Origin of the sequence: Nonomuraea sp. 3N208 (assembly GCF_052245935.1) — a bacterium.
Taxonomy (GTDB): Bacteria; Actinomycetota; Actinomycetes; order Streptosporangiales; family Streptosporangiaceae; genus Nonomuraea.
Genome location: NZ_JBQQBR010000008.1, coordinates 1 through 56079, shown reverse-complemented (window position 1 = coordinate 56079; position 56079 = coordinate 1). Strand labels below are relative to the sequence as shown.

The following is a 56079-nucleotide window of genomic DNA, read 5'->3' as shown; positions in this document are numbered from 1 at the left end:
GGCCGTCGCTCACGTTCCTGATGCCGTCGGAGACGGCCTTCGGCCACTCGGGGCTCGGCGGGTCCGTCGGGCTGGGCGACCCCGAGCGGGGCTTGGCCGTCGCGTACGTCATGAACAGGATGGCCAGCGCGGTCTCCGGCAACCTGCGCGGCATCCGCCTGGTGGAGGCGGTCTACAAGTCGCTCTGAGCCGTTCATCCGTTCATGGTGACGCCGCCGCTCACCGACAACGTCTGGCCGGTGATGTAGGCGGCGCGATCCGTGCAGAGGTAGGCGACCAGCCCCGCCACGTCGGCCGGGGTGCCGAGGCGGCGCAGCGGGATGCCCCGTGCGATCTTGTCCACCAGCCCAGGCTCGGCCGCCGACACCCGCCGCAGCATGGGCGTGTCGGTCGGGCCAGGGCAGACCACGTTCGAGGTGACCTGGGCCTTGGCGGCCTCACGGGCGAGCGTCTTGGCCAGCCCGAACAGTCCTGCCTTGGTGGCGGTGTAGGCGCCCTCGCCGCCCGACCCGGCCCTGGCGCCGTCGGAGGAGATGAACACCAGCCGCCCCCACCGCCTGGCCATCATGCCGGGAAGCAGCAGTTTGGTCAGCAACATCGGCCCGCGCAGGTTGACCTGCCACATGAGGTCCCAGCCCGCCGGATCGCTCGCGGTGAACGGCTCCACGATCGCCACCCCGGCGTTGTGCACCAGCACGTCGACGTCCCCCACGGCGCCGGCGAACGCCTCCACGGACGCCGGCGAGGTCAGGTCCACAGCCGCCGCCCGCGCTCCCGGGAGGCCGGCGGCCGCCTTCTCCGCGTTCGGCAGATCCACGTCGGCGAGCACCAACCGCGCACCGAGCGCGGCCAGGTCCGTCGCGATGGCCGCGCCGATCGCGCCCGCTCCCCCGGTCACCACGGCCACGCGCCCGTCCAGGCGCAGCCCGTCCATCATTTCCACACCTCGATCAGGTCCGCGGCCGTGGCACGGGTGGCGAGCAGGCTGATCGTGTTCCTCAGTACGGCCTGCGCGTACTCGTCTGGGATGCCCGCCACCGCGTCCGTGACGACCGTGACCCGGTAACCGAGGTTCACAGCCTCCAGTGCCAGCCCGGGGATGCCGAGGTTGAGCGAGACCCCGGCCGCCACCACGGAGGAGACGCCGAGTGAGCGCAACGTCATGTCGAGTGGGGTGCCGGTGAACGGCGAGAAACCGTGATACCGGCGGCTCTCCAGGTCGCCGGGCTCCCGCAGCTCGGGGAGCACTTCGACCGCGGCCGTGCCCTCCAGCATGTGCTCCGGGTCCTTGAGCAGGGAGACGATGAACGGGCAGTTGGCGGTGTGCGAGCCGGCCCGGTCCTGGCGGAAGGCGGCCGTGCAGTGGATCACCGGGATCCCGGCCGCCCTGGCGGTGTGGAGGAGCCGGGCGGTGTTGGCCACGACGTCGTGCCGCTCGCAGGCGGTCACCAGGTCCGGAAATTTCGTGAGATCACCGACGACGCCCCGCTGCATCTCCATCACGAGCACGGCCACGCCCTCCACCGGCGACCTCCCGCCTAATTAGCCGAGCGCTTGCTTGGTATGGCGGAGCATATCATTCACCACACAGGGTCATTCAGGGTTAACACAAGGCGAAATATGTCCACTCGTGACAACCCGAACCCCGGGTGAGACCGTCGAATCGAAGACGGCTGCCTGATGGGGGTTGGACTTGGTCCCTGGTTACCGTGAAGTACGCCAGCTCGGCGCCGGCCACACCGGCCGCGTGTTCCTCGCCACCTACCAATCGACCGGCGCCTACGTGGCGATCAAGTACCTGAACGCCACCCTGCGCAGGGACACCGAGTTCATGGACCGCTTCCGGTCGGACACCCACCAACTGGTCGAGATCGACGACCCGAACGTCGTCAGGTTCTACGAGTACGTCGAGACCCCGACCCGTGCCGCCGTGGTCATGGAGCTGATCGACGGCGTGTCACTGCGTACCCTGCTGGCCGAACACGGCAGGACCAGCCCCGAAGCCGCCCTCGCCGTGCTCAAGAGCACGCTGCTGGCGCTGGCCGCGGCCCACGAGAAGGGCGTGCCGCACCGCGACGTCAAGCCGGAGAACGTCCTTGTCCAGGCGGACGGCACCACCAAGCTGGCCGACTTCGGCGTCGTCGTGTACGCCGAGGAGCCCGGCGTGCCCGCGGGCACCCCCGCGTACATGTCGCCCGAGTTGTGGACGCAGCACACGGCCGGTCCGCCCGCCGACCTGTACGCCGCCGCCTGCGTGCTCTTCGAGGCCGTCAAGGGACGGCCGCCCTTCCGCGCGTACAAGGAAGGCGAGGAGGGGGAGCTCGACGTCCCCGCGATCCGGGACAAGCACCTGGTGGAGCCGGTGCCGCTGGAGGTCGTGCCGGACACGCTGCGCGACCTGCTGAGGCGAGGGATGGCCAAGGACCCGGCCGTCAGATACGCCTCCGCCCGGGAGTTCGCAGCGGAACTGGAAGAGGACGCGGTCGCCGGGTACGGCCCCGAATGGGAGAAACGCGGGCGGCGACATCTGGCGGAACTGGCCACGCTGCTCGCCCTCCGCTTCCCCCTCGCCAGGACCGACCGCGACTCCGGCGCGGGCTCCGGCGCGGCGAGCACCCTGCGCGATCGGATCATGAGCATGCCCAGGCTGCCGCCGCACCTGTGGGTGGCAGGCGCGACGGTCGTGGCCGTGGCGATCGCGCTGGTGTTGTCGGGCGGGCGGCTGCCGCCGGGGCCGGGAGCGATCCTGATGCCGCCACCCGAGGAGCAGAGCGAGCCCGCGCCTTCTCCTGCCGACGCCACCACTCCAGGGCCCTCGAGGACGTCGGCCGCTCCACAACGGACGACGGCCGCTCCCCCGACGACTCAAGCGCCGCCGTCTCCCGCCAGCACGCCTTCTCCGCCGCCCGAGCTCCGGCCCACTGCCGGGCAGGGCGGGACCGGCGTGCCGGAGCTCGCGCGGCCGGCCGTACAGGCAGCCAGCATCGTGCAGTGGAGCGGCACCAGCGGCTCGATCAGGGTGGCGGCGAACGGGACGGGGCCGGTGCGGCTGCGGATCACGTATACGCGGCGGGACGGGGACGACGCCCCGGCCAGGACGGTCCGGCAGGAGAGCCGGACCCTGCGCGGCAACACGGCCTACACCAGCAGCGTCACGCACGATCCAGGGGACGTGGCGTGCGGCCGCCGGGCATATTTCGGGATTCTGGTGATGACGGAGCCGGCGTCGGAAAACGGGCCGCAGGTGAGCGAGGCGGCCGTGGACGGTCCCGCCTGCCTCACTCCGCCCCCGACCGATCGTTCCGCGCCGCCGACGCCTCCGCCCACGCCGACAGAGGAGCGGAGCACGTCCGCCATCGGCACCCCGACCCCATCGGGCCCGGAGCCGACGAACGGGCCAGTGGCCCGGCTCTCCACCGGGCCCTCCGGCGACCCCTCGGCGACCCTCATGGAAGAGCCCTCCCCCGACCCGGCCGACCCCTGAGGGTGGGCAGGCGGGGGCCCTTGCCCGGCCACCAAGCGTGCGCTAGCTTGGCAGGCGATGAGCGCCGACATCTCCGCCTACCTGGCCGCCTGCGGGCGCGGCGAGCTGGTCATCCAGCGCTGTACGGCCTGTGACCGGCGCGTCCACCTCCCCGAGCCGGCCTGCCCCTGGTGTGGCGGCGGCGAGCTCGTGTTCGAGCCGGTCTCCGGCGAGGGCGTGGTGCACACGTTCACGGTGGTGCATCGCTCGTTCGCGCCCGGCTACCGGGGACGGGAGCCGTACGTGATGGTCTGGGTGGACCTGCCGGAGGGTGCCCGCGCGTTCGGGCACGTGGTGGAGTGCGCGCCAGAGGACGTCCGCATCGGGATGCCGGTGCGGGTCACGTTCGTGGACGAGTTACCGCATTGGAGGCCCGTGTGAAGCTCGGCAACGTGCTGATCCCCGTCGCCGACCTGGACGAGGCGATCGCCTTCTACGGGCTGCCGGTGAAGTTCAGAGACGGCGACAGGTTCGCGGCGCTGGACGGCGGCGGGGTCACCGTGGCGCTGGCCGGTCCAGCCGAGCACGTCACCGGGTCGGCGGCGCCGTCGTACAAGGTGGACGACGTGGCGCTGACCGTGCGGGAGATGTCGGCGCGCGGGGCCGAGGTGGTGCGCGGGCCCGAGGCGGGGCCCCATGAGACGCGGGCCGTGCTGCGCGATCCCTCAGGAAACGTCTTCGTGCTCTATTCGCCCCTCTGAAAACTGGAGGCACCCCCATGGCGCGATCACCCTACGGCAACTACGGCCACGCGATCTTGACCGCCGGCGCGATGCGCACGCCCGACCATGTGGCGCTGACGTACTGCGGCGAACAGAGCTTCACCTATGACGAGCTGAACAGGAACGTCAACCGTCGCGCCAACGCCCTTCTGGCGCAGGGGATCACGCCGGGACAGCGGGTGGCGGCGCTGCTCAACGAGACGCTGCTGGTGGCCGAGGTCTACCTGGCGCAAGCCAAGATCGGTGCGGTCACGGCGGCGCTGAACCCGTACTGGCCGGTGGAGACGCTGCGTGACGTCGTGGCGGCCCCGGGGTGCACGGCTTTCATCTACGACGCGACGGTCACGCAGGTGGTGGAGCAGATCAAGGGGTCGCTTCCCGGCGTGACCAAGTGGATCAACGCGGCGGACCTGACGGCGGCATCCGACGAGGAGCCGCCACTGGCCGGCTACTACGACGACCCGCTGGCGCTCTACTACACCTCGGGCACGACCGGGCTGCCGAAGGCGGTGGTGCACACGCACGCGTCGTCGCTGGCGACCGCGCAGATCTGGCTCGACGTGCCACGCGGCCCCGACTCGGTGTTCGGCACGGGCGCGATCATCTGGGGCATCGGCTTCCCCGCGATCGTCGGGCCCGCGCTCTACGCCGGGATGCGGCTGGTGCTGGAGCAGGACTGGGGTCCGGCGAACTTCCTGCGGGTCGTCCCGCGCGAACGGGTCACGCATGTGTCGCAGATTCCATCGTTCTACGCCGCCCTGCTGGGCTCGGCGGAGCACGAAGGTGTGGACTTGTCGTCGGTTCAGGTGATCATGCTGGGCGGGGAGCCGCTGACCCCGACCATGCTGGACCGGATCAAGGCCCGGCTGCCGCAGGCGGGCGTGTTCTCGTATTACGGGCAGACCGAGGCCCCGTACACGTGCATGGGGCGGGTGGACGACGGCTCGACGCCGCTGGGGTCGTCCGGGCGGGCCCGTACCGGGAACGCCGTGCGGATCACGGACCCGCAGGGCAACCGGGTGGTGGACGAGGTCGGCGAGATCAACCTGGCCGGGCCGCACCGGATGACCGAATACGACGGCCTCCCGGACAAGACCGCGGAGGTGCTTCGCGGCGAGTGGTACGTGGGCGGGGACCTCGGCACGCTTTCCGCCGACGGCGTGCTGCACGTGCTGGGCCGGCGCGAGGACTCGATACTCAAGGGCGGCGTGTGGTCGCAGCCGGTCGCGATCGAGGAGGCCGCCTCCGCCCTGGACGGGGTGGCCGAGGCCGGTGCGGTCGGGGTCCCTGAAGGGGCGTCCGAGCAGCGGATCCTGCTGGCCGTCGTGCCGCGCGCCGGGCACTCGCTGGACGCCTCCAAGCTGGCGCTCGCCCTGGCCGACTCCCTCCCCGCCCACCAGAGGCCCGATCACATCGAGGTGGCCGAGCAGTTGCCGCACTCGCAGGACGCCTCGGGCGGGCCGGGCAAGCTTCTACGCAGGGAGATCCGCGAGCAGTACGGACACCTGCTGGCGTGAGCGTGTACGAACACGTGGCCTCCGAACATGAGGTCAAGGCGCTTCTGAGCGACGCCGGTGTGCCGGTGCCGCGTGGCGTCGTCGTCGCCGGCGACCTGGATTTCACGGCCGCCGGGGAGCTGGCCGAGCCGCTGGTGCTGAAGGCTTTCGGTCCTGGGCTGGTGCACAAGTCGGACGCCGGGGCCGTGGTGCTCGGCTTGCGGGCGGCGGACCTGGCGGCGGCCGCCGCGGAGATGCGGTCCAGGCTGCCCGGCCTCGCGGGCTTCCTCGTCGAGGAGCAGGCGGACGCCGGGGTGGAGCTCATCGTGGGCGTGGTCAGGGACGTCGCGTTCGGCCCGGTGCTGCTGGCCGGGCTCGGCGGGGTGTGGACCGAGGCGCTGCGGGACACGGCGCTGGGGCTCTGCCCCATCTCGGAGCGGGACGCGCGCCGCATGCTGGCCTCGCTGCGCGGGGCACCGCTCCTGTACGGCTTCCGCGGCACACCGCCCGTGGACGTGGACGCCCTGGTCAAGTTGCTCATGACGGTCGGCGGGCCTGGTGGGCTGTGGGAGCGGCTGGAGCTGGGCGAGTTCGAGCTGAACCCGGTCATCGCCGGCCCGTCGGGGGTTATGGCGGTCGACGCCCGCTACGTCCCCGCCGAGCCCGGGGAGACCGCGGCCGACCGGGAGACCGCCGACTTCTCACCGCTCTTCGAGCCCAAGGCGGTGGCGGTCGTCGGGGCCTCCACCACCCGACCGAACTTCGGGAACATGTTCCTCGACTTCTACAAGGCCGCCGGAATCCCGCTGGTCGCCGTCCATCCCGAGGCGGACGCGGTGGCCGGGGTGCGGGCGGTGCCGTCGCTGGCGCACGCGGACGTCGACTACGCGCTCGTGGCCGTACCCGCCGAGCGCTGCCCCGATGTGCTGCGGCAGGCCGCCGGGGTGCCGTTCGTGCAGGTGATGAGCGGCGGCTTCGGCGAGGCGGGCCGCGCAGACCTGGAGGACGAGCTGGTCGAGGCCGCCCGCGCGGCCGGGACACGCCTGCTCGGCCCCAACTGCATGGGCGTCTACTGCCCACGCGGCCGGCAGACCTTCGTCGGCGGCGGGCTCGGCCCCGCCGGATCAGTCGCGCTGATCTCGCAGAGCGGCGGGCTCGCGGGGGAGGTGATCAAGGTCGGCGAACAGCGCGGGCTGGCGTTCAGCCGGGTCGTCACCGTGGGGAACGCGGCCGACGTCGCCCCGGCCGAGCTGCTGCGCTGGCTCGCCACCGACCCGGAGACGGGCGCCGTCGGACTTTACCTGGAGGATCCGCGCGACGGCAGGGAGTTGTACGAGGCGCTGCGCGCCACCGACCTGCCCGTGGTTCTGCTGGTGGGCGGGCGCAGCGGGCAGGGGCAGGAGGCGGCCGCCTCGCACACCGGCGGCATGGTCAGCGACCGGCGGATCTGGGAGACGGTGGCCGCGCAGGCCGGGGCGGCGCTGGTGTCCAGCCAGGACGACCTGATCGGGGTGCTGGCGTTCTTCCAGGCGCACGGCTCCCGCGTCACCGAGGGTGACGGGGTGCTCGTGGTGGGGCCGAGCGGGGGGGCGAGCGTGCTGGCTGCGGACGCGTTCGACGCGGCCGGGGTACGGCTGGACCCGCTGCCCGGTGACGTACTGGAGGAGTTGCGCGGGCTCGGCGTGGCGGCGACCGGCAACCCTCTGGAGGTGCCCGTGGGACCACGCGGGCGGGCCGGGCTGGTCGCCGAGGTGATCGACGCGATCGTCCGGCGACGGCCGTGCCGCGACGTCGTGGCCCACGTGAACGTCCAGGCGTTCTTCACGTACGGGAACGCGGCCGAGCCCCTGTACGCCTACACGCGGGCGCTGGCCGGAGCACAGGACGGGTTGCCGCGTACCCGGATCACCCTGGTCACCAGGAACGGCGAGTGCGCGCCCGCGGGCGTCGAGGACGAGGTGCGGCGGATCGCGGCGGCGGCCGGGATCCCCGTCTACCGGACCATGGAGGCGGCCTCAGTAGCCGTCGCGGCAGGAGGACGTTATGGGGCTGCTTGACGGCAAGGTCGCGTTCATCTCGGGTGGGGCGCGGGGCATGGGCGCGGCGCACGTGCGGCTGTTCCTCCAGGAAGGCGCGCGGGTGGTGTTCGGGGACGTGCTGGATGAGGAGGGCAAGGCGCTGGCGGAGGAGACCGGCGCCACGTACGTGCACCATGACGTGCGGAGTCCGGCCGAGTGGGAGCGCGCCGTGTCGACGGCTGTCGAGCTGCACGACAAGCTGGACGTGCTGGTCAACAACGCCGGGATCCTGAAATTTCGCCGGATCGCCGACATGTCGCTCGAGGACTTCGACCAGATCGTCGACGTCAACCTCAAGGGCACCTGGCTGGGGATCAAGTCGGTGATCGAGCCCATGAAGGCGGCCGGGCGGGGCGCGATCGTGAACATCTCGTCGATCGAGGGCTTCGTCGGCGCCGAGGGGCTGTCGGCGTACGCGGCCTCGAAGTTCGGGATCCGGGGCGTCACCAAGTCGGCGGCCCGCGAGCTGGCCCGGTTCAAGATTCGGGTGAACTCGGTGCACCCGGGTGCGATCAACACCGCGATGGCCATGGACCCGGACATGGCAAAGGAAGTGGACGCGGAGGCGTTCGTCAAGTCCATGGTCATCAAGCGCTTCGCCAAGCCGGTGGAGGTGTCGCACGTGGTGGCGTTCCTGGCCTCTGACCGGGCCAGTTACTGCACGGGGAGCGAGTTCACCGTGGACGGCGGCCTGCTGACGGGCGCGGGATACTGAGTTAGCACCTGAAGGTAGATCTTTTTGGATTAAACCACCCGCGTTTGGACATTTCTGGCAGCATCCTGACCTGGGCTTACGTAGCTGACCAAGACGTGACCATCTCTTGGTGCGTGCTTGACCTGCACTTACGGCACGGTAGCCTCAGCTCGTCCCGACAGCGACAAGCCTCCGGTTCTGTCACACGTGTCCCTGGTTGCCCCCCTTACCCATGGCTGCGTGGATAAAACCGGTTTGCCCGGAAGGTTTCCCCACGCTTCCATGACGCCAGAGATGCAGAAGTTCATCGAGCTGCTCGAGAGCCAGCTCGGCTATGCCGAGAAGGCAAGCGGATACACCAAGTTCGGCGAGTGGTACGGCAAGAACGTCGAGTTCGACGCCGATTACAGCGGCGCCCCCTGGTGTGAGATGTACCTCTCGTGGGCCGCGCACAAGCTCGGCTACGAGGAGTGGGTCGGGCAGTTCGCATGGACGGTGGCACACGCGAAGTGGTTCAAGGAGCAGGGAGCCTGGGGCAAGAAGCCCAAGCCTGGCGCGTTCGTCTACTACGACTGGAGCGGGTCGAACGACGTCGACAACATCGACCACGTCGGCATCGTCACCAGGGTCGAGGGCGACACGATCTTCACCATCGAGGGGAACATCGACGGAGGCGTCGCCAAACGCAAGGAACGTGACACCGGCAAGGTCGTCGGGTACGGGTACCCGGAGCAGATCAAGGCCCGGCTGGACGGGGACGCGGCCCGGGAGGCCGCGGAGGCCAAGAAGAAGGCCGAGGAGCAGGCGTCGGTGCCCCCCGGGCCCGGCACCGACGTGGGCGTGCTGCAGATGCCGGGGGAATCGCTCACGTCCATGATCCCCCAGGACGAGCACGAAGAAGCCGCCAAGCCTCCGCTCGCCGCCCGGCCCGAGCCCACGCGGACCAGCGCCGATAAAACCCAGGAGGCCGCTTCCGCACCTGCCGCGACCTCCTCGCCGGCCGCCACGGGGGCCGCCGCGGGCAAGGGCGTCGCGAAGGGCAAGCACGCCAAGCCGTCCACCGCCGACACGACGGCGGCCACCGCCGAGCCGCTGCCAACGCACGCCGACGCTGCTGCCACCGGCCCGCTGCCCGCCGTCGACTCCCCCACTCTGATCGGCTCGGCCCTGATCGCCGCACTGGCCCTCCTGGCCGTCGCCAAGACCCGCCAAATCAGGCTCCGCCCGGCCACCGCCGCCGCCACGGCCGCCCGCCCGGCCCGTTCCGGCCCCGGCCACCGGCGCCGCCGCCGGCGGCGCGGCGCGGTCACGCCCGCCGACGCTCCCCTGTGGACCGCGCAACTCCGAGACGACCTCGAACCCGCCGCCACCTCCTCCTCCAGCGGCGACCAGGCGTCCGAGCAGGTGCGGCGGCTGCTCGGCACCCGGCCCTTCGACCCGGTCGCGGACGCCGCGCCGCGCCGGGCCCCCGCCGGCCACCACACAGCCGACACGGGTTCCTTCGCTCCGGCCTTCGACACGCCCCTTGACACAGGCCCCTTCGAGCCCTGCTGGGAAACCGGTCCCATGCGGCGCATCCGCGACACCGATCCTTTCGAGCCCGACTTCGACAGGAGCCGGTTCGAGTTCACCGACGAGACCGGGCCGTTGCAGCGGATCCGCGACACCGACCCGTTCGAGCCCGACTTCGACATCGACCCGTTCGAGTCCGCCTCCGGGACCCACCCGTTCGGACGCGACGCTGCCGTGCGACCCTCTCGGGCCGCTCGCGGGACCGGTCCACTCATCGTCGACACCGGACCTTTCCAACATGTCGTCATCCCAGGGGCGACCAGCGCGTTCGACGCCTTCACCCCAGCCACGAGCGCCGTCCAAGGCGGGGACATCCTCGACTCCCCCGACGTCGGCACGGCGGCCTACCGGGGACGTCGCCGGCGCCTGGAGACACCCGTCGAAGAGCGGTTCGGCCCCTTCAGCACCGACCGCGCCCCGCGTGGCCGCCGGCACCGCACCACCGGATTCCCGCCGCCCCTGCGTGGGCACGGCGGCCGCGAGCTGGTCGGCGCGATCAGCGCCACCTCCACGGGCCGCCCAGGTCAGGGCCGCCACCGCGCCTGAGCCGGCCAGCCCCGGCGTCAGGCCTCGCCACGCACCCCGTACCGCTCGGCGAAGGCGAGCAGGCCGGGCACGGCGTCGCGGCTGCGCGTCCAGGGACGGACGATGAGCCGCTCGACACCCAGCGCCGCCCAGGCAGGCACCTCGTCCGGCGAGGCCAGCGCATAGGCGTGCGCGGTCACCGGGACCCCGGCCCCGAGCCGGTCGAGCTGCGGCTTGATCGACTCCGGGGTGTGCGGCATGCTGATCCACCCGTCGCAGAGCCGCGCCGCCCGGCGCAGCGCGGCCGGCGACTCTCCGCCCGCGAGCACGGGCAGCCGCCGCTGCACCGGCTTGGGCTCGAAGGCGACCTCGGGAAAGGAGTAGAACCTCCCGGAGTGAGCGACCACCGGCTCGGTCCAGAGGCGCCTGACCACCTCGATCGCCTCGTCCAGGCGAGCCCCCCGCGTGCCGAAGGGGATCCCTGCCGCCTCCCACTCCCCCCGGTACCAGCCGGCCCCGACCCCGCAGATGGCACGCCCGCCCGAGACCACGTCCAGGGTGGCGAAGGCGCGCGCGGACACGAACGGATGTCGCAGGGCGAGCAGCTGCACCGCTGTGCCGAGTCTGACGCGCGAGGTCGACGCGGCCAGCCAGCACAGGTACGCAGGCGCGTCGAACAGCGGCGTCGCAGGCTTGATCGCCGGAGCGGACGTGCCGGGGTAGGCGGCCAGCGACAGGTCTGTGGCGAAGACGAGGTGCTCGGGCAGCCACACCGACTCGAATCCCAGCTCGTCGGCGGCCACCGCGATGTCCTTCCACGCGGCGGGATGCAGCAGCCCGAGCGGCACACCGAACTTCACCAGGGCCTCCCCAGGTCGCCGTACCTCACGGGTATCTCCGCAGGTCGCCGCCCAGGACAGCGGTACGCAGCCGCTCGCGGTGGGAGGCCGTCGTGCCGTACGCCGCCGAGAGCGACCAGGCCCGGGCGAGCCAGAACCGCAGATCGAGCTCCTCGGTGTACCCGATGGCCCCGTGCACCTGCAGCGCCACCCCGGCCGCCAGGGTCGCGGCCTCCCCCGCTGCGGCCTTGGCGGCGCTCACGTCCCGCTCGACGGTGGCGACGCCCCCGTCCACCGCCAGAGCGGCCCGGTACACCAGCGGCGCCGCGAACTCCACGGCCACGGCCACATCGGCGAGCTGGTGCTTGACCGCCTGAAACGACCCGATCGCGGCGCCGAACTGCCGCCGCACCCGGGCATAGGCCACCGAGACCGCGAGCAGCTCCCTGGCGACCCCGATGAGCTGCGCGGAGGTCGCGACCGTGGCCCGCCGCAGCGCCGGGACGGCCGACCCGCCCAGCCGTTCGGAGTCCTCGAAGGCCACCTCGAACAGCGGCCGGCACGGATCGACGCCGGGCCGGGGCGTGAGTCGGGCCGACTCCTTGGGGACCAGCCGCAAGCCGTCGGCCCCGGCCACGACGATCAGGTCGGCGAGGTCGGCGTCCGGCGCGTACACCTGCCCGGGCAGCAGCACGCTCACGCACACGGCCCCTGAGGCCAGCTTCGGGGCGCCCGCCACCAGGTACGGCGCCGCGACGGCGGTCTCCACGACGGGCCCGGGAAGGCACGCGCGCCCGGTCTCCTCCAGCGCGGGCACCACGTCGGCCAAGCCGAGCCCCAGCCCGTCGCTCTCCGGCGGCAGGAGCAGCCCGAAGAACCCCAGCGCGGCCAACTGCTCCCATCCCGGCCGCCGCTCGGAGCGCAACGCGGCCGGCGGGCAGTGCGCCCGGAGCACGTCACGCACGGTCGCGCCGAGCGCGAGCTGCTCGTCGGTGAAGCCGAAGTTCATGGTCATCGCGGCAACCCCAGGACCCGCTCGGCGATGATGTTGCGCTGGATCTCGTTCGTGCCCGCGTAAATGGGCCCCGCCAGCGAGAACAGGAACCCGTCCAGCCACGGCGTCTCCCCCGCCCGCTCCCCCAGCAGCTCCATGGCCAGCGCGTGCATCCGCAGGTCCAGCTCGGACCAGAAGACCTTGCCCATGCTGGCCGCCGCCCCGACCTCCTCCCCCGCCATGATCTTGCGTGCGGTCCCGAAGGTGTGCAGCCGGTACGCCTCCGCCTCCACCCAGCACCGGGCGGCCCGATCGGCGAGCGCCGGGTCGCCGGCGGCCCGAGCCAACGTGACGAGCCGGTCGGCGGTGGCCAGGAAGCGTCCGGGGCTGCGCAGCGTGAGTCCGCGTTCGGAGGAGGTCGTGGCCATCGCGATCCGCCACCCCTCACCAACCTCGCCCAGCACCATCGACTCGTCGGCGAACACCCCGTCGAAATGCAGCTCGGCGAAGCCGGGCAGCCCGTCGAGCTGCGCGACCGGCCGGACCGCGACGTCGTCCAGCGGGAACATGAAGTACGTCAGGCCCTTGTGCCGCGTCCCCGACGTGCGGAAGAGGCCGAACCCGTGGGTGGCGTACGCGGCCCGCGAGCTCCACGTCTTGTGCCCATACAGCCGCCAGCCGCCGGGCGCGGGCTCGGCCCGGGAGGTGAGCGCGGCGAGGTCGCTGCCCGCCTCGGGCTCGGACCAGGCCTGCGCCCACACGTCGTCGCCTCTGGCCATCCGCGGCAGCCAGCGCTCGCGCTGCTCCGGTGTGCCGAACCGCATCAAGCAGGGGGCCAGCAGGAAGATCCCGTTCTGGGTGACGCGGGCGGGGGCGCCGGCGGCCCAGTACTCCTCCTCGAAGATCAGCCATTCGATCAGTGAGGCGCCGCGCCCGCCGTACTCTTCGGGCCAGGAGACGACGGACAGACGCGCGGCGGCCAGCCGTGCCTCCCACGCGCGATGCGCCGCGAATCCCTCGGGGGTGTCCATGGACGGGAGCGGTCCCGGCGCATGCGTGCTCAGCCAGTCGCGAACCTCGGCGCGGAATTCCCGCTCGGCCGGGGAGAAGTCGAGATCCACGACTACCAACCTAGCGCACGCTTGGTTCGCTCGCCAGGCCGCTGTTCACCGAACTACTCTGATGGCTGTGCAGGGACTACTGTTCCGGCTGTCCACGCTGGACGCCGACGCGGAGAGCGCGGTGCGGGTCATCGCGTACTTCGACTCGCTGCTGCGCGACCATGTGAGTGTGCCCGTGCTGCTGGCCGCCACGGCGCGGCTGGCGCAGTGCCCGGTCGGGTTGTTCGACGCCGCCACCGGCCGGCGCACCCGCACGTCGCCGAGCGGCGCCGTGGACACGCCCGCGACGTCCCCCGCCGAGGTCAGGGAGCTGAGCTCCGAGCTCGGCTCGGTCTGGATGGAACGCGAGGGCCCGGCTCACGGGCTCGACGAGATCGTGCTCGAACGCTACGCGGCCGCCGCCGAGGTCACCCTGGAACGTGCCGCCGCCCTGGCGCAGGCGGGCCAGGACCCGGCGCTGGTCGAGCTGGTGCTGTCGGCCGAGACCGGCGAGGCGGAGCGGGCCCGGGCCCTGCGGCTGCTCGGCTTCGCCCCGTCCGCCCCGCTCCAGGCCTTGGCGATCGCGCTGCCCGACCAAGGGTTGGCGGCCGGGCTGCGCGCGATGGGCCACCAGGTGCGCGAGGCCAGGATCGGCGACACCGAGGCCGTCCTGGTGGCACGGCTCGGCGATGAGGCGACGTCCGCGGTGCGGGCGCTGTGCCTGGCCGGCTCGATCCGCGGTGCGGCCACCGCCATGCACCTGCACCACAGCTCGATGGCCGCCCGCATCGCCCGCGCCGAGTCGGCCCTGGGCTTCTCACTCGCCGACGCCCCCGGACGCCTGCGCGCCCACCTGGCCCTCGCTCTGGTCCGGCTCCGCGCGAACCCCGCTACAGGCCGTACGCCCGTTTGAGCGCGGCCAGCCTGGCCGCCCTGGCCCGCTTGCTGAGCTCGGCGTCCGGCACCATGCCGTCGAACCCGTGGAAGGCCCCCGGGTAGAGATGGAACTCGGTGGACACCCCGGCCTGCGACAACCGCAACGCGTAGTCGAGGTCCTCGTCCCTGAACACCTCCAGCTCACCGACGTCGATGAACGCCGGCGGCAGCCCGGACAGATCGGTGGCGCGAGCCGGGGCCGCGTACGGGGGCACGTCGTCGGCGCCGACCCGGTCGCCGAGCAGCGCGGTCCAGCCGAAGAGGTTCGCCGACCTGTCCCAGACGATGGCGTCGGCGAACTCGTGGCTGGACGGGGTGATGTTGCGGTCGTCCAGCATCGGGCACACCAGCAGCTGGAACGCCACGTCGGGGCCGCCCCGGTCGCGGGCCAGCAGCACGGTCGCCGCGGCGAGCCCGCCGCCGGCGCTGGCGCCGCCGACGGCGATCCTGGCCGGGTCGATGCCCAGCTCGCCCGCCGCCTTGGCGGTCCACACCAGGCCCGCGTAGCAGTCCTCGACCGGGGCGGGATGCGGGTTCTCCGGCGCCAGCCGGTAGTCCACGGAGACCACGACGACGCCGAGCTGCTCGACGTAGCCGATCACCATCGCATCGTCGATCTCCGGCACGCCGATGATCATTCCACCGCCGTGGATCCAGTACAGCGCCGGCCGGTTGACGCCCTCGCCCGCAGGGCGGTAGATCCGGACCCGGACGTCGGGCGCGCCGTCGGGTCCCGGCACGTGCCGGTCCTCGATCACCACGTCGGCGTCGGCCGGCGGCGCGGCGGCCAGGAACGCGTTGATCTGCGCTCGGAACCCGTCGAGCGCCTCGTACGTCATGCTCGGCATGTCGAGCGCCGGCAGCGGCGTCTGCTCGATCGCGGCGCGGATTTCCGGGTCCAAATTGGGGTGGTATGCCATGCACTTCACCTTTCCACGGGTCGCGGAGCGCTATTCCTCGATGGTCGGAGCCCTTACCCGTGGTTCACAACCGCCATCCGGCGGTGTTTGTACTGCTCACGCCCGCCGTTCGGCGAGGAGCTCGAGGACCCGCTCGGCGAGAGGGGCGGCGCTGGCGGGGTTCTGGCCGGTGACGAGCCGGTCATCCACGACGACCTGGGCCTGCCAGTTCGGGCCCGGCTCGTGCTTGGCACCCCGGTCCACCAGCTCGTCCGCCAGCAGGAACGGCACCACGTTCGCCACGCCGCGCAGCTCTTCCTCCTCGTTGGTGAAGGCCGCCACCCGCTTGCCCGCCACCAGGTACGACCCGTCGGACAGCGTGAGGTTCACCAGCGCGGCGGGACCGTGGCAGACGGCGGCCACCACGCCGCCCCGCTCGTACACCTGCCTGCCGACTCGGATGACGCCGGGATCGCCGGGGAAGTCCCACATGGTGCCGTGGCCGCCGGCGTAGAGCACGGCGTCGTAACGTGAGGGGTCCACGTCCGCCAGGCGCGCGGTGTCGCGTGCTTCCGGCGAGGCGAGGAAGGCGACCTGGGCGGGGTCGTCGGGGTCGAAACCGTCCTGGGGCGGCTCGCCGCCGCGCACGCTGGCGACGTCCACGTCGTACCCGGCCTGGCGGAAGATCTCCCAGGGATGGGCCGCCTCGGGCACGTAATATCCGGTCTTCTCCACGCCGCCGAGGTCGTCGTGGCTGGTCAGTGCGATGAGGATGCGCTTGCTCATGCCTGACAGCATCGCGCGCATCAGGCATCAGCGACAAATAACCAAACGCCTCCAGAGCCATCAGAATAGTGATATGTCGCCTATCTCGCTGGACCTACTCAGGACCTTCCTCGCGGTGCACAGGACCGGCTCCATCACGGCCGCGGCGCAAACGCTCGGCCTGTCGCAGCCGGCCGTGACCGCGCAGGTCAAGGCACTGGAGGCGGCGCTGGACCGGCCGCTGTTCGACCGGCTGCCGCGCGGCGTCGCGCCCACGCCGGCCGCCGACGAGCTGGCCCGCAGGGTGGCGGCCGCACTGGACGCGCTGGACGAGGTGGTGGAGTCGGAGCTGCCGTCGGACGAGGCCGTGCACCTGGGCGGGCCGGCGGAGTTCCTGTGCGACGTGGTGATGCCGATGCTCGCGCCGCTGGTACGGGACGGGCTGCGGCTGCGCACGACCCTCGGCCTGTCCGACGACCTGCTGGCGGACCTGGCGGCCGGGCGGCTGGACCTGGTGCTGTCCACGATCCGGCCCCGGGGGCGCGGCGTCCAGGCCGACCCCGTCTACGACGAGGAGTTCCTCCTGGTCGCCGCGCCGCCGCTCGCGGCCACATGGAGGGACGTCAAAGCCAGGGTGCCGTTGGTGGCCTATGCGGAGGACCTGCCCATCGTGCGCCGCTACTGGCGCACCGTGTACGGCAGGCGTCCGGCGATGACGGCCCAGGTCGTCATCCCCGACCTGCGCGGCGTGCTCAGCGCGGTCCGGGCCGGCATGGGGATCTCCGTCCTGCCCGCCTACCTGTGCCGCAGCGACCTGGCCGCGGGCATGCTCGTCACGCTGGCCGAGCCAGAGGAGGCCCCGATCAACACCGGTTACCTCGCCGTCCGCTCAGGTGCCCAGGCCAGGCCCGCCGTGGCCAGGGTGCGGGCTCACCTGCTCGAAGCCTTCCGGGCGGAGCCGCTGTACTAAGCGGGTGCCCCAGGTTCGAATCCTGCCGGGCCCGCAGGTCTTTCGCTTTCCACAGCCTGGATAGGGCTGAGCCCGGCCGCGGCGGCGACCACTCCGACCGTCGATCCGCGCACTCAGCAGCTCGACGATCCAGCATGCGCGCAGCCTGCGGGCCAACAGGGCCGGTGCCGGACGGTCCAGGCGTTGAGCAGATTCCTCGCGGTCACCAGCAGAGCGCCGTGGCCGGAACAGCAAGTCTTCGCCCGCACCCTGGGAGGCCTCGGCCAGGTGCTGCTCCCAGGCAGTGCGGACGACGATCAACCGGCGGGTGCGGCTCTCGAGCTACCGGGTGACGGTGCCGGGCTGGGCGGACAGGAGGGTCTGGGTCCAGCCGGAGGAGTCGACCGCGCCCTGCCCGGACACGTCCGCGCCCTCGCCGTCGAAGGGGTTGATGTCGAAGTAGCGATGCAGCGACCCGTCGGCTTTGCGACCGTAGTAGACGCCCGCACCCGGCGACAGCAGGCGGTCGAACACCTGCCAGGTGGTGTCGCGCAGCTGGTAACGCCGCCAGAGGTCCGCCCCGCCGATCTTGTAGGAGATCAGCGCGCCGGCGTCGGTCGTCCCCAGGATCCACCCCGGACCGGTCGTGGTGAGAGTCTTCAGGGTGAAGCCGGTCCCGATGAGCGTGTTGCCCGTGATGTCAGCCAGTGCCGGCTTCGCCACCCTGATGATGTACCGGCGCAGGGCGCCGCCGGTGATCCCAAACAGGAACCCGCCGTCGTAGGCCAGCAGGTCGTGGGTGTAGCCACTGCCGAGATAAACCGGCGCCGCGAACTCGACGGTGCCCGTCACATTCTGCACGTCGACCCGGTAGAGCTTGCCCGCCGTGCCGTTCTCCGTCACCAGCAGCGTGTCGGCGTTCAGCGTCGCCATCGCCTTCGGCGTGAAGCCCAGCGTCTTCGCCGAGAGCACCGGACCCGACGTCCGCTGCCCGGACGCCGCGTCGATCGCCGTGTACGTCAGCCGCCCGTCCGGCAGCACCCCGTACAGCGAGGCCACCCCCTTCGGCCCGCTGACGTGCGGCCAGACGGTGTTGACGATGATCTGCGCATCGGCGGCCTGTGCCTGGTAGCGGTAGGGGTAGGGGTAGGCCGAGGCTTGGACGGCCTGGCAGACCTCGCCGATCGGCGCGGTGACCCAGGTGCGGTCGGGGTAGAGGCTGATCATCTTGTCGAGGAACGCGTTGGCCGCCCACGTTGCGTCGAGGCGCTGCGTGCTGCTCCCCCACGCGGGCCGCATCCGGAAGAGCCCCAGGCTGCCGTTGTCGAGTTCCTCGCTGATGTTCTGGATCCCGCTGTCCACCATGGCCGCGGCGAGCGCGATCACGGCGGCCCGCTGCGGCTGCCCGCGCTGCGCCACGGCCTTGATCACCATGCGGGCGCAGGAGACGCGGTAGGCGTCCATAGAACCGCGCATCGCGCCGCTGAGCGTGGTGTTGAGCTGCGTGGCCACGGCGGCGTCGGCCGCGGTCTGACCGGCGGGGTCGCAGGCGGCCGTCGCGTAGGCGGCGGCCGTCGCAGGATGCGTGCCGGCGGACAGGCCGATCGCAAGGATCACGGCTGCGGTCGTGACGGCAGCACGAGACCGAAGGGGTCTGAACACTCGGGTTCCTTTCACGAACTCGTCACGCAATTCCAGAGACGGTAAATCCGTGGAATAGGGCGACTTCCATGCCGAAAGGACCCTAGGCGGCGGCGGTATGGCGCCGGTATGTCGGGGCTGAGCGGCTCTCCAGGCGCTGCCGTGGATCGGCGCGGATGCTCAATCAGCCTGCCGTCCACGGACGGAGCTTGTCGGGGTTGCGTACGGCCCAGATGCGCTTGATCCGGTCGTCTGCGATGTCGAACGCCAGGACCGCCGTGGTGGCCTCGCCTAGCTGGAGAACCAGGCCGGGCTGACCGTTGACCGTGCGCTCCGCCATCGTCATGCCGGGTGCTCTGACGGCAACGTCGAGGAAGTAGCGCGCGATCTGCTCGCTGCCCTCGATCGGGTGAAGCATGGCGCTGACCAGGCCTCCGCCGTCGGCGACTCCGGTGGCGTCGGGGTCGAGGAGGCCGATGAGGGTGTTGATGTCCTTGGCTTCCCACGCCTGCTTGAAGTCCCTGACGATGCCGGCCTGCTGGGCCGTCGGTGCTGCGGGCGCCCGCGAGGCATCGAGGCGGCGGCGGGCGGAGGAGGCCAGCTGGCGGCATGCCACCGGCGTACGACCGACAATCTCGGCCACCTCGGTGAACGGGTATCGGAAGACGTCGTGCAGCACGAACACGACGCGCTCGGCCGGAGTCATCGAGTCGAGTACGACGAGGAAGGCCATGCTGACCGATTCGTCGAGGGTGACGCGGTCGGCGGGGTCGGCCGGGACGCCGCCGCTGGTCCACTCTCTGTGGTCGGGAAGCGGCTCAGGAAGCCATTCGCCCACGTAGCGCTCCCGCCTGACCCGCGCCGAGTCGAGCTGGTCCAGGCAGATGCGGCTGGCGACCCTCGTCAGCCAGGCGCCCGGCGATTCGATGGCCTCCTGCTGTTGACGGGACATGGCGTACCAGCGGGTGTAGGTCTCCTGCACGACATCCTCGGCATCGGCCAGCGAACCGAGGAGCCGGTACGCGAGATTGATCAGCTGACGTCGCTCGCTCATGATCGCGCTCAGGCTCGGGTCGAGCCAACCGGTTCCTGCCGCGGATGTGATGCTCATGGTGTCGCCAGCCAGCCTTCCTTGTCGCATCTGCAACTCATCATGCCGACGAGACAGCCTCCTCGAATGTGAGGTTGGCGCGTCGCCTCACATTCCGCAGTGCCACCTCGTCGTATCGCTCGAGATCGACTTGGAAGGAAACCAATCGTGGAACCCGTGAACGTCGCGATCATTTACTACAGCGCCACCGGCAACGTGCATGCTCTGGCGCAGGCCGCCGCCGAGGGCGCCGCGAAAGCCGGCGCGCACGTGCGGCTGCGGAAGGTCGCCGAACTGGCGCCGCCGGAGGCGATCGGCGCCAGGCCGGAGTGGGCCCAGCATCTGAAGGACACCGCCGATGTGGCCGAGGCCGGCCATGAGGACCTGGAGTGGGCTGATGCGGTGCTGTTCGGCACCCCCACCCGCTTCGGCAATCCGGCCAGCCAGCTCAGGGCGTTCATCGAAACCACAGGTCCCCTGTGGATGCAGAGCAAGCTCGCGGACAAGGTGTATTCGGCTTTCACTGCCTCCAGCACCGCCCACGGCGGGCAGGAATCCACCATCCTGGCGCTGGGGAACACCTTTTACCACTGGGGCGGCGTCATCGTGCCCCCCGGCTACACCGACCCCATCCAGTTCCAGTCGGGCAATCCCTACGGCACCTCCCACGTGGCCGGTACCGGGACGCCCACCGAGGTGACCTTGGCGGCGGCACGTCACCAAGCCCACCGCGTCGTCGACATCGCGGCCGCGCTCAAGGCCGGCCGCACCGTCTGATCCAGCGTGGCACCTCACATTCTGCAGGGCTGCGTCGTCGGGACTATTGGAACCACAAAAGCCGCTCTGCGGTCAGAAATTGTTGAATGGAGGATGCAATGACTTCGAACGATTCCGAAGTTAGGGCGCTCTTGGAGAGTCGAGTCGACGCCAGCCAGGAAAAGGACATCGATGCACTCATGTCACTCTATTCTTCCGACATCGTTTACTACGATGTCGTACCCCCTCTCCAGTTCATCGGGACCGAAGAAGTCCGCCGCAACTTTGTGCGGTGGTTCGATGGATACGACGGACCCATCAGCCTGAAAACACACGACCTCACCATTGCGACAAGCGGAGATGTCGCCTTCGCGCACATGCTTCACCTGGACACCGGAAAGCGCACAAACGGGCTTACGAGCGCGATATGGGCACGATCGACCGTTTGCTGCCGACGGATCAGCGGCAAGTGGCTGATCACGCACGAACACATCTCTCTGCCGATTAATCCGGAGAACCTCCAAGCTTGGTTCCCGCCGGACATGTGAGCAAGTGTGCTCGTTTATCCGAGAGAGCTGGTGGGATGAGGACATCCGCCGTCCTCATCCCACCCCAAACACGGAAAGCACGTTTCCGATGTGCGATCCTGCGCCGCTGGCCTGGTTTTCAGCGGTGCGGCCGCCGACTGTCAGCCTCCCCCGCCCGGGACGGACCACGGATCTGGGCGGTGCGGATGCGCAGGGTCACGGCGCGCACTTCTAGCAAGAGGGGCGGCCGGCCGAGGATTGCGTGCGCCCATCCGTCACGTGACGGATGTGCCCCGGGCCCGATCAGTCACGTGACGGAGGCGACCGATAGCGCCATCTTCCTAGGGTTTCGGCCATGACCAAACGGCCTGAACCCTACTCGGCGACCGTGATGGCGATCCTGGCCGCCGCCTTCTGCACCTGGGCACTGCTGACCCTCCCCATACAAGGTGCCGTCATCCTCGTGGTCGCCAGCGTGCTGGGCTGGAGCGGGTGGATCGCCTTCAGCTACACCCGCCCGGTGAGGTCCAGGAAAGTGATCGCCGTCTACCTGTGCGCGGTGGGCTTCCAGCTCATCCACATGGCCGAGGAGTACACCGGCGGCTTCCCCCACGAGATCGTCGAGCTGTTCGACTCGCCACGGGACTGGCCGGAGAAGGAATTCCTGCTCGTCTTCGTGTTCGGCTTCGGCGCGCTCTACTTCTTCGCCGGCGCGGGCGCCCTCTACCAGATCCGCGTGTCCAACTTCTTCCTGTGGTGGTACGCCCTGGGCGCGGGCCTGCTCAACGGCATCGCCCACTTCGTCTTCCCGATCATCAAGGGCGGCTACTTCCCCGGCCTGTACACCGCCGGCGGCCACTTCATCATGAGCGGACTGCTGATCTACTTCCTCATCAAGGAGAACCGCCAGCTCAAGACCGCGGAGCAGCAGGCTCAGTCGCTGGTCAGATAGCGGGCCACTCGATCAGCTCCCTACCTAACCAGCCGGTGGGAGCCTCGCAAGGCTTCAGCCACCATGACTGATTCGGCCGGAACCGGCGGGCCGTACGGTCGTGATCAGCCATCTGACCATGGGAGGAACGCTGTGCGGACCATTGTGGTGGAGCCTGTCGGAACGGTCGTCGGTGGGCGCGTCGAGGCGTTCGACGACGACTGGAACACCGAACAGGCGCTGATCCGCCTCGACGGGACCCTCGGGGCAACCCCGACTGGCCCAAGGTCGGCATTTTCGCCCAGCGGGGCAAGAACCGCCCGAACCTGCTGGGCGTCTCCCGCTGCCGCCTGCTCGCCGTCGAAGGTCTCGACATCCACGTGCGCGGCCTGGACGCCATCGACGGCACCCCGGTGGTGGACGTCAAGCCGTACATGGCCGAATTCGGCCCGCAAGGCCCGACGTTGCAACCGGAATGGGCGACCGAGCTGATGCGCGCCTACTACTGACCCGGACCCGGAAGGACCACTCATGTCGAAAACCGTCCTCGTGACCGGCGCTTCTACCGGAATCGGCCGTGCCACCGCCCTCCTGCTGGCCCGCGAGGGCTTCACCGTCTACGCCGGAGTCCGCAAAGAGGCCGACGGCCAGGCGCTCGGCCCGACCGTCACCCCGATCAAGCTGGATGTCACCGACGCCAGGCAGATCGCCGATGCCGCCGAGCGCATCGGTCATCTCGACGCCCTGGTCAACAACGCCGGCATCGGCGTCACCGGACCCCTGGAGTTCGTCTCCCTTGACGCGCTGCGCTGGCAGTACGAGGTCAACGTCTTCGGCCAGGTGGCCGTCACCCAGGCCATGCTGCCGAAGCTGCGCGCATCGAAAGGCCGCGTTGTCACCGTCGGCTCGGTCGGCAGCTGGATCACCCTGCCCTTCGGCGGCCCACTGTGCTCCTCCAAGCACGCCATCCGCTCCCTCAACGACGCGCTGCGCATGGAGGTCAAGCCCTGGGGCATCCGCGCGGTCCTCATCGAGCCCGGCTCGATCAACACCGCCGCCGTCGACAAGCTCGAAGGCGAGGTCGAACCGCGGCTGGCCGCCATCGGCGAGGAGGGCAGGCTTCTGTACGGTGCCGCCTACCGGACCATGGTCACCAGCGGGCTGAAGGAGGAGCGCTCGGGCTCCAGCCCCAATGTGGTCGCCCGCGCCGTCCTGCACGCCCTGACCGCGCGCAAGCCCCGCTCCCGCTACCCGGTCGGCAAGAAGTCGCGGCTGATGAGCACGCTCGGCCGCGTCGTCCCCCAGTACACCCTCGATGCCCTGCGGCTGCGCGCGCTGGGCCTGTCCTGAACGGAGCACACCATGACGCAGCTCGCCGGAGCCGACGCCCTCGTCGCGCTCGACCCCGTCTTCGCCCAGCTCGCGGTCGGCGCGGGCCACAACCTGTGGGGCCTGACCCACCTGACCATGCGGGAGAAGGCCTTCGTCTGCCTGACAGCCGACCTGTGTCACCCGCACCTCGACCTGCCCCTGGCCATGCACGTGCAGATGGCCCTGGCCAACGGGGTCGAACCCGAGGCCATCAGGGAGCTCTACCGCCACCTGGCCCCGTACGTGGGCTATCCGATCCTCGTCCCCGCCTTCCAGCGCCTGGCCGAACTCGGCCTGCCCCCGGCGCAGGACACCGGCCCGATCAAGCCGGTGCCGCTGACCGGAGCGCTGGCCCGCGCCATCCACGGTCTCGAGGCCGTGGACCCAGGGCTGGCCGCCTTCACCGAGGACCAGCTCGCCCAGCGCTGGGCCCGCCCGCATCTCAGCATCCGCGAGCGAGCGATCGCCTGCCTGACCGTGGACGTCTTCTACCAGACGCTGGGTCAGTCGATGCGCCTGCACGCCGCCTTGGCGCAGGCGGACGGGGCCACCGAGGAGACCTTTCGTGATCTGATCCGCGGACTGGCGGAGTTCGGGCTCGCCCGAGCTTGGGCGGCCGCAGAGGCCCTGCTTCCTCAGCGGGGCCCTGGCACGGAGGACGCCACATGAGCGTCGTCATCACCGGCGGTGGCTGGCATCTCAACGGCTCGTCACGGACCTCGACCCCCGTTCCGTGCGCGTACTACGTCGCCGCGCTCATCATGTGCCCGCGCGGTTGAAGTCCCTCACCCCGATGGCCGTCCCCCCGCACACCACCTCGGCCGTCGCTGTGGTCTTACAGTCGGGCTGTTGGGGTCGCCCTGGCCGTGGCCACCCGCCCAGGCAGTTCGTGAGCCACGTCACTGGTCGCACTTGTCACGGCGGGTGATGCCCATCCGTCCCGGTGTGTGTGTGAAGACCCCGCAGATACTGAGGAAGATCATGCTCAGACTTGGAGAGACACTGCCGGCTTCGGCCGAGCAGCGCGCCCGTCGGCGGCGCTGGCCGCGATGGCTGGCGGGCCTGGTCGCGCTGCTGGTGGCCGCGGTCCTGTTCATCGCGTATGTGTGGCAGCCACCCGCCGTACAGGGATACCGCTCGCCGTACCTGAGCCGCATTCACTCCCTGTACGCCGACACTCCCGTGGCGCGCTTCCACTACACCAAAACCGGACAAGGAGCACCGGTTGTACTGATCGCGGGTGGCGCCCAGTGGCAGTACTCCTACCGGGACACCATCCCCGCCCTGGCCAAGAACCACACGGTCTACGCCGTCGACCTGCCGAGCCAGGGCTACACCCAGGCGGCGGACAACTTCACCTACACAATCCCCGCCATGGCGGACGCCATCAGAGCCTTCCTGGACGCGGTGGGCTTGACGAAGGCGTCGCTGGTCGGTCACTCGTGGGGTGGTGCGTGGACCCTCTCCTTCGCCGAGCGCCACCCCGACCGGGTCGATAAGCTCGTGCTCCTGGACTCGCCTGGCCTGAACAAAGAACTGGCTTCGCAGACGGCCCTGTTCGGCGTGCCAGTGGTGGGTGAGGCCGTGGTGAAGCTGATGCGCCGCGCGGACTTTGAGACAAGCTTGCGCTCCGCGTTCACTCACCAGGAACGGGTCACCGCGGAGGTGGTCGACGAGAACTGGGCATGGATGTCCAGGCCTGAACAACGAGAAGCCTTCGTCAAGCTCGTCCGCAGCCAGGATTACGCCCCCATCGACGCGGGCTTGGGCCGGATCACCGCCAGGACGCTGATCGTCTGGGGACGGGACGACCAGTGGCTGCCCGCCTCCTACGCCCGCGAGTACGCTGAACGCATCCCCGGCGCAGAGGTGAAGGTGATTCCGGGCGCCGGGCACAACGTGCACGAAGACGATCCGGCACAGGTGATCCCGCTCCTTGCCGCGTTCCTCAGTGGCTGAACGAGAGCACCGGCACACGGTGGCCCGCCGTGTCCGCCACGTGCTGGCGATCTGCCTGCCAAGCGCCCAGCAACGAATTCCTTCCAGGTCAGTAGTAGGCACGCATCACAACATGGTCGCGGAGCAGCCCGGCGATCTCGCCGAGCTGATCAACCGGTTCCTCGCGAGCTCAGGGAACGGATGAGCAGGAGCAGGGCCAGACCGCTCGCTCCTGTACGCGTCAGTGAAGCGTCTGGAACACGCGCCGGGCGTTCCCGTGGAGGAACATGGCACGGGTCTCCTCATCCAGCTCGAGTTGATCCAGCCCGTCCAGTGCCTTGAGCGGTGTGATCATCGGGTAGTTGGTGCCGAACAGCACTTTGCCGCCGCCATGGCTCTTCAGGTACGCGACCAGCTCGGCGGGATAGCGGCGAACGGTGTAGGCGGAGGTGTCGATGTAGACGTTGGGGTGCTTGGTGGCCACCGCGATCATCTCGGTGGTCCACGGGTAGCCGATGTGCCCGGCCACGATCGTCAGCTCGGGAAAGTCCAGCGCCACCTGGTCGAGATACGGGATGGGCCGGCCGGGCTCGGAGGGACGCAACGGGCCGGTGTGGCCCGCCTGCGTGCAGAACGGGATGCCGAGCTCGACGCATTCGGCGTAGAGCGGGTAGTAGCGGCGGTCGGTGGGCGGCAGTTCCCACAACCAAGGCACGATGCGCAACGCCTTGAAGCCGAGTTCGGTGACCACCCGCCGGAGCTCGCGGATGGCCGCCATCGGCTTGCGCAGGTCGACGGAGGCGACCCCGGCCAGGCGACCGTCCGACTCGGCGACGAAGGCGGCCACCTCGTCGTTGGTGATCAGCGCGCCTTCTGGCCCGTACCAAGCGCTGATCAGGGCCAGGTCGACAGCGGCCGCGTCCATGGCTGCCACGGTGACGGAGAGCGGCGGCTGGTCGGGTGGCAGGGAGGTGCCGGACCAATTGCGCAGCGAGTCGAACATGTCGTGTTGGATGAAGCGCCGCGTCGGGTGTTGTGCCCAGACATCAATGATCGGCAAGGCGATGTCTCCTCCTCATGGTGCCGCCGGTAGGGCGGACGAGGCCGGTCACGGCCGGCGACCTGCCGGCTGTCCGGCTATGGTGCGGGTTCGCACGCGCTTCCGCCCAAGTCGATCCCTTCAGGACTCACGAAGGGTCGCTCCGGAACCTACCGTCCGGTCCATGAAGGCCCGGATCCGGCCGTCGGTTGCCGCCGTCGTCCACAGTTCCAAGGTGGCCGGCTCGGTAACACGGTCGAGCCGCTCGTTCACCTCCTGCCGGAGTTGCGTCTTGGTGCAGCGGAAGGTGTCGGCCGGGATGTCGGTGGCCATCCGGCCGGCAACGGCCATCGCGTGGTCCAGCAGGGCGTCCGGATCGCTCAACTCGTCGACCAGGCCCAGGGCCAGGGCCGCCTGCGGCTCGTGGTTGGCACCGTCGAAGATCGCACGGCGGGCGCCGACCGGGCCCAGTGCGAATCGCATGATCTCCAGCGCCGAGTGCGGGAATGGCACCCCGACCCGCAGCTCCGGAACCCCGATCGTGCCGCTCCCGGACGCCATGATCCGGTGGTCACAGGCTGCGGCGAGCACGCCGCCACCGGCGATGGCGTGCCCGTTGACCGCGGCGACCACCGGCTTGCCCAGGTCGAAGACGGATCGGAAGGCACCGCTGAGCGCGGGCAGGAACTCCGCCACGTACGCGGCGCCGCCGTCCACGACGCGCTTGAGGTCGACGCCCGCCGAAAACACCCGTCCGGCTCCGGTCACCACCACGGCCCGCACGGGTCCCCTCTGGTCGTCCAGATCGCGCATTGTCTGCTCGATCGTCCGGCACAGCTCCAGATCCAGGGCGTTGACCTTGCCATGGGCCAGTCGTACGACCCCGATGCCGTCCATCACGTCGACCGTGATCATCGCGTTTCCTCCCACGCCTCGGCTCTATCCAACTACGGACGAGTGCGCCGGCCTCATCTGTGCCGGCCTTTGCGCTGCACCGGCCTCCCGCACCAGCACCGCCACCATCACCACGCAGAGCTACCTTCGCGCTGAAGTCACGTTCGGCAGAAGACGGACTCCCAGCACCAGAAGCGGCGGGCGTCTGAGATGTTCAGCCAGGTGAGGATGGCTCTGGAGATCGGCGGCGCCGGGAACGGGTTCGTCGATACCGGTCAGTTCCAGGCCGGCGTCGAGCAGGCAGCCGATCAGCGTGGCCATCTGCCTGTGGTATTTCTCCACGCCTTCGACGATCCAATTCTGGGTTCGAGGCCCTTCCGAGGCATAGTCGTCGACCGGCCAGACCGTGCCCTCGCCGGTTTGCCGCCAGCCGGTCATGGGATCGGCGGCCGTGCAGACGGGGTGTTCGATCGAGAAGACGAACCGTCCACGCGGCCGCAGCCAGTGCGCGACGCGCCGGACCAACCCCGGGTAGTCGGCGACGTAGTGCAGGACGAGGCTGCTGACGACCAGGTCGGCGGAACGGCCGGGCAGCGTGAGCTCGTCCAGGTCAGCATGCAGGTAGCGGACTCGCGGATGCGGGGTGGCCAGCGCCAGCATCCGCTGGGAGGAGTCCACCGCCAAGACCTGCGCCGCTCCCGCGTCGGCCAGCCGGCGGGCCAGCGCGCCGGTCCCGCAGCCCAGATCGACGACGGCGGCGCCCGCCACGGGAGGGAGCATCCGGCTCATGGCCGGGATCTCGATGGCGTCGTTGATCCCGGCGCCGGAATCCCGGAGCCGACGGTAGCCCTCGAAGAAGCGGGGATCGTCGTAGAGGTCGCGGCCCGCCGTGATCACAGGTGCTTCCTCAGGTCGTCCACGTCGAGCAGAGGCAGGCCCCAGCGCAGGGCGGCCACCTCCAGTTCTGCGGCCTTGGCCATGGTCCCGTCGGGGTTCATGACCTCGCAGCACACCCCGACCGGCGGAAGCCCGGCCGCCACGCACATGGCGACGGTGGCCTCGGTGTGACCGGCGCGCTCGGCGAGACCTCCAGGGCGTGCGGCCAGCGGAAAGACATGCCCCGGTCGGAGGAAGTCAGACGGCTTGGACTCCGGGTGGGCCAGGCGGCGTACGGTCGCGGCGCGTTCGGCCGCCGACACCCCGGTGCCGGTTCCGGTGGCCAGATCCACCGGGACGTGCGGCCGGGTGCCATGCCGGTCACCGGGTCCGGGGATGGGCCCGATCTCCAGACGGTCCAGGACCTCAGGCGCGCACGGCACGGTCGGATGACCGCAGACCTGGGTAAGCAGGAAGGTGAACCCCTCTGGGCGCAACCGCACCCCGGCGAACACCACATCGCCCTCGCCCTCCCGGTCGGGATCCCAGATCACCACGGCTCCCCCGGACGCGAGTTGCGCCAGCGCCTTCTGCACGCCGGCCCCGCCCGAGACCCGTCCCGCCCACGGCAGCGCCGCGACCACCTCGGTCACCGCCCGCCCCGGGTCGGACGGCCAGCGGCGTACCAGGCGGGTGAGCAGGTCGGGCTCCAGATTCACACGATCGCCGGCCGACAGCTCCGCCAGCGCGGTGGCCTGCAATGTCGCGGGGATCAGCGCCACCGAGAACCGGTCGCGAGACACCTCGGCGACGGTCAGGCTGACTCCGTCGACCGCGATCTGCCCCTTGGGGACGACCAGAGGGAGAAAACGCTCCGGCGGCTTGATCCACAACCGCCGTGAGGTTTCCTCGTCGTCGACTCTCACGACCTTGCCCACGGCATCCACCGCGCCCTGGACCAGGTGACCACCCAGCGGGTCGCCCAGGCCCAAGGGCGCCTCCACGTTGACCCGCGTACCGGGCTGGATCTGGTCGAGGGTCGATCTGCGGCGGGTCTCGGCCGTAAGCCTGGCTTCCAGGACGCCCGTCTCGCACTCGTTCTGAACGACGATCAGCCCGACGCCGTTCAGGCAGATCGAACCCAGCGCGCTCGCGGCGGCCTTGGGCGCTCTGACCGCGATACGAGCTTGGTCGACGGCCACCACCGTTCCGACTTCCTGAATGTGCCCGGTGAACATCCGGCACCACCTCTCGACAGCGGCAAGGACGGTCCTCGCCGCACGAAGGAGTCAGGGGCCGTGAGCAGGGCCCGAGAGGTGGCGGGGTGTCACCGCGTGGCCCGGAATCACACCGAGTCGTCCCGCCGCTACCGACGGAACCGGCGGGCTGTCACCGCCGCACCTTGGAATCGCACCAATCCACCTATATCACCCACCCGTCGGCAAGATCAACGGTTCGGTGAGCCCGATCGCCGCTCCCGCCGACGAAATCCCGCCGTCCCCGGTTCACGCAGGCTCCGAGGAACACATGATCACTGCGCGAATGTCGGGTCCAGAGCCCTCCCGATCGGCGCACCATTCCGACCGATGGAACCCGCTCACCGGGCCACACCGCACAATGGAGGGCCGTGATGCCCTTCGACGCGGTGCTCTGCGACCTTGACGGCGTGCTCCGCCACTTCGACCATGCCGTTCAGGCTGAGATCGAGGCCCGTAACGGGCTGCCGCTGATGCGGACCGCCTTCGACCCCGCCCTCATCGGGTCGGCCACACTCGGCCTGATCAGCGAGGAGAAGTGGGCGGAGTCGGTCGTCGTCGCCCTGGGCGGAGACGAACGGGCAAGGCTCGCGGTCGCCGAATTCATTGCCGTACCGTTCACGGTGGATGAGACGTCAAGGCGCTGCTGGCGAAGGCACAGGAGCGGGTGCCGGTGGTGCTGGTGACCAACGCCACGGACACCTTGGACGAACACCTGGACCGAATTGAACTGACCCACTTCGCCGACGCAGTGGTCAGCAGCGCCACGGTCGGGGTAGCCAAGCCCGACCAGCGCATCTACGAGATCGCCGCAGAACTCACCGGCGCCGCACCCGAGCGCTGCCTGTTCGTCGACGACCGGCTCGAGAACGTAGAGGCGGCCACATCGCTCGGCATGACCGGTGTCCACTACCGAACGGTGGCGGACCTCGCCGCGGTGTTGACCTAGCGGTGACCTGGTTGCATGCCGCTCCTCCGCCTGCGGCCGCGTGGGATCGTCCGGCCGCACCCCCGGTCCTGACGGGGAGTGCGACTGGCAGCCACCCTTGATTGGAGGAGCGTCCGAAACAGGCCCGAGACGGGATCCGTCGCCTTGGAACCAGACCGTGCCGAAGGCGCTGAAAGGTCGCCGCGGGGGCGCATCGCGCTTGGCGTACAGGTCTCAGGCGGCGTCGGCGATCATGGCCGGGGCGAAGACCTGCTTGCCGCGTCGCCGAATTGCTCTCGGGCTGGGAGGTCCCCACTGGGTAGATGTTCCCGTCCCACGAGTCCACTGACGATCAGGCCTCGGCATAGACAGCCTTCCGGCCACAGCTCGCTCCCTACACCGGTCAGCCCCCTAACTGATCGGCCGGTCCCTCCTGGACTTACCCATTCCCTCTAGATTCTTGAACGAGAGTTGAGTACTCTTCTAGGAGTTGAATAGATGAGCAGGAGGAAACATGCCGGAACATGATGACTTGTCAGCAGAGGCCGCCCTTCGCGAAGTGGACCGCGCGCAGGGCGCCGTACGGAAGTCCAGCCTCCGGGGCGCGCGGTTCTTCCTAGGGATGTGGCTCGGGAACACTGCCTACTGGCTGACCACGCTACTCGGCCCCGAAGCGATCAAGGACTACGCCATCTGGATACCTACTGCCCTCGTCGTGGCCGGTGCCCTCTATATGGCCCGCCAGCGGGCCTACGGTCGGTTGCTGTCCCGGCTCTCGCGCTCCGTCACCTATGCCTTTGTGGGGACGACGGTGATCGGGGCGATCTACAACATGTTCCTGCACCCGCAGGACCCGGGCCCGCTGTGGGTGGTGGCCGATGTACTGGTCGCACTGATCGCAGGCGCCCCTCTGCTGTATGGCGCGGTGCGTATATTCCGCTCCACGGAGGACCGGTGAGCCATCCACGGCACGCGCTCGACGAGATCATCCACGCCCCGGTGCGGCTGTCCATCATGGCCATGCTCGCGGCGGCGGAAACGGTCGAGTTCGGCCTTCTGAGGGACACGATCGAGGTCAGCGACTCGCTCCTGTCCAAGCACATCAACACGCTGGAGAAGGCAGGCTACGTGCGGGCGACGAAAGGCTTCGTCGGCAAACGCCCTCGGACCTGGCTGGCGCTGACCGACGAAGGGCGCAGCGCCTTCCAGGACTACACGTCCATACTTCGGCAGATCACGGAGGGAACCCATCGCACTTGAGACGCAGCGACTGCGGATCACCCCGCTACCGTGCACGTGATCGAGGCCTGATGGCCGCATTAGACGCACGCTCGGGGCTGGAGATCATCAAGGCGACAGGTCGCGCCCCGGGGACCGTCTACCTCAGACTCGACCGCCTGGAGCGCAGCGGATAAGTCATCTCCACCTGGGAGTCAGACTCTGCGCGGAAAGGGCTACGCCCGGCGCCGCTCCGCCCGTCACGGCACTCGAGGATGTGGATAACCCGGAGGCCTCCCGATCAGGGGTACGCCAGGCCCGACGGAGCGAGGCCTAGCCGCTCGGTGCCGTAGTACCATCGCCGTGGCGGCTCGTACGTGCCTGCCCCGGACGAGATGTGCGCCGTACCCGGCCCGCCAAGACGACGCACTCAAGGAGACATCTTGGGTGCCCCCACCTCCCTGATTGACTTCACCGGAGCGACTCCCTGGCCTCGTGCGTTGGATGTCCGGTGGATCCACGGCTCGCCGTCGGCCAAGCACAACACCGACCCGGACATCCAGGTCCACGCCTACGACGAGCACACGTTCATCCTCCGGCAGAACATGGCGATCGACTACGAGGCGCCGTTCCTGTTCCTGCTCTTCGGCAACGCCCGGGCGGTCCTGATCGACACCGGAGCCACCGAATCCGCCGAGTTCTTCCCCCTTCGCCGGGTGGTCGACGAGCTCATTGAGTCCTGGCTCGCCCGTCACCCCCGGCACGGGTACCACCTGCTAGTGCTCCACACCCATCCGCACGGTGACCACATCGCGGGCGACGGCCAGTTCACCGATCGTCCCGACACCACGGTGGTCGGCGCGGACCTGGCCACTGCCTGGCCGTACTTCGAATTCGCCGACCATCCCGCTGCCGTGGCGCAGGTCGACCTGGGAGGCCGGGTGCTGGAGTGTCTGGCCACCCCGGGCCACCACGAAGCGGCGGTCACGTTCTACGACCCGTGGACCGGGTTCCTCCTCACCGGCGACACGGTCTACCCTGGCCGGCTCTACATTCAGGACTGGCAGGCATTCACCCGGACGATCGATCGCTTGATCGACTTCTGCGACCACCGGACGGTCACCTACGTGCTCGGCTGCCACATCGAAATGACCCGGCAACCGGGCGTGGACTATCCGATCCGCACTGTCTACCAGCCCGACGAGCCCCCACTGCAGATGACCACCGGCCACCTGCGCGAGATCCGCGCAGCGCTGAAGGAGATCGGCGACCAACCCAGCCGTCGTGCCTTCCCGCTCTTCGTCCTGTGCCCCAGCACATGAGCGACACGCACCGTGAAGGACGGCGTCACCGTCGAGGGCCGCCCCTTCGACCTCGATAGCACGGCCGTCCTCGCCGCGACGACCCCGTGACGTCCACGGATTGGATGGAACCGGGACCGCGTCCGACCGACTGGTCGCGCCCGGCTGACCGGTCGTGATCGGGGCAGTAGCCATGCGGGGATGAGGGCGATGAGAGCGAAGCCGACCGTCCACCAGAAGGTTTCGCCGAACGCGCCTTCCAGTGCGGCGGGGCTACCGTGGCCCTCGGTGACCCGTTGGAGGACGACGGCCAGGACGGCGGTGCCGAACGAGCCGCCGACGCGCTGAACGACGCTGGTCAGGCCGGTCGCGCCGAGGATCTGGTCTGGACGCAGTCCCTGGTAGGCGCCGGCCATCATCGCCACACCCGCCGTGCCCAGTCCCATGCCCCGGACCAGCAGGGTGATGATCTGGAGCAGGTCGCCGGTGCCGGACAGGGTGAACGGGATCGTCGCCGCGACAGTGACGGCCAGCCCGACCAGAACCAGGGGGCGGGCGCCGATGCGGCCGTTGAGCCGCCCGGCGATCAGCAGCGACAGGGCGGTGCCCACCCCCTGGGGCGAGCATGAGCCCGGTCTCGACCGTCGTCAGGCCGTGGACCTGCTCATCCCGCCACCAGGCTGATGATCGCGGTCTTCCGTGTTTGCAGGCATTTACTTCCGCAACTGCAGGTGGTTTTCTTCCGCGTTTGCACCACACGTTCGATGTCCAGACGCGCGTGGCCATGACGATCGAGCCCTCGGCACATGGGGTCACCACTGGCCGGGCCGTTGTACAGGAATAGGCTCTCGCCTCATATCCGGCCTTCTCCCGAGCCAGCCTTCTCGCTCGGCCTCGGCGATGCGGGCGATCAGGTTGTCGCTCGAACGGACGCTGACCAAAGCACTCGTGGAGATCGTCGTTGGGCTTGATCTCAGGCTTGAGTTCGCAAGCTCAGCAGGAGTAGTCCATCATCCAATCACCGGGCAGCTCGGTGCGGATCTGAGCGAGTGCTTCAGCGGTTCGGGCCCGGACCCAGATCCAGGTGCGCTGGTCATCCCGGACTATGAGGTCCGGGTCGGCAAACCAGCGGACGGCCGGAACCGTCGTCTGGGACGTCGGGTAGTGGCTTGGCTACCATCTGCGACCCTCTGAGCACTGAAATATGGTCAGCAGCAGTCGAGATGGGGCGCGATCAGGTGCGGGCTCGTCGTGAGCTGGCGCGTATACGAACCGGCCCCGGTTTGGGGCTGGGGGCCGTGGAAAGGTGGTCGACTGGGCTAGGCCGACCAGGAGGCGAGCAGGCGTAGGGACTCCTCGCTGGCGCTGCCCGGCTGCGCGTGGAACGTGTTGAGCCGCTGCCCGGAGCCGCCGGGCAGCTCAAACGTCTCGTAGTGCAGATCCAGCTCCCCCACCACGGGATGAGTGAAGCGCTTGCCGCCGTGAGTGCGTTCCTTGACGACCCGCCCTGCCCACAGCGACCGGAACCGCTCACTGCGGACCGACAGCTCGCCGATCAGGGCGGTCAGCTCCGGGTCGTCGGGATGGCGGCCGCTGGCCAGGCGGAGCTGGCCGACGGAGGACCGGAGGACCTCGTCTCGTTCGGCATACAGCTCGAGAGCGGCGGATTCGAGGAAGTTGTACCGGGCCGCGTTCCCGCCGCGGCGGCAGAGGCCGGGGAAGAGCGCGGCGCTGAGCCGGTTCCAGGCGAGCACGTCGAGCCGGTGATTGGTGACGAGGGCGGGAACGTCGTCCATCCGGTCGAGCAGCCCCGCCAGCTCGCGCCGCACCCCTCGCGCGGGCCTGGGCCGGCGGAGAGCCCGCCCGGCCAGGTCGAACAGGTGCGCCCGCTCGGCATCTGTCAGGTCCAGCGCCCTGGCCAGCGCCTCCATGACGGACGCAGACGGCTGGTCGGCCTTGCCCTGTTCGAGGCGTACGAGGTATTCGACGCTGATGCCAGCCAGTTCCGCCACCTCCTCGCGGCGCAGCCCGCGCACGCGCCTGCGCGGCCCGCTCGCCAGTCCCACGTCCTCGGGCGTGACCTCGCTCCTGCGGGCCTGGAGAAATGCCCCGAGTTCCCGATTCATAGCTCCAGTCTGCCGGTCGCGGCCGCGGCGAGCCTGCCCCTCCGAGTACCTGGATATCCGGAACCGTCTCCGGGCATAGTGCCCAGCATGTGTCATTCCACTGACAGCAGGCCGCCCGCACCGCCGATCCAGGGCGAGGTGGCCTCACACGAGCAGTTCGAGCTGACCGCCGCCGACGGCAACCGTTTCCTCGCCTACCGGGCCGAGCCCGCCGAATGGAACGGGCGGAGCGTGGTGATCATGCCTGACGTACGCGGGTTGCACCCGTTCTACAAGGACCTGGCGGTGCGGTTCGCCGAGGCGGGGTTCCGGACGATCGCGATCGACTATTTCGGCCGAACGGCGGGCCTCGGCGACCGCGGCGACGACTTCGACTACATGACCCACGTCAAGCAGCTGAGCAGCGACCAGGTCAGGGCGGACGTGCGCGCGGCCACCGAGGCGCTGGACGGGCCGGTCTTCACGGTGGGCTTCTGCATGGGCGGCGCCCAGTCGTGGCGGCAGGCCTTCGAGGGCAACGGCCTAGCCGGCGGCATCGGCTTCTACGGCGCCCTCCGGGCCATCCAGGAGACCCCGACCGGTCAGGGCGCGCCGATCCTGCTGCTCAGGGGCGGGGCGGACACGGCGTCGACGCCGGAGGAGTTCGACGCGTTCACGGCCGCGCTGGACCGGGTCGGCACCGAGCACGAGACCCACATATACGAGGGCGCGCCGCATTCGTTCTTCGACCGCACGTACGGCGAGTGGGCGGAGGCGTGCCAGGACGCCTGGCGCCAGATCCTGTCGTTCACCGAGCGCCATGCTCAATCCGGGGCTCAACCCAAGTAGGCGGCCCGGACCACCGGATTCTCCCTGATCTCGGCCGGTGTGCCGGTGGCGATCACCTTGCCGAGGTCGAGCACGACGATCCGGTCGCAGGTGTCCATGACGAAGCCCATGTCGTGCTCCACCAGCAGCACGGTCGTGTTCAGCGACCTGACCACCGCGCCGAGGCGGGTGGTCTGGCCGGCGTCCAGACCGGAGGTGGGCTCGTCGAGCAGCAGCAGCGCGGGCCGGTCGGCGAGGGCCCTGGCCAGCTCCACGAGCCGGCGCTGCCCGACCGGGAGCGCGGCGGCGTACGCGTCGCGCAGCCCGTCGACCCCACACAACCTCAGCACCTCGGTCACGCGCTCGCGCCGCTCGCGCTCGTGCCGCCGCCGGCCCGGCCAGCCGACCAGGTCGGCGGCGAGCCCGCCACCGCCGCCGTGCCAGTCGAGCGCGGCCAGCACGTTGTCGGCGACGGTGAGCCGGCCGAACACCTGGGTCCGCTGGAACGTGCGGCGCAGCCCGGCCCTGGCCCGCTTGACCGGCGACACCCCGGTGAGGTCCCGACCCGCCACGCTGACCCGCCCCGCGCTCGGTCTGCGCAGCCCCGACACGACGTCGAACAGCGTGGTCTTGCCCGCGCCGTTCGGCCCGATGACCCCGCAGACCTGCCCGGCGGCCACCTCGAACGACACCTGATCGAGCGCCCTGACCCCACCGAACGCCACCGACACGCCCTCGACGGCCAGCATGGTCACCTCACACCCAGGTAAGCGGCGGCCAGCCGTTCGCTGTCCACCTCGGAGCGGGGCCCAGCCCAGGTGACCCGGCCGAGCCGCATGAACGCCACCCGGTCGGCGATCGCCAGCGCCTCCGTGGCCTTCTCCTCGACCAGCAGCAGCGCCACCCCGCGCTCGCGCAGCTCGGCGAACACCTCGAAGATCTGCCGTACCACCAGCGGCGCCAGCCCGAGCGACGGCTCGTCCGCGATCAGCACCCTGGGCGGTCGGACGAGCGCCGGAGCAAGGGTGAGCAGCTGCTGTTCGCCGCCGGACAGCGCGCCGGCGAGCACGCCGCGGCGCTCGGCCAGCTGCGGCAGCCGGTCGTAGACGGGTTCGGGCCCAGGCAGCCAGGTCCGCAGGTTCTCCTCCACGGTGAGTCCAGGGAACACGCCGCGTCCTTCGGGCGCCAGCAGGATCCCGGCCCGTGCCCTGCGGTGGGCGGGCCAGGCGGTGACGTCCTGGCCGTCCAGCAGGATCCGGCCGGCGGTGATCGGCAGGTCTCCGGCGGCGGCCGCGCAGGTGGTGGACTTGCCCGCGCCGTTGGCGCCGAGCAATGCCACGACTTCGCCCGGGTGGACGGCCAGGTCCACACCACGCAGCACCGTGCAGTCCTGGTAGCCGGCGACGATGCCGTCCAGTGCGAGCAACGGCCGCGCGCCACCGGCCTGCGCTGGAACCGCCACGGCGCCACCCGCCACCGCTGGAACCGCCACGGCGCCACCCGCCACCGCTGGAGCCGCCACGGCGCCACCGGCTGCGGCTGGAACCGCCGCCGCGCCGCCCGCCGCCGCCCCGCCCGCCGCCGCCAGGACCACCGCCTGCTTGCGGGGGTGAGCCGGCGTGCTCTTCGCGAGGAGGCCGTGACGGAGCTCGGCCATCTGGGCGAGCACCCCGTCGGGGTGCTTGGCGAGGATCATGCCGCCGAGCCCGAACAGGATGGCCCCGACGTGCGCGGACAGATCCCAAGTGGACAGCAGCTCGGGCGTGACGACCGCGATGAGCCCGCCGAGCACCGCGCCGCCGATCCGGCGCACCCCCTGCAGCACCACCACGGCCAGCCACACGAAGCCGGCGAAGGCCGGCAGATCGGTGGCGGTGATCGAGCCCTTCGCGACCGCGAACAACACCCCGCCGAGGCCGGCGATCGCCGACGCCAGCACGAACAGCATGATCTTGGTGCGCGGCGCGGACAACCCGGACGTCGTTGCGGCGGCCGGAGCCGAGCGCACGGCCAGGATGGCCCGCCCGGACGCGGACCTCTCCAGGTTCCGCACCAGCAGTGCCACGCCCCCGATCAGCACGAGCAGCACCACCACCAGCACCCGCGGATCGGAGGTGTCGGCGAAGCCGAAGCCGAGCGCGGGCAGCGGCCACCCGATGGTCCCGTTGCTGAACGCGTCCACCTGGAACAACACCTGGTCGGCCAGCAATGCCAGGGCCAGCGTGGCGAGCGTCAGCACCCGCCCGCCCAGCCGCAGCGCGGGCAGCGCCACCAGCATGCCGACGGCGGCCGCCGCCAGCACTCCCAACAGGATCGCGACGAAGAACGGCAGCCCGGAGGAGAACGCCCATCCGCAGGTCAACGCCGCCATCGAGGCGAAGGCCGCCTGCGCCAGGTTGACCATGCCGCCGATCCCGGTCACCACCACGAACGAGCAGAAGATCAACGCCAGCACGAGCCCCTGCGCGGCGATCCCCACGTAGTACTCCGGCGCCACGAAGGTGAAGACCACCAGCACGACCAGGCCCACGGCCCAGGGCCGGCGCCGCCGCCAGGGTGACAGCCCGGCCAGGTGGTCGGGCGGCGGCGTGTCCTCGGCCGCGCTACCCGCGACCCGCTCGCGCGACCTGTTGAGCAACACGAGCCCGGCGAACAGCAGGATCACCGGCACGGCGGTACGCAGCCCGGTGACCTCCTCCAGGAAGTCGGTGTAACCGGCGACCAGGTTCTGCACCACGCCGAGCGCCAGCCCGGCGGCGAACGTCCAGGGAATCGACCGCAGCCGCCCGAACACCGCCGCCGTGGCCGAGGCGAACAACAACACCGTGTACGCCGTCGCGTCCAGCCCCAGCACCGACACCGCCAGCACCCCGGCAAGCCCCGCGAGCCCGGAGCCCAGCATCCAGGCCAGCGCCGAGGTGGCGTCGGCGTCGATGCCCCGCAGCGTGGCCAGGCGACGGCGGTCGACCGAGGCCCGCATGCGCAGCCCGTACGGGGTGTGCCGCATGAACGCCCACAGCCCGGCCGCCGCCACCGCCGAGAAGGCGAACGTGATGAGCTGGTCGGTGTCCAGGCGCACGCTCTGTGTGCCGAAGGGCACGTCGAACGCCACGGCCGGATGCGGCCCGACGCCGCGCGGCAGCGAGGTCGCGTCCGCGGCCGGCAGCCCGGCCAGGTCCACGACCAGCAGGCCCAGCGCGGGCAGCGCGATCGTCAGCCCGATCGTGGCGACGATCTGCGCCGTCTCCCCCGCCTGGGCGAGCCCGCGGAACATGGCCTTGTGCAGCACGTAGCCGAGCGCGGGCGCGAACAGCATCACCGAGATCAGCGCCGCCGACCACGCGGGCAGCCCGGCGGCCGTGGTGAGCTCGTAGAACAGCAGGGCGGACAGAAACCCGAGCGCGCCGTGGGCGAAGTTGAACACCCCGGTCGCGGCGTACGAGAGCGTCAGGCCCGACCCCATGATCGCGAAGATCGCCCCGGTGACCAGGCCGCTGAGCACATAGCCAAGGATCATTTGAGCGGCACGTTGTCGAAGCACTTCATGCTCTTGGCCACCTGAAAGGCGCCGTTCTCCAGCTTGACCAGGGCGCCGCAGCCGTTCGGCTCGCTGTGGTCCTTGGGGTACTGGATCCTGCCGAAGCCGGCGTTCTCGTAGGTGTACGAGCCGTTGCCCGTGGCCAGGAACTTCTCCCTGGTCAGGTCCTTGCCCGTCTTGTCGAGCATGTCGAGGAAGATGTCGGCGGCCCAGTAGCCGATCGCCAGGTGCTGGGTGAGCACCGTGCCGGGAGCGACCTTCTCGACGTCCTGCTTGAGCTGCGCGATCTCCGGCGCGCTCGACTCGAAGGGCTCGAACATCGGCGCGGCGATCACGCCCTCCAGGGCCTGCGCGCTCGCCGGGTCCTTGAGTATGGCGGCGTCGTAGCTGGTGGCGTCCGTGAGCACGCCCTTGTAGCCGGCGCGCTTGAGCGCCGAGTACAGGCCGACGTTGAACTTGGTGCCGGCGATCACCGAGACCACGATGTCCGGCGCCTCGCCGCCGTTCGAGGTCATGATCTTGTTGACGTACGGGAGCCAGTCGGGCGGCGGGGCGGCGGCCGGGAGGCCGGAGTTCACGCCGACCAGATTGAAGCCGGCCGCGGTGAACGATTGGGAGATCGTCGTGCCGCCGTACTTGCTGCCGCTGGAGTCGCTGGTCTGCACGTAGACGCTCTTTCCTTCGGCGCCGCCGAGCAGGTCGGCCATCTGGCGGCCCCACCAGGTCTGCGACCCGGCACCTTGCTTGGGCGCCAGGCAGCCGTTGTAGCCGAAGCCGGTCTTGGTGCCGCACCACTGCGGCCCCGTCGCCCAGCCGAACCACGGCACGCCCTGCTGCTCCAGGAAGGCGGCGCCGCCGAAGTTGGGCGCGTGCACCGGGACCAGGGCGAACGCCTGGTCCTTCTGCACGAGCTTCTTGGCCGCCGCGTCGCCCTTGGCCGCGTCCTGCCCGTCGTCCTCGGCCCCGGCGAACTCGATCTTCCGTCCGTGCACGCCGCCTTCGGCGTTGGCGCGCTCGAATCTGGCCTTGGCGCCGATCTCGGCGTCCTTGGTCGAGTACCCGCTGGCACTGGTCTTGGTCAGCACGCCGCCGACCTTGATCGTCGTGCCGGTCACGCCTGGCACGGCCGCGCCTTCCTGCTGAGTCGCGGCCTTCTGCTGGGCCGCGCACCCGGTGACGAGCAGCGCCACCGTGAGCGCCGCCGCCCCACCCCGCCGTACGATCATGATTGCCTCGCGATTTGGCCTAGCGCTCGCTTGGTTTTCCGCCAAGCGTAAATTCGCCCAGAAAGGGCGTCAACGGGCTACCTAGCAATCGCTTGCTTACAATTCGGTACCGGGGTTACCGTGTGGCGCATGTTGATGCGCGCGGCCGTGCTGACCGGGTTCCACGCTCCCATGGAGATCCGCGAAGTGGAGATCGCCGATCCGGGCCCGGGCGAGGTCCGCGTGCAGATCAAGGCGTCCGGGGTGTGCGGCTCCGACCTCAAGGCCATCGACGGCAAGAGCCCGGTGGTCGCCAGGCTGCCGTTCATCCTCGGACACGAGAGCGCGGGCGTGGTGGAGAGCGCCGGCGCGGGCGTCACCTCCGTCACGCCCGGCGACCACGTCATCATCTCGATGAACGGTCCCTGCGGCCGCTGCCGCCCGTGCGGCGCGGGCCGCTTCCACCTGTGTGCGGGCCCCGCCCGGCTGCCCACCATCATGGGCGGCCTGCCCAGGATCACCCTCGACGGCCAGGAGACGCGGCGCTTCATCGGCATCGGCTCGTTCGCCGAGTACGCGGTCGTGAGCGAGGCCATGTGCGTGAAGCTGCGCAAAGGTGTGCCGTTCGCCGCCGGGTGCCTGCTGGCCTGCGGCGTCGTGACAGGGGTCGGCGCGGTCCTGAACGTCGCCAAGGTCCCGCCCGGCGCCTCCGTCCTCGTCGTCGGCTGCGGCGGGGTGGGACTCAACGTCATCCAGGGCGCGGTGCTCGCGGGCGCGACCACGATCATCGCCGCCGACGTGGCCGAGCACAAGCTGAAGCTGGCCATGCAGTTCGGCGCCACCGCGACCCTCCTGGCCGGGGACCTGCCCAAGCAGGTGGCCGAGGTGGTGCCGGGCGGCGTCGACTACGCCTTCGACGCGACGGGGGTGCCCGGCGTGCTGGCGCAGGCGTTCGCCGCGACCCAGTCGGGCGGCACCACGGTCATGGTCGGCAGCCCTCCGTCGGGACGGCCGCTGGAGCTCGACCCGGGCCTGCTGTTCGCCTCCCGCCGCCTCATGGGCACCCAGGGCGGCGACGCCGCGCCGCACCGCGACCTGCCCATGCTGGCCGGTCAATACCTGAGGGGCCGCCTAGACCTCGACGGCCTCATCTCCGAACGCCTCCCGCTCGACCAGATCAACGAGGCCGTCGCCCACGTCCGTCAGGGGACCGTCGCCCGCACCGTGATCACGTTCTGACGCTATCCTGCCGACATGTCCTATCCCGAGCCGCGATACCTGGCTGAAACCGGTGAGCACAGCGGCGTCTTCCATACGGCCAACAGGCCGCCTGACCTGAAAATAGGCACTGGGACGCAGGTGCACTACCTCGGCACAGGCGGCTCGACCAACGGCGCGTTCGGCCTGTACCGGTGGGAGATGGGCCCGGCCCCGTCCGGCCCCGGTGCGCACTTCCACCGGACGATGACCGAGTCGTTCTACGTGCTGTCCGGCACCATCCGCCTCTTCAACGGCGACAAGTGGGCCGACGGCAAGCCGGGTGACTTCCTTTTCGTGCCGGAGGGCGGCGTGCACGCCTTCCGCAACGAATCCGGCGAGCCCGCGTCAATGCTGATCCTCTTCACCCCGGGCGCGCCCCGTGAGGCCTACTTCGAGGAGCTCGCCGACATCGTGGCCACCGGCCGCCAGCTCACCCCTGAAGAGTGGACCGACGTGTATCTGCGTCACGACCAGTACATGGTGTGACGTTCGTGCCCCCTCATCGCTAGACCCCCGCCCCAACGGGCTCCCGGCGCTCGGCGACCGGCTCGTCCTCCTCCTCGTGCCCCTCCACGGAGAGGTTCGGCAGGAGCCGGTCCAGCCAGCGCGGGCACCACCAGTTCCAGCGCCCGAGTATCACCATCGTGGCGGGCACCAGGAAACCGCGGATGATCGTGGCGTCCACCGCGATCGCCACCGCCAGCCCCACCCCGAACGTCTTCACCATGGCGTCCGGGTACGCGATGAACGCCACGAACACGGCCACCATGATCAGCGCGGCGGAGGTGATCACCCGGCCCGTCGAGCCGAGCCCTTCCGCCACCGCCCGCGCGTTGTCCCCATGCCGCGCGTACGCCTGCCGCACCGCCGTCAGCAGGAACACTTCGTAGTCCATCGACAGCCCGAACAACACCGCGAACAGCAGCAGCGGCACATAGCTCTCGACCGGCACCGAGAAGAAGATCGCCTGCAGGTAGGAGGAGTCCGCCGGCGGGTCCATGCCCACCAGCCCGCTGCCGAGCCCGAAGGAGAACACCAGCGCCAGCGAACCGAACGCGGCCCCGAGTGAGACCAGGTTCATCACCGCGGACTTGATCGCGACGACCGGCGCGCGGAAGGCCAGCAGCAGGAGCAGGGCGCTGAGCAGCACCACCACGCCGATGACCAGCGGAGTGCGCTCGGCCATGCGGTCACCCGCGTCGGTGAGCCCGGCGACCTTCCCGCCGACATGCACGTCGACGCCGGCCAGCGCGATGGCCCTGATGTCCCTGACGACGCCGGCCGCCCGGCTGTCGCTGGGAGCGTACTCCGTGACGGTCTGCAGCAGGACCGCGCGGCCGGAGGTGTTGACCTTGGGGTCGGCCACGTGCGCGACGCCGTCGACGGCCTTGACCTCGCGGGCGACCTCCGCCACGAGCGGGTCCTCCGCGCTCTCGACCTTGGACGGCAGCTCGGCGACCACGATGAGCGCGCCGTTGGCGCCGGGGCCGAAGCCCGTGGCCATCAGCTCGTACGCCCGCCGCGACTCCGAGCCCTGGGCGGCATACCCCTCGTCGAGCGGGCCCAGCTTGAGCCCGAGCGCCGGGGCCGCCAGCGCGCCCAGCACGGCCACGCTGGCCAGCAGCATCCCCCACGGCCGGCGCGCCACCCACGATCCCAGCCCGGCCCAGCCCGTGCCGGAGGCGCCGCCGCGCAGGAACGGCACCCTGAGCGCGTTGACGCGGTGGCCGAGCAGCCCGAGCAGGGCTGGGACGAGGGTGATCGAGGTGAGCACGGCGGCGACGACGGAGATGCCGGTGACCCAGCCGAGCGTGGCCAGCAGCGGGAAGCCCGCCAGCATCAGCGCGCTCAACGCGATGATCACCGTGCCGCCGGCGAAGACGACGGCCCCGCCCGAGCTCGCCACGGTGCGCCGTACCGACTCCACGACCGGCACGCCCTCGGCCAGCAGCCGGCGATGGCGGGACAGCAGGAACAACGCGTAGTCGATGCCGACGCCGAGCCCGATCATGGTGGCCATGATCCCGGCCTGCTTGGGCATGTCCACGACCCAGCCGAGCAGCCCGATCACCCCAAGCCCCGACGCCACGCTGACCAACGCCGCGAAGATCGGGATCACCGCGGCCACCAGAGTCCCGAACGCGAGCACCAACACCAAAAGCGCGCAGACCACGCCGATGATCTCGCTGGGGCCGGTCTCGATCTCCTTGCTGGCGGGGTTGGAGGCGTCGGCGGGCACCACCTCCAGCCCGGCGGCCCTGGCCGGATCCGCGGCCTTCGACAGCGCCTGAGTGGTCTCGGCGAGCGTGTCGGGGTCGTGGCCCTCCATACGGATCGCGATGAGGCCGATCTGCAGGTTGGAGGAGATGCCTCCCTTGCGGAAGGGCGTGTCCACCTGCACGACGTGCGGCATCGTCCGCAGGCGGTCAATGGAGCGCTCCACGGCCTGCTTACGCTGTTCCTCCATGAGGGAGCCGTCGGCGGAGTACAGCAACAACTGCACCGTGCCGCCCTGCGCGTAACCGGGGCCGAAACCCTCCTTCATGAGGTCGTGTGCGCGCTGCGCGTCGGTGCCAGGGATGCTCGCGTCGTTGCTTGTGGGGCTGCTGAACGCGAGGCTGGCGCCCATGAGAGCGGCGGCGGCGGCGACCCATAACGCCAGTACGATCGTGCCGTGCCGCGCGCACCAGCCGCCCAGCCGTCCCAGCAACCGCGTCATCGCTCTGCCCCCAACTCAACGGCCGTCCTGTACGGTCGTACAGGACCTACGATAAGCCGGGAATGTTACAGAACGCGGATCCGGCGGGAAACTGAGACGATGACCACAGCCGACGACACCCGCAGCCGCATCCTGGCGGCGGCCAGAGAGCTGTTCGCCGAGCGCGGCTACGCGGCCACGTCCCTGGCCGACATCGCCGCCGCCGTCGGCCTGACCAAGACCGCCGTCGCCTACCACTTCCACCCGAAGGACCGCCTGGCCGCCGAGCTGCTCTCGCCGGCGGCGGACGACATGCTCCAGCTCCTCGGCACCGACCACGCGAACCGGGCGGACTTCGTCGAGGCCCTGGTCTCGTTCGCGGTGCGCTACCGCTCCGTGATCCGCTTGTTCATGGAGGACCTGTCCGCCGACGACTCCGTCTCACCGGGCTCGAAGCGGGAGACGGTCAGGACGTTCAGGGACGAGATCCACGCCAAGCTCGTGGGCGACGATCCCGGACCGGACGTCCGGCTCAAGAGCTGGGCGCTGCTCGGCGCGCTGCTGTGGGGCGTGGTCAAGACCATGGACCTGCCCGAGGAGCAGGTGCGCACCGTCCTCCTCGAGTCCTGCCGCGCCTTCTAGATGCCGAGGATCTCCCGCTCGACGTGGTCGAGCGCGAGGCGTACCGCGCCCAGCGCCACCCCCTCGTCCCCGAACGTGGACGCGACCACCTCGGGCGCGCTCACGCACAGCTCGGCCAGGTGCCGACGGAGCGGTTCGAGCAGCACGTCGCCGGCCCGTGCGTGACCGCCACCGAGCACCAGCAGCTCGGGGTCGACGGCCAGAGCGAGCGCCGAGGCGCCGATCGCGAGCTTCTCCGCGTAGTGGTCCACCCGGCGCGCGGCTTCCCGATCACCGCTGAGCGCCGCCTCGAACACCGCCGCCGCCGAGGCCTCCTTCACCAGCTCGCGGGCGGCGTCCTCCCAGCCGACCTGGCGTAGTGTGCCGATCTCGCCCGCGGCGCCGTTGCGCCCGGGATGCAGCCGGCCGCCGATCAGGATGCCGGCGCCCGTACGGTGGCCGGTCAGGACGTACACGACGTCGGAGGCGTGTTGCGCGCTGCCGCGCCAGTGCTCGGCGAGCGCGGCGAGGTTGGCGTCGTTGGCGGCCAGCGCCGTGCCGCCGAACCAGCGCCCGGCCAGCAACGCCAGGTCCACCCCGGTCCAGCCGGGCAACGTGAGCGAGAGTGACACCCGGCCGGTGCGGTCCACGATGCCCGGAGTGCCGGCCGCCACCGCCCAGACCTGCTTGCGTGCCACGCCCGCGCCGTCCACGCACGCCAGCGACGTACGCCGGGCTGTCTCCAGCCGCTCGGGCGCGGTGGCGGCGCCGGAAACGCCGGCCCGCCGCCAGGCGATCACGTCGCCGTTGAGATCGGCCAGCGCCACCACGATGCCGTCGCCGCCGACCTCCACGCCCACCACGTGGCCGGCGTCCGCCCGGAACCCGAACCGCCGCGCGGGCCGCCCCATCACGCCCTCGTCGGGCGGCATCTCCCTGACGTAGCCGCGCTCGCCCAGCTCGTCGAGCACCGCCTCCACCGTCTGCCTGGACAACCCGGTGATGCGACCGAGCTGCGTCAGCGTGGCCACGCCCGCGCGCCGCAGGGCCCTGAGTGTGGCCTGGGTGTTCACCTTGCGCAGCAGCGACGCGTCACCGGGCCGGAGCTCGGTCAACTTATGAGACCCTTTGCCATAATTACCCTCTTGACCGCTACCAGCCAGGATCCTAGCATCGGCCGACATACGTGAATTGGTTACATAAGTGGAGGCGCAATGGTCACTCTCGCCATCATCGGCGCGGGTTCGCGGGGGACCTCCTATGCCCGTCACGCCGTCGCGACCGGCCGGGCGCGCGTGGTCGCCGTGGCCGATCCGCTGGACGGCCGTCGCGGCAGCTTCCCCGACGCCGAGCAGTACGCGGACTGGCGCGAGTTGGCCGCGCTCCCCCGCCGGGCGGATGCCGTGATCATCGCCACCCAGGACCGCGATCATGTCGAGCCCGCGGTGCGCTTCGCCGAGCTCGGCTACGACATCCTGCTGGAGAAGCCGATGGCGGTCTCCGAGGACGACTGCCGGGCCGTCGTGGCGGCGGCCGAGCGATCTGACGCCATCTTCGCGGTCTGCCACGTGCTGCGGTACACGCCGTACACGCGGGCGTTGAAGGCGCTGGTCGACTCCGGCCGGATCGGCGAGATCGTCAGCATCCAGCACCTGGAGCCGGTGGGCTGGTGGCACCAGGCGCACTCATACGTGCGGGGCAACTGGCGGCGTACGGACGAGTCCACGTTCATGCTGCTCGCCAAGTCCTGCCACGACCTGGACTGGCTGGTCCATCTGACCGGCAGGCAGGTCACCCGCGTCTCGTCGTTCGGCGGGCTCCACCACTTCCGCCCCGAGAACCGGCCCGCCGGCGCGGCCGACCGCTGTCTGGACTGCGGGGTGGAGCCGGAGTGCCCGTACTCGGCCAAACGCATCTACCTGCCGCGGGCCGGACGGGCGGAATGGCCGCTGAATGTGCTCACGGACGACGTGTCCGAGGAGGGCGTGCTCGAAGCGCTCAGGACCGGCCCGTACGGCAGGTGCGTGTACGCCTGCGACAACGACGTGGTCGATCACCAGGTCGTGAACATGGAGTTCGAAGGCGGCACGACGGCGTCGTTCACCATGACCGCCTTCACCCCGTCGCTGCACCGGCAGACCCGGATCTTCGGCACCCGCGGCTGGATCGAGGGCGACGGCGACCGCCTGACCGTCTTCGACTTCGTCACCGGCGAGTCGGAGATCTTGGAGACCCGTCCCACTGGAGACGCGACTGCCCGCGGCGGTCACGGGGGTGGTGACGAGGCGCTGGTCGAGGCGTTTCTGGCCGCGGTCGCCACGAGGGACCGCGGGCCGATCCTCTCCTCGCCGGCCGAGAGCCTGCACAGCCATCTCATCGCCTGGGCCGCCGAGAGATCCCGCAGGCACGGGGAGACCGTGACGGTGGAAGGAGCCCTCCGCTGAGGAGGTCTTTACTCGCCGGAGATCGGGCCGGTCGGGATTTCCGAAGGTTCCGTGGGGTCGGGGCCTGACTGGCCCTGCAGGCCCACGACGATCAGCACCGCGGTCCCCGGCGCCGCGCAGGTCCCCGGCTGGACGCTCTGGCTGAGAATCATCCCCACGCGCGACTCGTCCTCCACCACCTGGCCCTGGAACCGCACCGTGAACCCGGCCGCCACCAGCGCGCCCTGCCCGTCCTCGCGGCTCTTGCCCACGACGGACGGAACGGCGGCGCCCTTGCGGGCCACCGTGAGCGCCACCGGGGCGCCGCCTGCCACCCGTTTCCCGGCCTGGGGCTGCGTGCCGAGCACCCGTCCGTTCGGCTGGTCCGAGCAGGTACGGGTGACGGTGCCGACGGCGAGGCCGGCGCCGGTCAGTGCGGACTCGGCGGCCTTGCGCTGGAGCCCGACCACGGACGGCACGGCCAGTCCCGCCGACACCTGCAGCGAGACCGTGCTCCCCTTGGGCACCACCGCGCCGGAGGCGGGCTTGCTGCTCAGCACCTGGCCGATCTTCTGCGGCGCGTCGACCTGGGAAACCGGCCCGGCCACCAGCCCGGCCCGGGTGATGGCCTTGATCGCCTTGGCCCGATCCAGTCCGGCCAGCTCCGGCACAGGGATCGTCACCGGCCGCGCCACCGGCGGGTCGACGGGTGGCTTGCGGGCCTCCTGCGTCTCCTTGGGTTTGGCCGGGGACGACTTCTCGGCGGCGGGCTTTGACGCCTCGGGCTGCGATTGCGCGGGCGTGGCCGGTCCCGCCGCCTGTGAGGCGGGCCCGTTCTTGTTCAGGGTGGGGACGATCACGAGGAACAGGACGGCGGCGGTCACCAGCAGGGCTGCGCAGACCGCGACGGCCGCCCGCGACCAGCCGCTCCTGCCTGCTCCGAAGCCGTCCGAGTCGACGGTCCGCACACCGTCGCCGCCCGCCGCCGGCGTGGAGCCAGAGTCGGACGCCGCCCCGGAATCGGACAGCGGCCCGGAATCGGACGCCGCCCCGGAATCGGACAGCGGCCCGGAATCGGACGGCGGCCCGGAATCGGACGCCGTCACAGGAACGGGCGAGGACCGGGGGGTGGGGTCGGAGTCCGGGTCGGTGGGCTGGTCGTCGGTGTCGGCTCCGCGCGGCAGCACGTACCCTCCGGGCACCCCGGTGGCCTCCGGCTCAGCAATGGGAGTCCGGGGCTCGGGGACCAGGGGCGGGGTGACCCGCAGGACGTGCGGCGGCGGCGTGCCGAGCACCTCGGCCGGCACCTGATCCGACTGGCCCAGCAGCTCGAACAGCAGCTCCCGGCTGGTAGGCCGGTTCCTGGCGTCCTTGTCCAGGCAGGACTCGACCAGCCGCCGCAGCCGCCCCTCCAGCAGCCCCAGCTCCGGCGGCGCCGTCAGGATGCGGTGCAGCACCGGCGCCACCGAGTCCTGCCCGAACGGCGCCGTGGCGTTGGCCGCGAAGCACATCGTCGCGCCCCACGAGAACACGTCCGCCTTCCCGGTGACGGCCGACGCCGTGATCTGCTCGGGCGCCATGTACGCGGGCGTCCCCACGCCCCGGCCGCTCACCGTGGCCGCCGCGTCCAGCGCCCTGGCCAGGCCGAAGTCGATCACGCGCGGCCCGTCCGAGCCGAGCAGCACGTTCTGGGGCTTGAAGTCCCGGTGGACGATACCCGCGCGATGGATGGCCGCGATCGCGGTCGCGGTGCTGACCGCCAGGCGCTCCAGCGCGCCGCCGCGCCGCGGCCCGGTGAGCGCGACCTCCCTGGCCAGCGAGGGTCCGTCGACGTATTCGCTCACGATGTACGCCCGGCCCTCGTCGAACCCGGCGTCGATCACCTGGGCCGTGCAGAACCTGGCCACATGCTTGGCCAGCTCGACTTCCCGTAAGAACGCCGCCGGCTCGTCCCCCACCGGCCCATGCAGCAGCTTGACCGCGTACGTCTCCCCGCCCCTGGAACCGAGGAAGACCGCGCCTTGACCGCCCTCACCCAGACGCCCGGAAAGCTCGTACTCGCCGAGTCGCTGCGGATCCCCCGTTCTGAGCGGCTGTGCCGTTGGCACGGGGCGCCTCCCCTCGCCGCCACCCCACTCCTGCTTTCTACTGAAAGCAACGGGTCGCCAACAGTCAACGGTGCGCAGGGCAATCGCGGCCTGACCGTGACACAGCGGGTCAAGAGGTGCGCGTAACCGTGCCGGAATACGTCACTTCGTCCTTACCTTGGCGCGTCACCTTGATGGCCATTTGGTCGGCGTACGACGTCGGGAGCATCCGCAACGTCCCCGGATAGCACTCCTCGCCCACGACCTGATCGAGTGCGAACACCATCCCGGTCCCCGTCCGCCCCAGCCGCCCCGAGCAGTGCAGGTCCGATCCCCATCGCATGGCCCCGCCGTCGGCGCCCAGGCGCAGCTCGACGGGGAAGACCCGCTGGGCGGTGAAGTGCTCGGCAGAGCCCGTCCACGTGCCCTCCAGCCCGGGACCCTGCGCGGCGCGCAGCCAGAACACGAAGCCGGCCACCCCCATGGCCACCCCGGCCGCCGCCACTCCCACCTGCCAGGCCCTGGGCCGCCGTCTGGAGCGCTCCGGCTGCGGCGAGGAGCGGGTGACCGCGGGGAAGCTGGTGGTCGGATCGGGATCCGTGACCGATCCATCGGTGGTCGAGACACCCGCGCCGAGCCCGCCCGGCGCCGAGCCGACGGCCGCGGACAGCCCGGAGACGGCGGCGGGCGCCGGCCCAGAGGGGGCGAGCGTGGGGGTGAAGCGCGGGAGGGCGGCCATCGCGCCCGACGACAACACGTCGTCGCCTACCGCGTCCTGCCCCAGCAGCAACCGCAGCACTTCCTCGGCGTCCGGCCGGTCCCCCGGCTCGGGCGCCAGGCAGGCCTCCACGATCTCGCGCAGCCGCCCGCTCAGCGGCCCCAGGTGCGGCTTCCCGTACAGGATCCTGGCCAGGACCTCCTGATAGGTGTCCGCCGTGTACGAGTGCCGCCCGGTCGCGGTGTACGCGACGGTCAGCCCCCACGCCCACAGGTCGGCGGCGGGCCCGGCGGGCTCGCCCTTGATGCGCTCGGGCGGCAGGTACGCCGGCGTCCCGACGGGGATCTGGCTGGTGGTCGCGGTGGTGGTGTTGACCAGCCGGGACACGCCGAAGTCGATCACCCGCGGCCCGTCGAGCCCGAGCAGCACGTTGCCCGGCTTGAAGTCCCGGTGCACGACCCCGGCCCGGTGGATGGCGCCCAGCGCGGTGGCGGTGCCGATGGCCAGGCGTTCCAGGGAGCCGCCCTGCCGCGGCCCCTTGGCGAGCACGTGTTGCTGGAGGGATGGGCCCTCGACGTACTCGCTGACCAGGTAGGGCCGGTCCCCTTCGAGGTCGGCGTCGAGCAGCTGGGCCGTGCAGAACGCCGCCACCCTGCGTACCGCTTCCAGCTCACCGAGGAACCGGCGGCGCACGTCGGGATCGCCGGACAGGCTGGCGTGCAGCAGCTTGATCGCGACCTGCGCCCCCTGCGGCGAGTGGCCGAGGTAGACGACGCCCTGGCCACCCTGGCCGAGCCTGCGCGACAACCGGTACGACCCCAGCTGGCGCGGGTCATCGGTACGTAGCTCGGACATATTCCGGCATTATGCCGCCCATTAGATCAAGCGCGCGTAATCATCGAGGATCGGCAGTACCTCATCTGCCGGGCCGCTGGGCAGCGTGGCCACCGCCTCCTCGATGCCGAGCCCGGTGAAGTAGTCGAGCTTCTCCCTGGTCGGCCGCGTGCCGAACGGGATCACCTCGGCCATCGGCCGCTCCGCCTTCTCGCACGCCTCGCGCAGCGCCGGCAGCGCGGCCTTGATGCCGGCGCCGCCGATCGGCATCCAGCCCTCGGCGTACTCGGCCACATGGGCGAACAGCTTCGGCCCCGCGGCGCCGCCCACGTACACAGGCGGGCCGTTGCGCGGCTTCGGCCAGGACCAGGACGGCTCGAACCCGTCGAACGAGCACACGTCGTCACGCCAGAGCGCCTGCATGGCCAGCACGTTGCTGCGGGCGATCTCGCGGCGGCGGCCGTACGGGACGCCGTGGTTCTCGATCTCCTCGACGTTCCACCCGAAGCCGACGCCGACCGCGACGCGCCCGTCCGACAGGTGGTCGAGCGTGGCGATGGCCTTGGCGGTGACGATGGGGTCGCGCTGGGCGGCGAGCAGGACGCCGGTGCCGACGCGCAGCCGGCGGGTCGCGGCGGCGGCGAAGGACAGGGCGACGAGGGGGTCGAGCGTGCGCTTGTATTCCTCGGGCAGCTCGTCCTGGCCGGCGGCGGGCGGCGTGCGGCGCGAGACCGGGATGTGGGTGTGCTCCGGCACGTAGAGGGAGTCGAAGCCGCGTTCCTCGGCCGCCCTGGCCAAGTCGCCGATCGGCATGGACATGTCGGTGACGAACATCGTGACACCCAGCCTCATGCGACCTCCTCGTAGTTAACCAAGCGATTGCTCGGCTAAGATTTCCAGAGTACCTTGCGTAGGAACCGTCCGCGGAAAGAGGTCCCCGGTGAAGTTTTCCATCTTCCTGAATCCGCAGATTCCAGGCTCTGGATATGCAGCCGAGGAGAACGCCAAGGCCAAACGTCCCATCGGGCGGGACACGGAGTCGTACCAGAAGCTGCTGCACGAGGTCCGGGAGATAGCCGTCCACGCCGACCAGCTCGGGTTCGACGCGCTGATGATGACCGAGCATCACTTCCATTCCGAGGGCATGGAGTTCTCGGTCAATCCGTTGATGTTCCTCACCGACCTCGCCGCCCGTACCGAGCGGATCCTGCTCGCGCCGCTCGGCATGGTGCTGCCCGCCTGGGACCCGATCAGGGCGGCCGAGGACGTGGCGCTGCTCGACCAGTTCTGCAAGGGGCGGCTGCGGCTCGGCGTGGCCCGCGGCTACCAGAACCGCTGGATGAACGTCCTGGGCCAGCGCTGGCACGCGGCCGCCGCCCGCTCGGACGGCTCGGCGTCCGACACCCGGAACTTCGACGTCTTCGGCGAGGTTCTGAAGATCATGAAGCTGGCATGGACGGAGGAGACCCTGCGGTACAAGTCCGACGTGCTCGACTACCAGGTGCCCTATCCGTACGAGGGCATCGAGGGGTGGCCGGCCGTCGAATGGACCCGGACCTTCGGCGCGCCGGGCGAACTGTCCGAGGACGGGAAGGTGCAGGCCGTCTCCGTCTGCCCCAGGCCGTACCAGAACCCCTATCCCGAGCTGTGGCAGCCGTTCACGATCTCGGACCGGTCGGTCATCAGGGCCGCTCAGGAGAACATCCTGCCGTGGATGTTCACCCCCAATCCCGACGACCACGCCGCCAAGGCCAAGCTGTACCAGGAGGAGTCCGCCAAGCAGGGCCGCCACTACAAGCTGGGCGAGCACACCGGCATCCTGAAGATCGTCGGGATCGCGGACACCACAGAGCAGGCGATCAACACCTTCGGCCGCAGCATCCCCAAGGACTTCGCCGCCTTCTTCGGCCCCTTCGGATATCTGGAGGTGCTGCGGAAGAAGGAGGACGAGAAGCACAAGCCCATCTCCCCGGAGAAGGGCGACGCCAAGCGCATGAACGACGTCGAGATGGCCCTGTTCGGCACGCCCGACGACGTCAAGCGCGGCATCCAGCGCATGCTCGACCGGATGCCGGACCTGGAGTGGTTCGGGCTCTACATGCAGGGACAGCAGGGTGTGCTGCCGCTCGACACGGTCAAGCGCAACCTGGAGCTGTTCGCCACCAAGGTCGCGCCGGAGTTCCGATGAAAATCTGGCTGGGGGCCTCGTTCGTCGACGCCGACCAGTTCGTGGAGCTGGCGCGGGCGGCCGAGCGGTGCGGATTCGACACGCTGACGCTGTCGGACCACCTGTTCTACGCCGACTTCGCCACGCCGTACCCGTACTCGCGGTCGGGGCGGCCGCGATGGGACGCCAAGACGCACTGGCCGGACGTGTGGGTGACGATCGGGGCGATGGCCGCCGTCACCACGTCCCTGCGCTTCTCACCGAACGTCTACATCGCACCCGCCCGCGACCTGTTCACCGTGGCCAAGCAGGTGTCCACGGCGGCGGTGTTGTCGCGGGACCGAGTGACGTTCGGGGTGGGCGTGGGGTGGTGCAAGGAGGAGTTCGTGGCCACGGGTCAGGACTTCCACACGCGGGGGCGGCGGCTGGACGCCATGCTCCCGTTGCTGCGCTCGCTCTGGGCGGGCGAGACGGTCAGCCTGGACGGCCTCCCGCCCCTGTCGATCTCGCCGACCCCTGCCCAGCGGATCCCGGTGTACGTGGGCGGCGACAGCGAGGCGGCCCTGCGGCGCGCGGCCCGCGCGGGCGACGGCTGGATCGGCAACCGCATCTACACGGAGGAGCAACTCGACCCCGTCCTCGACACGCTGCGACGGCACCTGGACGAGAACGGCAGGACCGGGCCGTTCGACATCATCGCGCCGCTGGCCGTGCTGCCGGACGCGGACACCTACCGCCGCTTCGCCGCCAAGGGCGTGACCGGCACGCTGGCCGCCCCGTGGTGGCTGGCCACCCCCGAGGAGAAGGCACGGTACGGCGAGGGCACGCTCGACCTCAAGATCGCCACCATGGAGCGCTTCGCCGAGGAGGTCGTCGCCAAGCTCTGACCCGACAGGGTCAGGAAGATGGGAGGCCTAGCTCCGTCATGAGCGTGTCGACCAGGTCGAGCGGCGGCTCCGTCACCACCCCGACGCGGGCCAGCGCCGCGAGCCCCAAGTAACCGCCGTACCCGGCCAGCACCCGCCGGCGGGCCTCCGCCGGCGGGTGCCCGGCCTCCTCCAACGTGGCCTGCATGTACGCCAGCCGCCGCTCGCTCACCCGTCGTGCCACCGCGCCCACCACCGGATCGTCGGCCTCGCTGATCAGCCGGAACGAAACGGCCGCGTCTCGCCCGTCCCCCAAGGCCCGTTCGAGCAGCGTCCGCATGCGCGCCAGCGGATCACGCACCATCTCCAGCCCAGCGATGATCTCCTCGGTCTCGGCCTCCCAGCGCCGCAGCGCCGCCTCCACCAGTGCCTGCCGGTTGGCGAAGTGCCAGTAGAAGCTGCCCTTCGACACGCCCAGCCGCACCGCCACCGGCTCCACGGCGACGGCCGCGAGCCCGCCTTCCGCCAGTGCGTCCAGCGCGGCCCGCGCCCAATCATCCGCGTTCAACCGACCCACCCGCCCAGCCTGCCATACGGCACCGTATAGTCGGCACCATACGCATCCGTACGGAGAGGTGGCCCATGTCCACGCTTGCCGATCGGCTCATCCCCCACCCCGACGCCGCCGAGCGCCACTCCATCGTGATCAACGCCTCGCGCGAGCGTGTCTGGGACGCCCTCACGCACCTGCGACCGTCGGACGTCCGCCTCGCCAAACCGCTCTTCACCGCCCGCGCGCTGGTCTCGCGTTCACGCGGCGGTCAGCCCCATCCCGGCGTGTCCGCCTTCACGCTCCTGGCCGAGGAGCCGGGCCGCGAGGTGGTGCTGGGCACGATCGGCCAGTGGTGGCGCCTGGGCCGCGGCGAGGACACCCCCGCGATCACCACCGCCGGCGACTTCGACGCCTTCGACCGTCCGGGCTACGCGAAGGGGACGTTCAGCTTCGTGCTGGAGGAGGCGGACGCGGGGCGCATGCGACTGGTGACCGAGACCCGTGTCCTGGCCACGAGCCCGGCCGCACGACGGGCCTTCCTGCGGTACTGGGTGGTGATCCGCCTCGGCAGCGGGCTGATCCGCCACCTCATCCTGTCCGCCGTCCGCGCCCGCGCCACACAAGCACCCTAGGCGTCCGGCCCGTCGGTGAGGTTCTTCATGATGCGCCGCAGCATGTCCGTCACCTGCGCCACCTCCTCCCGCAGCTCACCGACGTTCCCGGCCACTTCTCCTGGACGATGAGCGTGCCCGGACCCCGGCCCGATGGCGTGCCACCCGCCGGTCTGCACCGGCTCGCCATGGACACGGTGCGGGGCTGGCACGAGGGCGTCCAGCGCATCGTGCGCGAGGCGGATGCCGAGGCGACGTTCGTGTTGCAGGTTCACTCGGCCCAGCGGGTGGAGCCGTGGGACGAGCCCGCCGTCACGCTGGTCGGGGACGCGGTCCACAGCATGAGCCCCGGACGGGGCGAAGGGGCGAACGTGGCGCTTCGCGACGCGTGGGAGCTGCGCGAGGTGCTCGCCGCGACGGCCGGCGGGCAGCGGCTTGGCGCGGCGAAGGGCCGTTATGAGCACCGAATGCTCGACTACGCCTTCGCCGCAGTGGAGGCGTCACGAGAGAACCCCTTCGCCCCACGCCCCACCGGTTGACAACACCCGCCCCGCCAGGCGGAAAGAGGACGGCGCGCGCGCCATGCAGGCGGCGCAGTCCGCGTGCGCAGACGGGCCGGCGCCCCACCCAGGCGGACCGATGCGTACGCCAAACAGACCGATGGCGCAGGCCGACGGCACGGGGTGGGTGGGCCGACGGGGTGGGTG

General features: G+C 70.6%; 54 protein-coding genes and 1 riboswitch (1 of these 55 only partly in view). Of the genes, 31 read left to right on the top strand and 23 right to left on the bottom strand.

Going from position 1 to position 56079, the window contains the following annotated elements; translation table 11 throughout:
• Positions 1 to 188 carry the final stretch of a serine hydrolase domain-containing protein gene (locus tag ACTWPT_RS13815; RefSeq protein WP_443177739.1) on the top strand. It extends 1027 nt beyond the left edge of the window, so only the last 188 of its 1215 coding nucleotides appear in the window; its start codon lies off the left edge, out of view; its stop codon occupies positions 186 to 188.
• Between the two features lie 5 nt (positions 189 to 193).
• On the opposite strand, the gene ACTWPT_RS13810 is transcribed toward ACTWPT_RS13815, so the two are convergent.
• Positions 194 to 934, bottom strand: a complete 741-nt coding sequence (locus tag ACTWPT_RS13810) for an SDR family NAD(P)-dependent oxidoreductase (RefSeq protein ID WP_443177994.1) — start codon at positions 932 to 934, stop codon at positions 194 to 196.
• Complete coding sequence (locus tag ACTWPT_RS13805) at positions 934 to 1524, bottom strand: isochorismatase family cysteine hydrolase (protein ID WP_443177738.1); 591 nt, start codon at positions 1522 to 1524, stop codon at positions 934 to 936. Before ACTWPT_RS13805 ends, ACTWPT_RS13810 begins: the two co-directional genes overlap by 1 nt.
• Positions 1525 to 1693: 169 nt before the next feature.
• On the opposite strand from ACTWPT_RS13805, the gene ACTWPT_RS13800 reads away from it, so the two are divergent.
• The 7 genes from ACTWPT_RS13800 to ACTWPT_RS13770 all read left to right on the top strand — a co-directional run bounded on the left by ACTWPT_RS13800 (position 1694) and on the right by ACTWPT_RS13770 (position 10631).
• A complete protein-coding gene (locus ACTWPT_RS13800; protein WP_443177737.1) occupies positions 1694 to 3484 on the top strand; it encodes a protein kinase domain-containing protein in 1791 nt (596 codons plus the stop codon).
• Between the two features lie 57 nt (positions 3485 to 3541).
• Positions 3542 to 3904 carry a Zn-ribbon domain-containing OB-fold protein gene (locus ACTWPT_RS13795; protein WP_443177736.1) on the top strand — a complete coding sequence of 121 codons (363 nt, stop codon included), beginning with the start codon at positions 3542 to 3544 and terminating at the stop codon, positions 3902 to 3904.
• On the top strand, positions 3901 to 4224 hold the full coding sequence (locus ACTWPT_RS13790) for a VOC family protein (protein WP_443177735.1): 324 nt from the start codon (positions 3901 to 3903) through the stop codon (positions 4222 to 4224). Before ACTWPT_RS13795 ends, ACTWPT_RS13790 begins: the two co-directional genes overlap by 4 nt.
• A 17-nt stretch (positions 4225 to 4241) precedes the next feature.
• Positions 4242 to 5762, top strand: coding sequence for a class I adenylate-forming enzyme family protein (locus tag ACTWPT_RS13785; RefSeq protein WP_443177734.1), 1521 nt, complete (start codon positions 4242 to 4244; stop codon positions 5760 to 5762).
• A 2-nt stretch (positions 5763 to 5764) separates the two neighbouring features.
• Positions 5765 to 7798, top strand: coding sequence for an acetate--CoA ligase family protein (locus ACTWPT_RS13780; RefSeq protein ID WP_443177993.1), 2034 nt, complete (start codon positions 5765 to 5767; stop codon positions 7796 to 7798).
• A complete protein-coding gene (locus ACTWPT_RS13775) occupies positions 7785 to 8534 on the top strand; it encodes a glucose 1-dehydrogenase (RefSeq protein ID WP_443177733.1) in 750 nt (249 codons plus the stop codon). The genes ACTWPT_RS13780 and ACTWPT_RS13775 overlap by 14 nt, the downstream gene beginning before the upstream one ends.
• Positions 8535 to 8807: 273 nt before the next feature.
• Positions 8808 to 10631 (top strand): CHAP domain-containing protein, encoded by a 1824-nt coding sequence (locus ACTWPT_RS13770; protein ID WP_443177732.1) that lies wholly within the window; start codon positions 8808 to 8810, stop codon positions 10629 to 10631.
• A 17-nt stretch (positions 10632 to 10648) separates the two neighbouring features.
• On the opposite strand, the gene ACTWPT_RS13765 is transcribed toward ACTWPT_RS13770, so the two are convergent.
• Genes ACTWPT_RS13765 through ACTWPT_RS13755 form a run of 3 tightly spaced genes read right to left on the bottom strand, consistent with a single transcriptional unit; the run spans position 10649 to position 13564 of the window.
• A complete protein-coding gene (locus tag ACTWPT_RS13765) occupies positions 10649 to 11470 on the bottom strand; it encodes a TIGR03619 family F420-dependent LLM class oxidoreductase (protein WP_443177731.1) in 822 nt (273 codons plus the stop codon).
• Positions 11471 to 11495: 25 nt separating this feature from the next.
• Positions 11496 to 12464 carry an acyl-CoA dehydrogenase family protein gene (locus ACTWPT_RS13760; RefSeq protein WP_443177730.1) on the bottom strand — a complete coding sequence of 323 codons (969 nt, stop codon included), beginning with the start codon at positions 12462 to 12464 and terminating at the stop codon, positions 11496 to 11498.
• Complete coding sequence (locus tag ACTWPT_RS13755; RefSeq protein ID WP_443177729.1) at positions 12461 to 13564, bottom strand: acyl-CoA dehydrogenase family protein; 1104 nt, start codon at positions 13562 to 13564, stop codon at positions 12461 to 12463. The genes ACTWPT_RS13760 and ACTWPT_RS13755 overlap by 4 nt, the downstream gene beginning before the upstream one ends.
• Before the next feature lie 67 nt (positions 13565 to 13631).
• Between ACTWPT_RS13755 and ACTWPT_RS13750 the strand changes: the two genes are divergently transcribed.
• Positions 13632 to 14456 carry a helix-turn-helix domain-containing protein gene (locus ACTWPT_RS13750; RefSeq protein WP_443177728.1) on the top strand — a complete coding sequence of 275 codons (825 nt, stop codon included), beginning with the start codon at positions 13632 to 13634 and terminating at the stop codon, positions 14454 to 14456.
• Here ACTWPT_RS13750 and ACTWPT_RS13745 read toward each other — a convergent pair.
• Together ACTWPT_RS13745 and ACTWPT_RS13740 are read right to left on the bottom strand one after the other, a co-directional pair.
• Positions 14434 to 15399, bottom strand: a complete 966-nt coding sequence (locus tag ACTWPT_RS13745) for an alpha/beta hydrolase (protein WP_443177727.1) — start codon at positions 15397 to 15399, stop codon at positions 14434 to 14436. The two genes, ACTWPT_RS13750 and ACTWPT_RS13745, sit on opposite strands and share 23 nt — an antisense overlap.
• Before the next feature lie 96 nt (positions 15400 to 15495).
• Positions 15496 to 16164 carry a type 1 glutamine amidotransferase domain-containing protein gene (locus ACTWPT_RS13740; RefSeq protein ID WP_443177726.1) on the bottom strand — a complete coding sequence of 223 codons (669 nt, stop codon included), beginning with the start codon at positions 16162 to 16164 and terminating at the stop codon, positions 15496 to 15498.
• Between the two features lie 73 nt (positions 16165 to 16237).
• Between ACTWPT_RS13740 and ACTWPT_RS13735 the strand changes: the two genes are divergently transcribed.
• Positions 16238 to 17113 carry a LysR family transcriptional regulator gene (locus ACTWPT_RS13735; protein ID WP_443177725.1) on the top strand — a complete coding sequence of 292 codons (876 nt, stop codon included), beginning with the start codon at positions 16238 to 16240 and terminating at the stop codon, positions 17111 to 17113.
• Between the two features lie 321 nt (positions 17114 to 17434).
• Here the strand turns inward: ACTWPT_RS13735 and ACTWPT_RS13730 are convergent, their stop codons facing one another.
• Together ACTWPT_RS13730 and sigJ are read right to left on the bottom strand one after the other, a co-directional pair.
• Positions 17435 to 18709 (bottom strand): hypothetical protein, encoded by a 1275-nt coding sequence (locus tag ACTWPT_RS13730; protein WP_443177724.1) that lies wholly within the window; start codon positions 18707 to 18709, stop codon positions 17435 to 17437.
• 208 nt (positions 18710 to 18917) lie between these two features.
• Complete coding sequence (gene sigJ / locus ACTWPT_RS13725) at positions 18918 to 19844, bottom strand: RNA polymerase sigma factor SigJ (RefSeq protein ID WP_443177723.1); 927 nt, start codon at positions 19842 to 19844, stop codon at positions 18918 to 18920.
• 147 nt (positions 19845 to 19991) lie between these two features.
• Between sigJ and wrbA the strand changes: the two genes are divergently transcribed.
• From wrbA to ACTWPT_RS13690, 7 genes are all read left to right on the top strand, one after another.
• Positions 19992 to 20600, top strand: coding sequence for an NAD(P)H:quinone oxidoreductase (gene wrbA, locus ACTWPT_RS13720; protein ID WP_443177722.1), 609 nt, complete (start codon positions 19992 to 19994; stop codon positions 20598 to 20600).
• A 98-nt stretch (positions 20601 to 20698) separates the two neighbouring features.
• Positions 20699 to 21127 (top strand): YybH family protein, encoded by a 429-nt coding sequence (locus ACTWPT_RS13715; protein ID WP_443177721.1) that lies wholly within the window; start codon positions 20699 to 20701, stop codon positions 21125 to 21127.
• 334 nt (positions 21128 to 21461) lie between these two features.
• Positions 21462 to 22058 (top strand): HXXEE domain-containing protein, encoded by a 597-nt coding sequence (locus ACTWPT_RS13710; protein ID WP_443177720.1) that lies wholly within the window; start codon positions 21462 to 21464, stop codon positions 22056 to 22058.
• A gap of 200 nt (positions 22059 to 22258) precedes the next feature.
• Entirely contained in the window at positions 22259 to 22546 is a 288-nt protein-coding gene (locus ACTWPT_RS13705) for a TrmO family methyltransferase domain-containing protein (protein ID WP_443177992.1), read from the top strand.
• Positions 22547 to 22568: 22 nt separating this feature from the next.
• Positions 22569 to 23387 carry an SDR family oxidoreductase gene (locus ACTWPT_RS13700; protein WP_443177719.1) on the top strand — a complete coding sequence of 273 codons (819 nt, stop codon included), beginning with the start codon at positions 22569 to 22571 and terminating at the stop codon, positions 23385 to 23387.
• A 12-nt stretch (positions 23388 to 23399) separates the two neighbouring features.
• Positions 23400 to 24077 (top strand): carboxymuconolactone decarboxylase family protein, encoded by a 678-nt coding sequence (locus ACTWPT_RS13695; RefSeq protein WP_443177718.1) that lies wholly within the window; start codon positions 23400 to 23402, stop codon positions 24075 to 24077.
• Between the two features lie 312 nt (positions 24078 to 24389).
• Positions 24390 to 25367 (top strand): alpha/beta fold hydrolase, encoded by a 978-nt coding sequence (locus tag ACTWPT_RS13690; RefSeq protein WP_443177717.1) that lies wholly within the window; start codon positions 24390 to 24392, stop codon positions 25365 to 25367.
• A 220-nt stretch (positions 25368 to 25587) separates the two neighbouring features.
• On the opposite strand, the gene ACTWPT_RS13685 is transcribed toward ACTWPT_RS13690, so the two are convergent.
• The 4 genes from ACTWPT_RS13685 to ACTWPT_RS13670 form a co-directional block, all read right to left on the bottom strand.
• On the bottom strand, positions 25588 to 26406 hold the full coding sequence (locus tag ACTWPT_RS13685; RefSeq protein ID WP_443177716.1) for an amidohydrolase family protein: 819 nt from the start codon (positions 26404 to 26406) through the stop codon (positions 25588 to 25590).
• A 120-nt stretch (positions 26407 to 26526) separates the two neighbouring features.
• Complete coding sequence (locus tag ACTWPT_RS13680) at positions 26527 to 27300, bottom strand: enoyl-CoA hydratase/isomerase family protein (protein WP_443177715.1); 774 nt, start codon at positions 27298 to 27300, stop codon at positions 26527 to 26529.
• 120 nt (positions 27301 to 27420) lie between these two features.
• Complete coding sequence (locus ACTWPT_RS13675) at positions 27421 to 28176, bottom strand: class I SAM-dependent methyltransferase (RefSeq protein WP_443177714.1); 756 nt, start codon at positions 28174 to 28176, stop codon at positions 27421 to 27423.
• On the bottom strand, positions 28173 to 29393 hold the full coding sequence (locus ACTWPT_RS13670) for a riboflavin synthase (RefSeq protein WP_443177713.1): 1221 nt from the start codon (positions 29391 to 29393) through the stop codon (positions 28173 to 28175). Before ACTWPT_RS13670 ends, ACTWPT_RS13675 begins: the two co-directional genes overlap by 4 nt.
• A 392-nt stretch (positions 29394 to 29785) precedes the next feature.
• Between ACTWPT_RS13670 and ACTWPT_RS13665 the strand changes: the two genes are divergently transcribed.
• The 5 genes from ACTWPT_RS13665 to ACTWPT_RS13645 all read left to right on the top strand — a co-directional run bounded on the left by ACTWPT_RS13665 (position 29786) and on the right by ACTWPT_RS13645 (position 32879).
• Complete coding sequence (locus ACTWPT_RS13665; RefSeq protein ID WP_443177712.1) at positions 29786 to 30097, top strand: hypothetical protein; 312 nt, start codon at positions 29786 to 29788, stop codon at positions 30095 to 30097.
• Positions 30085 to 30360, top strand: a complete 276-nt coding sequence (locus ACTWPT_RS13660) for an HAD-IA family hydrolase (protein ID WP_443177711.1) — start codon at positions 30085 to 30087, stop codon at positions 30358 to 30360. The genes ACTWPT_RS13665 and ACTWPT_RS13660 overlap by 13 nt, the downstream gene beginning before the upstream one ends.
• Before the next feature lie 493 nt (positions 30361 to 30853).
• Positions 30854 to 31297, top strand: coding sequence for a hypothetical protein (locus ACTWPT_RS13655; protein ID WP_443177710.1), 444 nt, complete (start codon positions 30854 to 30856; stop codon positions 31295 to 31297).
• Positions 31294 to 31599 (top strand): winged helix-turn-helix domain-containing protein, encoded by a 306-nt coding sequence (locus ACTWPT_RS13650; RefSeq protein WP_443177709.1) that lies wholly within the window; start codon positions 31294 to 31296, stop codon positions 31597 to 31599. Before ACTWPT_RS13655 ends, ACTWPT_RS13650 begins: the two co-directional genes overlap by 4 nt.
• Before the next feature lie 321 nt (positions 31600 to 31920).
• Positions 31921 to 31988: riboswitch (guanidine-III (ykkC-III) riboswitch) on the top strand.
• Positions 31989 to 32000: 12 nt separating this feature from the next.
• Positions 32001 to 32879, top strand: a complete 879-nt coding sequence (locus ACTWPT_RS13645) for an MBL fold metallo-hydrolase (protein WP_443177708.1) — start codon at positions 32001 to 32003, stop codon at positions 32877 to 32879.
• 1298 nt (positions 32880 to 34177) lie between these two features.
• Here the strand turns inward: ACTWPT_RS13645 and ACTWPT_RS13640 are convergent.
• Entirely contained in the window at positions 34178 to 34984 is an 807-nt protein-coding gene (locus ACTWPT_RS13640; protein WP_443177707.1) for a helix-turn-helix transcriptional regulator, read from the bottom strand.
• Between the two features lie 87 nt (positions 34985 to 35071).
• On the opposite strand from ACTWPT_RS13640, the gene ACTWPT_RS13635 reads away from it, so the two are divergent.
• A complete protein-coding gene (locus ACTWPT_RS13635) occupies positions 35072 to 35812 on the top strand; it encodes a dienelactone hydrolase family protein (RefSeq protein ID WP_443177706.1) in 741 nt (246 codons plus the stop codon).
• Here ACTWPT_RS13635 and ACTWPT_RS13630 read toward each other — a convergent pair.
• From ACTWPT_RS13630 to ACTWPT_RS13620, 3 genes are read right to left on the bottom strand one after another with little or no spacing between them, the layout of a single operon-like run.
• Positions 35800 to 36540 carry an ABC transporter ATP-binding protein gene (locus ACTWPT_RS13630; protein WP_443177705.1) on the bottom strand — a complete coding sequence of 247 codons (741 nt, stop codon included), beginning with the start codon at positions 36538 to 36540 and terminating at the stop codon, positions 35800 to 35802. The genes ACTWPT_RS13635 and ACTWPT_RS13630 overlap by 13 nt on opposite strands.
• A gap of 2 nt (positions 36541 to 36542) precedes the next feature.
• Entirely contained in the window at positions 36543 to 39308 is a 2766-nt protein-coding gene (locus ACTWPT_RS13625) for an ABC transporter permease subunit (RefSeq protein WP_443177704.1), read from the bottom strand.
• Complete coding sequence (locus ACTWPT_RS13620) at positions 39305 to 40555, bottom strand: ABC transporter substrate-binding protein (protein ID WP_443177703.1); 1251 nt, start codon at positions 40553 to 40555, stop codon at positions 39305 to 39307. The genes ACTWPT_RS13625 and ACTWPT_RS13620 overlap by 4 nt, the downstream gene beginning before the upstream one ends.
• A 129-nt stretch (positions 40556 to 40684) precedes the next feature.
• On the opposite strand from ACTWPT_RS13620, the gene ACTWPT_RS13615 reads away from it, so the two are divergent.
• Complete coding sequence (locus ACTWPT_RS13615) at positions 40685 to 41773, top strand: alcohol dehydrogenase catalytic domain-containing protein (RefSeq protein WP_443177702.1); 1089 nt, start codon at positions 40685 to 40687, stop codon at positions 41771 to 41773.
• Positions 41774 to 41788: 15 nt separating this feature from the next.
• Positions 41789 to 42280, top strand: coding sequence for a cupin domain-containing protein (locus ACTWPT_RS13610; RefSeq protein ID WP_443177701.1), 492 nt, complete (start codon positions 41789 to 41791; stop codon positions 42278 to 42280).
• A gap of 19 nt (positions 42281 to 42299) precedes the next feature.
• On the opposite strand, the gene ACTWPT_RS13605 is transcribed toward ACTWPT_RS13610, so the two are convergent.
• The gene (locus tag ACTWPT_RS13605) at positions 42300 to 44513 is read right to left on the bottom strand and encodes an MMPL family transporter (protein WP_443177700.1); all 2214 of its coding nucleotides are present in this window, start codon (positions 44511 to 44513) and stop codon (positions 42300 to 42302) included.
• Positions 44514 to 44612: 99 nt separating this feature from the next.
• Here ACTWPT_RS13605 and ACTWPT_RS13600 point away from each other — a divergent pair, with 99 nt between their 5' ends.
• Entirely contained in the window at positions 44613 to 45134 is a 522-nt protein-coding gene (locus ACTWPT_RS13600; RefSeq protein ID WP_443177699.1) for a TetR/AcrR family transcriptional regulator, read from the top strand.
• Here the strand turns inward: ACTWPT_RS13600 and ACTWPT_RS13595 are convergent.
• The gene (locus ACTWPT_RS13595) at positions 45131 to 46228 is read right to left on the bottom strand and encodes an ROK family transcriptional regulator (RefSeq protein WP_443177698.1); all 1098 of its coding nucleotides are present in this window, start codon (positions 46226 to 46228) and stop codon (positions 45131 to 45133) included. The genes ACTWPT_RS13600 and ACTWPT_RS13595 overlap by 4 nt on opposite strands.
• 99 nt (positions 46229 to 46327) lie before the next feature.
• Between ACTWPT_RS13595 and ACTWPT_RS13590 the strand changes: the two genes are divergently transcribed.
• On the top strand, positions 46328 to 47557 hold the full coding sequence (locus ACTWPT_RS13590) for a Gfo/Idh/MocA family protein (RefSeq protein WP_443177697.1): 1230 nt from the start codon (positions 46328 to 46330) through the stop codon (positions 47555 to 47557).
• Positions 47558 to 47565: 8 nt separating this feature from the next.
• On the opposite strand, the gene ACTWPT_RS13585 is transcribed toward ACTWPT_RS13590, so the two are convergent.
• From ACTWPT_RS13585 to ACTWPT_RS13575, 3 genes are all read right to left on the bottom strand, one after another.
• A complete protein-coding gene (locus tag ACTWPT_RS13585; protein WP_443177696.1) occupies positions 47566 to 49644 on the bottom strand; it encodes a protein kinase domain-containing protein in 2079 nt (692 codons plus the stop codon).
• Between the two features lie 109 nt (positions 49645 to 49753).
• Positions 49754 to 51196 (bottom strand): serine/threonine-protein kinase, encoded by a 1443-nt coding sequence (locus ACTWPT_RS13580; protein ID WP_443177695.1) that lies wholly within the window; start codon positions 51194 to 51196, stop codon positions 49754 to 49756.
• Between the two features lie 21 nt (positions 51197 to 51217).
• Entirely contained in the window at positions 51218 to 52027 is an 810-nt protein-coding gene (locus ACTWPT_RS13575) for an LLM class F420-dependent oxidoreductase (RefSeq protein WP_443177694.1), read from the bottom strand.
• An 88-nt stretch (positions 52028 to 52115) separates the two neighbouring features.
• Between ACTWPT_RS13575 and ACTWPT_RS13570 the strand changes: the two genes are divergently transcribed.
• Both ACTWPT_RS13570 and ACTWPT_RS13565 read left to right on the top strand, forming a co-directional pair.
• Positions 52116 to 53363 (top strand): LLM class flavin-dependent oxidoreductase, encoded by a 1248-nt coding sequence (locus ACTWPT_RS13570; protein ID WP_443177693.1) that lies wholly within the window; start codon positions 52116 to 52118, stop codon positions 53361 to 53363.
• The gene (locus ACTWPT_RS13565) at positions 53360 to 54229 is read left to right on the top strand and encodes a TIGR03619 family F420-dependent LLM class oxidoreductase (RefSeq protein ID WP_443177692.1); all 870 of its coding nucleotides are present in this window, start codon (positions 53360 to 53362) and stop codon (positions 54227 to 54229) included. Before ACTWPT_RS13570 ends, ACTWPT_RS13565 begins: the two co-directional genes overlap by 4 nt.
• Before the next feature lie 10 nt (positions 54230 to 54239).
• On the opposite strand, the gene ACTWPT_RS13560 is transcribed toward ACTWPT_RS13565, so the two are convergent.
• Positions 54240 to 54776 carry a TetR/AcrR family transcriptional regulator gene (locus ACTWPT_RS13560; protein ID WP_443177691.1) on the bottom strand — a complete coding sequence of 179 codons (537 nt, stop codon included), beginning with the start codon at positions 54774 to 54776 and terminating at the stop codon, positions 54240 to 54242.
• 74 nt (positions 54777 to 54850) lie between these two features.
• Between ACTWPT_RS13560 and ACTWPT_RS13555 the strand changes: the two genes are divergently transcribed.
• Entirely contained in the window at positions 54851 to 55393 is a 543-nt protein-coding gene (locus ACTWPT_RS13555; protein ID WP_443177690.1) for a hypothetical protein, read from the top strand.
• A gap of 107 nt (positions 55394 to 55500) precedes the next feature.
• On the top strand, positions 55501 to 55911 hold the full coding sequence (locus tag ACTWPT_RS13550) for an FAD-dependent oxidoreductase (protein ID WP_443177689.1): 411 nt from the start codon (positions 55501 to 55503) through the stop codon (positions 55909 to 55911).
• Positions 55912 to 56079: the final 168 nt, after the last annotated feature.

Bases quoted from the DNA above. Each gene is read 5' to 3' on its own strand.
- ACTWPT_RS13810 (WP_443177994.1), bottom strand. From the start codon at position 934: ATGGACGGGCTGCGCCTGGACGGGCGCGTGGCCGTGGTGACCGGGGGA.
- ACTWPT_RS13795 (WP_443177736.1), top strand. From the start codon at position 3,542: ATGAGCGCCGACATCTCCGCCTACCTGGCCGCCTGCGGGCGCGGCGAG.
- ACTWPT_RS13785 (WP_443177734.1), top strand. From the start codon at position 4,242: ATGGCGCGATCACCCTACGGCAACTACGGCCACGCGATCTTGACCGCC.
- ACTWPT_RS13775 (WP_443177733.1), top strand. From the start codon at position 7,785: ATGGGGCTGCTTGACGGCAAGGTCGCGTTCATCTCGGGTGGGGCGCGG.
- ACTWPT_RS13770 (WP_443177732.1), top strand. From the start codon at position 8,808: ATGCAGAAGTTCATCGAGCTGCTCGAGAGCCAGCTCGGCTATGCCGAG.
- ACTWPT_RS13760 (WP_443177730.1), bottom strand. From the start codon at position 12,464: ATGACCATGAACTTCGGCTTCACCGACGAGCAGCTCGCGCTCGGCGCG.
- ACTWPT_RS13745 (WP_443177727.1), bottom strand. From the start codon at position 15,399: ATGGCATACCACCCCAATTTGGACCCGGAAATCCGCGCCGCGATCGAG.
- ACTWPT_RS13740 (WP_443177726.1), bottom strand. From the start codon at position 16,164: ATGAGCAAGCGCATCCTCATCGCACTGACCAGCCACGACGACCTCGGC.
- ACTWPT_RS13735 (WP_443177725.1), top strand. From the start codon at position 16,238: ATGTCGCCTATCTCGCTGGACCTACTCAGGACCTTCCTCGCGGTGCAC.
- sigJ (WP_443177723.1), bottom strand. From the start codon at position 19,844: ATGAGCATCACATCCGCGGCAGGAACCGGTTGGCTCGACCCGAGCCTG.
- ACTWPT_RS13715 (WP_443177721.1), top strand. From the start codon at position 20,699: ATGACTTCGAACGATTCCGAAGTTAGGGCGCTCTTGGAGAGTCGAGTC.
- ACTWPT_RS13710 (WP_443177720.1), top strand. From the start codon at position 21,462: ATGACCAAACGGCCTGAACCCTACTCGGCGACCGTGATGGCGATCCTG.
- ACTWPT_RS13700 (WP_443177719.1), top strand. From the start codon at position 22,569: ATGTCGAAAACCGTCCTCGTGACCGGCGCTTCTACCGGAATCGGCCGT.
- ACTWPT_RS13695 (WP_443177718.1), top strand. From the start codon at position 23,400: ATGACGCAGCTCGCCGGAGCCGACGCCCTCGTCGCGCTCGACCCCGTC.
- ACTWPT_RS13690 (WP_443177717.1), top strand. From the start codon at position 24,390: ATGCTCAGACTTGGAGAGACACTGCCGGCTTCGGCCGAGCAGCGCGCC.
- ACTWPT_RS13680 (WP_443177715.1), bottom strand. From the start codon at position 27,300: ATGATCACGGTCGACGTGATGGACGGCATCGGGGTCGTACGACTGGCC.
- ACTWPT_RS13670 (WP_443177713.1), bottom strand. From the start codon at position 29,393: ATGTTCACCGGGCACATTCAGGAAGTCGGAACGGTGGTGGCCGTCGAC.
- ACTWPT_RS13665 (WP_443177712.1), top strand. From the start codon at position 29,786: ATGCCCTTCGACGCGGTGCTCTGCGACCTTGACGGCGTGCTCCGCCAC.
- ACTWPT_RS13655 (WP_443177710.1), top strand. From the start codon at position 30,854: ATGCCGGAACATGATGACTTGTCAGCAGAGGCCGCCCTTCGCGAAGTG.
- ACTWPT_RS13640 (WP_443177707.1), bottom strand. From the start codon at position 34,984: ATGAATCGGGAACTCGGGGCATTTCTCCAGGCCCGCAGGAGCGAGGTC.
- ACTWPT_RS13635 (WP_443177706.1), top strand. From the start codon at position 35,072: ATGTGTCATTCCACTGACAGCAGGCCGCCCGCACCGCCGATCCAGGGC.
- ACTWPT_RS13630 (WP_443177705.1), bottom strand. From the start codon at position 36,540: ATGCTGGCCGTCGAGGGCGTGTCGGTGGCGTTCGGTGGGGTCAGGGCG.
- ACTWPT_RS13625 (WP_443177704.1), bottom strand. From the start codon at position 39,308: ATGATCCTTGGCTATGTGCTCAGCGGCCTGGTCACCGGGGCGATCTTC.
- ACTWPT_RS13620 (WP_443177703.1), bottom strand. From the start codon at position 40,555: ATGATCGTACGGCGGGGTGGGGCGGCGGCGCTCACGGTGGCGCTGCTC.
- ACTWPT_RS13615 (WP_443177702.1), top strand. From the start codon at position 40,685: ATGTTGATGCGCGCGGCCGTGCTGACCGGGTTCCACGCTCCCATGGAG.
- ACTWPT_RS13610 (WP_443177701.1), top strand. From the start codon at position 41,789: ATGTCCTATCCCGAGCCGCGATACCTGGCTGAAACCGGTGAGCACAGC.
- ACTWPT_RS13605 (WP_443177700.1), bottom strand. From the start codon at position 44,513: ATGACGCGGTTGCTGGGACGGCTGGGCGGCTGGTGCGCGCGGCACGGC.
- ACTWPT_RS13600 (WP_443177699.1), top strand. From the start codon at position 44,613: ATGACCACAGCCGACGACACCCGCAGCCGCATCCTGGCGGCGGCCAGA.
- ACTWPT_RS13590 (WP_443177697.1), top strand. From the start codon at position 46,328: ATGGTCACTCTCGCCATCATCGGCGCGGGTTCGCGGGGGACCTCCTAT.
- ACTWPT_RS13580 (WP_443177695.1), bottom strand. From the start codon at position 51,196: ATGTCCGAGCTACGTACCGATGACCCGCGCCAGCTGGGGTCGTACCGG.
- ACTWPT_RS13575 (WP_443177694.1), bottom strand. From the start codon at position 52,027: ATGAGGCTGGGTGTCACGATGTTCGTCACCGACATGTCCATGCCGATC.
- ACTWPT_RS13565 (WP_443177692.1), top strand. From the start codon at position 53,360: ATGAAAATCTGGCTGGGGGCCTCGTTCGTCGACGCCGACCAGTTCGTG.
- ACTWPT_RS13555 (WP_443177690.1), top strand. From the start codon at position 54,851: ATGTCCACGCTTGCCGATCGGCTCATCCCCCACCCCGACGCCGCCGAG.
- ACTWPT_RS13550 (WP_443177689.1), top strand. From the start codon at position 55,501: ATGAGCGTGCCCGGACCCCGGCCCGATGGCGTGCCACCCGCCGGTCTG.